This is a genomic window from Leeuwenhoekiella nanhaiensis (assembly GCF_002744755.1).
GTDB classification, from domain to species: domain Bacteria; phylum Bacteroidota; class Bacteroidia; order Flavobacteriales; family Flavobacteriaceae; genus Leeuwenhoekiella; species Leeuwenhoekiella nanhaiensis.
The window spans coordinates 1-57,671 of record NZ_KZ319296.1 but is presented as its reverse complement, the minus strand read 5'-3'; the positions used below and the strand labels follow the sequence as shown (position 1 = coordinate 57,671).

The window sequence follows — 57,671 nt, the reverse complement described above, 5'->3', positions numbered from 1 at the left end:
TCAGTGGAAAAGAACACATCCGAAGTGGTGGAATCTCCCCTTCCGGGGCACGTTTGGTTTCCGATTTTAGAGGAGATATTGTGACTATTCCGTCAGAAAAAGGCGATATCACCTACCTCACGCAGACCCCCGGAGTTCACGAGACCTATCCCGAGTGGTCGCCTGACGGCAAAAGTATCGCTTATTTTTCGGATGCCAGTGGTGAGTATGCATTGCACATCAAAGACCAAAACAGCAATGACCCCGCAAAAGCAATCAAACTCAACGGCACCGGATTTTATGCGTACATCCACTGGTCGCCTGACAGTAAGAAAATCGCCTTTGTAGATAACGGGCGCAACCTGTATATCGCGACGCTTGCTTCGGGCAAGGTTGAAAAAGTAGCTCAGGATGTCTTGTATCAGCCCGGAGTTTACAGAGATTTATTCGGCAGCTGGTCGGCAGACTCTAATTGGCTGGCGTATACCCTGATTACCAATACCAACTTTCAACAGGCTTATATCTTTTCGCTTGGCGAAAGTAAATCCTATCCCATTTCAGACGGACTTGCAAATGTGACCAGCCCCACTTTTGATCCCAGCGGTAAGTATCTTTACTTAACAGCTTCGACTGACGCCGGGCCGGTGGTAAACTGGTTTGATCAGTCTAATCAGGATATGGAATCTACCAATGCGCTTTACCTGATCACACTGCAAAAAGACGTAAAATCTCCGTTTGCTAAAGAAAATGATGTCGAAGTTTTGGCAAAAGCCGAAGCTGAAAAAGAAGAGCAAAAAGACGACAAAAAGGAGGAAACACCGGCTCTCAAAATTGACTGGGACGGCATTATGAACCGCATGGTTTCGATACCTTTGGGCACGGGCAATTATGGTACCCTTTCCGCACCTGAAGAAGGGGTGCTCTATTACCTGTCGTATCCTGCGCATAGCGGCGCGGTGAGCCTTCACAAATACGATCTGGCCGAGCAGAAAGACGAGGAGCTTATGGATGTCAATCACTACGAAATAAGCGCAAACGGTAAGAAAATGTATTACTACACCGGCGGCAACTGGTTTGTATCAGACACGGGTAAAAAGTCGGATAACGGCCCTGTAAATATGGATGCCATTCAGGTGAAAATAGATCCACCGAAGGAGTGGGCAAATATTTTTAATGAAGCCTGGCGCGTAAACCGTGATTATTTCTACGATCCGGGAATGCACGGTGTAGACTGGGACGCGATGAAGAAAAAATACGAAGTCTTCCTCCCCGATGTTCCTACCAAAGCAGATCTGTATCGGGTGATGGGCTGGATGTTTGCCGAACTTTCGGTAGGCCATCATCGTTTTGACTATCGCGGCGATAACCGTGTGGAAAAAGAAACCATTAACGGCGGACTACTGGGTGCTGATTACACTACGAATAACGGGCGTTATCAAATCACCAAAATCTACGGTGGCTTAAATTGGAATCCCGATATGAAGTCTCCCTTAACTGAACCCGGAGTACAGGCCAAAGTGGGTGAATACATCATCAAAGTAGATGGAAAAGAAGTCACCGCTTCAGACAATTTGTATTCCTTTTTTGAAAACAAAGCCGGGCAAATCATAAACCTTACACTTTCTGCAAATGCAAACGGAAGCAACGCGCACGAAGAGCAGGTCACTGCGATCGATTCGGAATGGGCTTTACGCAACCGCGACTGGGTTGAGGGTAACATTAAAAAGGTGGATGAGGCCACAAACGGGCAGGTCGCTTATGTGTATGTACCCAACACCGCTACCGGCGGTCACGAGTATTTTAAGCGCTATTTCTATCCGCAGGCAGACAAAAAAGCGATCATTGTTGACGAACGTTTTAACGGTGGAGGTCAGTTGGCCGACTACGTCATAGACCTGCTTAATAAGCCGATGCAGAGTTATTGGAATTTCCGCTATGGGAAAGATATGAAAGCACCCAGCGCCTCCATTCAGGGGCCGAAAGTGATGCTTATTGACGAGACTGCAGGTTCGGGAGGGGATTATTTGCCTTATTTATTCCGAAGAAATAATCTGGGAACGCTCGTGGGTAAACGCACCTGGGGTGGACTCGTAGGCGTTTTGGGTTATCCTGAATTTATTGATGGTGGAATCGTCACCGCTCCCAATGTGGCCTTTTATAACGAGGAAGGTTTTGGGATTGAAAACGTAGGAACTCCGCCAGATGTGGAAGTTGAGCAAACACCTAAAGACGTGATTGCCGGAAAAGATCCGCAGCTTGAAAAAGCCATTCAAATCATTATGCAGGAGCTGAAGGAAAATCCGCCAAAAACCCTGACTACGCCGGAATATCCGGATAAAACCAGAAATTAATTAAACAACAAAGCTGCCTGAAAGCATACTTAAGGCTCAACTTTCAGGCAGTTATTTACTTATGAAAACCTATTTTCTACCTCTAGCAATTTTTCTTTTTAGCTTTCAGCTAATAGCTCAAACCAATTACGAACAAGAGATTATCCAATTTCAGGAAGACCTGAATGCGGAATATAAAAATCCGGAAGAGTCACCGCTTACCGAAGAAGAGCAGGCTGCTTTTGAAGGGCATAAGTTTTATCCCATTGATTCGACATACCGGGTGGTGGCTGATTTTAAGCGGTTCAAAAAACCGAAAACCATTGAATTTGCAACTTCGTCAGGACACCTGAGAAAGTACGACAAGTATGCTATTGCCGAATTTGAGTTAAACGGAAAAACGTTTAAACTTCCTATCTATCAAAGTCATACACTTCGGGAAACTAAAGAGTATAAGGATTATCTTTTCCTTCCGTTTACCGATTTTACGAGTGGCGTGGAAACTTATGGCGCGGGGCGCTACATCGATTTGAGCATTCCGGAAGGCGATACTATTGTAATAGACTTCAATAAAGCCTACAATCCGTTTTGCGCGTATAGTCCCAACTACTCCTGCCCCATTCCGCCGGAGGCCAATGATTTAAAAATAGAAATCAAGGCGGGAATCAGAGGCCCTCAGGATCATTAAATGGACGCTCAATTTTAGGGCTGTTAATTGTGTTATCTTATAAATCCATAAAGCGGAATTATGGAAATGATTTCTCAGGCATTTTTAATTCAGCCCTATAAACTATGAAGCGGATTCCATTTAACAATCTCATTTTTTAGCATGGAGTCAATTGCCATTTGTACACAAATCGCAGTATCGGCTCCGGTTTTAAAATCTGATAAAGGTCTGTTTCCGTTTCTTATGGCATCGCTAAAATCCATTAAAGCCTGCTTGCTTGGGTCGGTGTGGTTAAACTCAAAAGGAATTCCTTTACCGGCTTCCCAAGGGATAGTAGCTCCTGCTACCCCATCAACATCGGTGTGCTGTTTGGTATAATTTCCTTCCGGATAAAACCAGCCGTTTACATAGTCTAAAATGATTGTGCCTTTATCGCCCATTACCTTAATCTGATAATCATCTTTGGCATTTGTGGTTAGGCATGTGAAAGTAGCTTCCACCCCACTCGGATAGGAAAAAAGATGATGTACATTATCAAAGGTTTCCCGCCCGTCTTTCCAGTAATCAATGCCCCCGGTTCCAAAAACCTGTGCAGGTGTTTCTCCCAATACCCAATTGACAAAATCAATTTGGTGTGAACACAATTCTGCCGTTAAACCTCCAGAATATTCCCGGTACATACGCCAATTTATAAGTCGTTCCAATTCAGGTTCAGGAACTGAGCGTCGCCAGTTTCCGCTTCGGTTCCATTGGCATTCAAAAGAAGTAATTTTACCAACTTTTCCGTCTTTAATTAAATCAACCACCTGAGTATACAAACGCGAACTGTGGTACTGATGCCCTGTTTGAAATACCAAATCGTCACGTGTTCCCTCGGCAAGTTTAAGTACATCTTCGTAACCCTTTGCCAAGGTTTTTTCGCCATAAATATGTTTTCCGGCGGCAAGGGCTTCTAATTCTATTGGTCCGTGTGTGCTGAAAGGTGTAGCGACCAGGACGGCATCAACTTCCTTATCTTCCAACAACTTTCGATAATCGGTATAGGCTTTGGGAGTTCCCTTAGCTCGTTTCAGTCCCTCTTTAAGTCTAAAGGAAAGGATATCGCAACAAGCAACCACATCAAGGCCTTCAATATCATTGATTACTGAAATTAAACCGCTACCACGCGCACCCGTTCCAATAACTCCCAGTCTAACCGGAGCCTGGTTATTTATGTATTTATTGATGTAAGCAAACCCGGGACTCACTGAAGTTACTGCCGCTGCAGCGAGACCGCTTTTGACTACAAAATCCCTGCGTTTCATAATCTCTAAATTTCGGGTTCCCAACCCGGTTCGTAATTTCTGCCCCATAACTGCATAGCCTCGCGGTCAAAGATGCGACCACTTTGAGTGTCAATATCGAAACCGTGGCCAATACGATAGGCCATATTCGCATAGTGAACCATTGCCATACTCACTGCAGCATCATCTATGGGAGCTTTCAGATTTTCCCTTCCGCGGATGCTTTCAAACAGGTTAACCATATGCGCTGTTGAGGAATCCCCGCCCCCGCCAAGAGCCAGGCCGCTTTCAGCAGTTTCTTCACTTTGTTTAATTACTTTGCCTCCAAGGTCCATTAGGAGGTAGTTAGAGCGATCTACCAATACACTGCCTTCAGTACCAAAAATCAAGGTACCGCGACCACGTCCATAAGTGTTGTAGCCATTACGACTTTTTCCGTCCCAATTGATGATTTTATCATCGTCAAAACGGAAGGTGGCGTACATCGTATCATACATTTCCCAGCCATCGTTTTTAAAATGATGCTTTTCAGCCTCAACCTCTGCAAAATTTGGAAAATCAACACCTAAGGCCCAGCGTGCGATGTCGAGTTCATGGGTGGCGTTGTTTCCGGTTTCTGCAGTACCATAATCCCAACCGTACCAGTGCCAGTTGTAATCCCATGTTTCACTGGTATAGGCTCTTCTGGGTGCCGGACCCTGCCAAAGTTCCCAATCAAGGCCCTCCGGAACAGATGCTTGTTGCTGCAGGGGTGTTTCACCACGGGAATTCGAATAAAAGGCTACCGCATTATACACCTCTCCTATCACACCGTTATGAATTTGGTCAATGATATCTATAGTATGCAATGAAGACCGCTGCTGATTACCCATTTGCACCTTTTTATCGTACTTTTTAGCGGCAGCCACCAGAAGTTCGTTTTCCTGCATATTGTGGCTGCTTGGTTTTTCGACATACACGTGCTTACCAGCTTTTAGAGCCATTATAGATCCCGGGGTATGCCAGTGATCTGGTGTGGCATTTATTAAGACATCTACGTCTTTGTCATCAATAACTTTACGGATGTCATTTTCTAAAGCAGGATTATAATCTATATGTTCTTTAAAGTTTTTGAGCGCATTGAGGCGGCTTTTTTCCATCACATCACAGAGGTACAGCAATTTTACATTAGACTCCTTACGGGCAATAGGCTCGTAATAGGCACCCAATCTGCGGCCGAGTCCGGCAATAGCTACATTAAGTCTGTCATTGGCTCCTATAATATTGCGGTAACTGCTGGCGGCCATTCCCATTGTGGTATTGCTAAGGGCAAGGGCTGTGCCTCCTAAAAGCGATTTATTGATAAACGATCTCCGTGTAGTCATAGTTTCGGTTTAAAGTTCTTTGATCTTAATATTTTTAAAAGCAACCCGATCCCCGTGATCCTGAAGCAGTATGTTTCCTTTCTCAAATGTCCCGAAACCCGGCCAGTCTTTGTACTTACTCTCTTTTACCAATTGCAAAAATGCATCGGTATTTCTCTCGTACTCCAGTACCTTTACGTCATTAAGCCAATGCTCCACATGATTATCTTCACTAACGATACGTGCCGTGTTCCATTCGCCAATGGGATTTACAGGCTTTTCCGGATCTGCCTGAATCAAGTCGTACAAAGAAGCCAGCGTACGGCTTCCTTCATGATTTCCTAATTTGGCATCCGGGTGACGGGCGTCGTCGAGAATCTGATACTCGAGACCTATAGAAGATCCTTCGCCTTTATTTAAATCGGTATCCACATAATACTTTATACCACTATTCGCACCTTCAGTAATTTTAAAATCTACTTTAAGTTCAAAATCCCGGTATTGCTTTGTAGTAACTAGGTCACCTCCTGCAGCAGACTCAGCTCCACCGGTAGCGAGCACAATTAAATTTCCATCTTCTATGACCCAACCTTTATCGGGAAACGAATCTAATTTTGCTCCACGCCAGCCTTCGGTGGTTTTTCCGTCCCAAAGCAAGTTCCAGCCATCCTTCACTTCTGCCTGGGTAAGATTATTTTTAGTATTAAATGCTGACAGACTCATTGGTTTTACATACTCCTGAACATTTTTAGTAATGATGTTGATATTTTTCCAGCGGATTTCTTTACCAGCTTCTTCTTCATTGCCGATTGCATGAACCTGTAAAGCTATAAAACCAGATGGGGTCTGGTCATCAATTAAATGGGCAGCTTCCACACCATTGATCCAGGTTCGCAAAGTATCTCCAATGGCTTCAATACGGTAATGATTCCATTCGCCCTGCTTAAAAGCCTTTTGTGCCTTTTTATTTTCGCTAAGCGGATATAACCAACCTTTGCGGGCTTCATCATAAATCCCGGCACTCCAAGCACGTTCTGATGGATCAATCTCAACCTGATACCCGTGAACACGTCCTTCCCGGAAATTGGGATTGCTCAAACTGCGTATTTGAATACCTGAATTCATTGTGGAATCTACCTTATAATCAAGCTCGAGTATGAAATCTCCGTAATTCTGAGTGGTGGCCAAGAAGGAGTTTGGAGTATTTGCTACTGTGGTTCCAACAATTTCATCTCCCTCTATTCGATATTCGGCATCACCATTAAGCTGCTCCCAGCCGTTAAGGGATTGCCCGTCAAATAAAGCTTTCCAGGGTTCTTCAGCTTCTTTATCCTGATCTTTACAGGAAGTTATAAACAGTAGTCCTATCAATACTAATAGTGTTATTTGGGTAAGTTTAGTTTTCATTAGAAGAATACATTTTATTGACTTTAGAAATATACGCAATCGATTTCGCCATGTTCTCAAAAACAAGTAGAAAAACTACAAAATCTACAGTATTATTAAAAATAAAAGCCCATTCTAATATCGAATGAGCTTTTAAGTCAAAGTTTAACCGAATTAATTGCAATCATTCCTTGATTTTCACTTTAACCGGTTTATCATCCAATTTTATTTTATACATCCCGCGCTCAACCGGGTAATCCATTTTAAAACCTTCGGTGATACTAACGTACGCAAAGGGTGTATACGCATCTTTGGGCATCAGGGTCAAGAAGACTTCCCCATTCTTTTTATCGTAAGAAGCTTCCGAAACTTTACCTGACTGCAATGTGATCCACAATTCTTCCGGCTGAATATAAATACGATTTTTAGCAGCAGTAGTAACTTCTACTGAAATTTCCTTCTTCGTTTCGTTTAAATTTCCTCCGAAGGCTAACCAACCCAAATCTGCATCTTCGGTAAGATAAGTTGCAGTGTTGATCGCATAACCGTAAAAATTAGGCCCGTAATCGCCGGAGTGATAGTCTATTCGCAGCGTTGAAGGATAGGAGTGAAACGCAGACGGCCCAAAACCATCCTGAGTAATGTTAGAAATCGCCCCCAGCGTACCTCCGTATCCTACACGCAACAAATACAAATCAGGGTTTTCGCGGTACGCGGTTAAGACCGGAATCGCATTTAAGCCCGAGCCATAATGATGAATCTGGCGCTCTACGCGTGATAACTTACCTCCGTATAAAAAATCCCAATATCGGCGGGCATTCCCATTATATCCCCAATGCGGAATCGTAGGCATATAAGCCAATATCGCATCAAGTGTTATTTGGGCTTTCGCATCGTATCCAAAATAATCAGACCACATAAACACTTCTTCCTGCCCGGTTGAATCCCAGGGCATCTCACTACCAAAGGGATAATTAAGAGACTTCCAATGATCTGCACGGGCTTTCATTCGGGTTTCGAGATTCTCGGCCATTACGGTGTAGCCTTCTTTCTGTAAATCTTTCAAAATAAACAGAAACACACTTCCCTCCATCTGGCCAAACTGGGCGTAATAGGGAGCGTCTTTAATCATGGCTACTGCAGTACCGTATGCACTTTTCAGGTACCAGTCCCAACTGTGATTGGTAACCAAATCTTTATGATACCTACCCAGCCTGTACATAACCCAGTGGGTAGCTGCCACGTGCGGATAGTTGTAAGAACGACCGCGATCATCTGCGTGCTCCTTGTTCCACGCTGCCCAGGTTTTCCAGTTTATGGTGTCGCTGTAGGTACCTTCAGGCATCGTATCGGGTTCATAGTAAAAAATACTTTTCTTTACGGCATATTTACGGTCGCCCTCTGCATCCTGAATCACGCCCCAAAGCGTTCCGTCTATAAAAGCTTCCATTTTTTGTACTTCTTCAGCATCGGGCTGAATGAACTGCTTCATCATCGCTCCCAGATAACTCCCGGCTCCACCTTCATCACTCAAACCGGCAACCCAGGCACGACTGTCCTGAGTAATTTGCCTTTTGGTCTCATAATCATAGGAGATTACTGAAGGGTTTCGTTTAAAAAGATCTCCTTCCTCATCAAACCATTGTTCGGTAGTCAAAAAATGCCCAAAGTCTTTTACCACTTCCGTTTCAGGCTTGATGACTTTATAATTTACGGTTTGCTTCAGCCCATCTTCATAAACAATAGTGAGGCGTGCGCGACCCCAGGTTTTACCCTGAACGTTGTATTTTACATAGCCGTTTTTAGCAGGTTCTTCTTCTGTAATTGTCAGTGCTTCTTCCGGCTCTACACGCATAGAGGTTACTTTTTTAGAATATTTCAAGAATAACTGGGCCTTAACATCCTGAGGCAAGACATAGCCCGGAATACCGATGGCCACCGGACGTTTTTCTTCGATTAACTTTTGCTGAGTACCTTTTACCCCGATAGTAGGGACCAATTTCAAGGCAAAATCTTTGCTCTCTCCCGGTTTTAGGGTGGTTGAAGTGGGTTCATTCCACTGCTCTACTCCTTTCCACTCCTGTTCGGCGTAAGCCTCACTGTGAGCCATCCACTCATGGAAGCCCTCAAAAACCACACTTCGCGGTGAAGGATCGTCATTCAAGGGTCTGTAGGCTTCAAATGGCATGTTTTCGGCAGGAAGCACAAGCAAACCGCTGCCCACACCGCTGAGCCTTTTAACCTCAAGATAGCCGGCATCTTCGCCTATATATGGATCAAAAAATACATTTTGAGCGTGGGTTTCATCGAGTGATTTTCCTTCTAAAATATTATTGAATGTCATAGGGATACCCAATGCTCCCAGTTCAACGCTAGCTGCCGAGGTATTTTTAAGACGAAAACGTAAAACCAGATCGCCCTCAACATCTTCGTAAAAACGGGTTACTTGTATAGGCAAATCATCTGGCAAGGTCGCACTCAGATCTGCAGCAGCAAGTACAGGTTCCGAAGCTTTGAGCGGAGTCACCGGTTTACGCGCTGATGCCGTGCTGTACGATACCCACTCGCCCGAAGCATTTTTGATTCGGAAATTAAGATCGCCCAACCAGTAGAGACCATCTTTTCCCCGTATTTCGAGGCGATCACCCGGTGTAAAGTCAAAGCCCGGTTCATCTGCCGGAGACAGGCCCGCCACGGTTTGGGAAGCTTTGACCAGTTTAAGAATAAAATGCTTCGTTTTATAGGTATCAATTCCCTCTTCGAGACTCAGGGTGGCCGGTTTTGATGCCAGGTTTTCCCAGTAACCCTGTGCTTTTGTAAATTGAGAAAATCCTAAAAACAGAAATACCAGAAGAAGTTGTGATTTATACGTATACATTTTAGAAGATTGTTATGGTGTTTTCGATTTCTAAATAATTGAGGAATTTAGAACTAATCCTGGTTTTGAGATTTGGAGAAATTAGCGATTAGTGATACTATTTTAGCTTAAACTGCACCGGGTCTATTAAAATTGTAGCAGTATCTGCTAATATCCGTCAAACATCCTGCTGGTTGAATTGTAACTTTAAAATCCAGCAAACATTAGGTTTTTTCCATTAAAAACGATGTACCATTTGCGCTTTGTATTTACCTATTTTAATGAAGTTATGAACTTAAACACCTTTCAATTTTCATTTTATCAGACTCTTATTGCATTTTTTGCTTACTGCACCAGTTTTCAAGCCCAGGAAGGTGACCAAATTCTTGATGGTATTGGAGAGACCGATCTTATCGCACGTTATGCTCTGGAAAATGATACTAAAGACTTGTCGAGAAATAATCTGCACGCGCAATTCAATAGCGAAAATCCGGAATTTGTGAGTGATTTAGTATTCAAAAAAGTGCTTCGCCTTAGCGGCAAGCCCAATGAATTTATGAGTCTACCTCCCCAAGTTCTTAATGGAGCGGAATCCCTTAGCGTAAGTACCTGGCTTTATTTGGAGGAAGAAAATCAAGGTGCTTTCCTTTTTGACTTTAGCAGAAAAGAAGGAAATCATTTTTTTGCCGTACCTGATAGCTTTAACGAAATTGCCGGTTTTGTTGCCGGTCTTGAAACCGATTTAAATCTGCAACCTGCAAGTGGGGCCCAGACGATTGAAAACGGAAAATGGGTACATATCGCAGTAGTGCTCGACTTCCCGGCTCAGGCCATACGCACCTATATTAATGGTGAAGAAGCTGCCGAAGAAATGATACATTTTGATCTTTCAAATACATTTACGGGTTCAGAAAATCAATTGGTCATTGGTCAATCTGTAGATGCCAAAGCTCCTGCTCTTACAGGGAAACTTCACGATTTTAGAATTTATAGAACACCCTTAACTGAAAATCAAATTAAACGCATCTACAGCAACGCGCTTAACAATACGCAGGTAGTAAATGAGCGTAAAGAAGAAAATGCCGGTTTACCCCAATTTGATAAAGATGTGCCTCAACTTTATAACAGCTTTCTTACCGCTGTTACAGATATTACCGTAAATACTGCAGTGGGTGAATTACCCAGACTACCCCGATATTTAAAAGGAAATTATCGTAACGGTATTGAAAACGGCCCAAAAGTTCGCGTCATCTGGCCAGCACCAACAGATAACGCTGCTGTGGCTCGTGCAGGCTCTTACACCATTACTGGGACTGTGCCCGGTACTGATTTTAAGCCAAAAGCAACCGTTGTAGTTTCAGAAAACCTTGGGCATCAAGCACCTTCACAAAAGCTGGAAGCCTTTAAACTGAACCAGGTTTTTTTAAATCCTAATTCTTCAGGGGAAGCCACTAAGTTTACCGAAAACCGGGATAAATTCCTATCTACGCTAGCCGGCACAAATCCTGATTCTTTTCTTTATATGTTCAGGGATGCTTTTGGACAACCTCAACCTGAAGGAGCTTTTGCTTTAGGTGTATGGGACTCTCAGGAAACCAAATTAAGAGGTCACGCAACCGGTCATTATCTGACTGCACTGGCGCAGGCTTACGCCAGCACTGCTTACGATCCCGCTCAGCAAAACATCTTTAGAGATAAGATGCAGTATATGGTTAATGAACTCTATAAATTGGCCCGGCTTTCAGGACGACCTAAAACTCCTGACGGGCCATCCGTTTCTGATCCAACATTGGTACCTGTTGGCCCCGGTAAAGCTACTTACAATTCAGATTTAAGTGCTGAAAGCATACGTACAGATTACTGGAATTGGGGTAAAGGATTCATAAGTGCGTACCCACCAGATCAATTTATTATGCTCGAAAGTGGAGCAAAATATGGCGGACAGGAAAATCAGATCTGGGCGCCCTATTACACCCTGCACAAAATCTTGGCCGGCCTAATGGATATTTATGAAGCGAGTGGTGATGCCAAAGCTTTAGAAATCGCAACAGGTATGGGTGACTGGGTACACGCACGATTAAGCAAACTCCCTACAGATACGCTAATAAGTATGTGGAATACCTATATCGCTGGTGAATTTGGAGGAATGAATGAGTCAATGGCACATTTATACAATTTAACCGGTGAGGAACGGTATCTCGAAACCGCAAAACTATTTGACAACATTAAGGTATTTTATGGAGATGCACAGCACAGTCATGGTCTCGCTAAAAACGTAGATACCTTTAGAGGGCTCCATGCCAATCAACACATTCCCCAAATTGTGGGGGCGCTCGAAATTTATCGGGATACGCAGACTCCGGAATATCTAAAAATAGCGGACAACTTCTGGTATAAGGTCAAAAACGATTATATGTACAGCATAGGTGGAGTTGCAGGAGCTCGAAATCCTGCAAACGCCGAATGCTTTGTGAGTCAGCCGGCTACACTTTATGAGAATGGTCTTTCTGCAGGAGGGCAAAATGAAACCTGCGGTACCTACAATATGCTCAAGCTCACCCGCGGACTCTTTATGATAGATCCCCGTACCGAGTTTATGGACTATTATGAGCAGGGACTATACAACCAGATTCTGGCATCTGTTGCTAAAGATAGCCCGGCAAACACCTATCATATTTCGCTGAGACCGGGATCTTCGAAACACTTTTCAAATGCGGACATGACCGGCTTTACCTGTTGCAACGGTACGGCATTAGAAAGCAGTACCAAGCTGCAAAATTCGATCTATTTTAAAACTAAAGATGAACAGGCACTTTATGTAAATCTATATGTTCCTTCTACGCTGAATTGGGAATCCATAGGAATTAGCATAGAGCAGGAAACCAGTTTTCCTCGAGAAGATGAGACCTCTTTAATTATAAAAGGCAAGGCCAAATTTGATCTCAGATTGCGGGTACCCGAATGGGCAACTCAAGGGTTCTTCGTAACGATTAACGGAAAAACGGAAAAATTACAAGCAACTCCCGGAAGCTATGTAAGCATCTCGCGCAAGTGGAAAAACGGGGATCGCATCAGGATAAAAATGCCATTCACCTTTCACCTCAAGCCTATTATGGACCAAGCCAATATCGCCAGTCTGTTTTACGGTCCGGTACTTCTGGCGGCCCAGGAAACTGAACCTATAACCGAGTTCCGAAAAATTAAGCTGGATGCCCGTGATCTGGGGAAAACCATTACTGGTAACCCAAAAAAACTGGAGTTTGAAATTGACGGGGTTCCATTTAAACCTTTTTACGACACGTATGGGCGGCACTCCGTTTATCTGGATGTTTCGTTAGAATAAGTCCTTTCAGAACACTCCTGAACCTTCAGCCCTGGCAGTATTAGCCTAAAAAAATCTTTTACAGCTTTGGCGAGTTGTGCTGCTCGTTTATTTTCAACAACAACTCCGGATCGGGGCAGTTTTCCAAATAAAACGGAAGATTATTTTGAGTGGAAACTCCGGGATAATCCCCTTCGTTGCCCTGCATTTCCTTTACGATTTGAAAATGCAAATGCGGGGCGTAATCTCCGTTTTCGTGTGTGTCGCCTAAAAAGGCAATGCGTTCCCCGGCTTCAAAAAACTGACCGGTTCTAAGATTCGCTAAAGATTCAAGAGACAAATGCCCATAAAGCGTGTAGAACTGTAAATCTTCAAACTGATGCTCCAGAATGATGCATGGCCCGTAGTCTCCATAATTTTTATTGTTTTTAAAACTGTGTACCTTTCCGGCTACCGGAGCCAAAATTGCCGTACCTGCAGGACACCAGATGTCCAGGCCCAGATGAATGTTGCGCCGCAACTGCGGATCTTCATTATTAAAGTAAATGCTTCGGTCGTAGATGCTGCGCTTTTCCAAATACCCACCGTAAGCCACGCGGCCACCTGTTTTAGAAAGAAAAGTGTCTATGTATTGCTGTATCGCTTCCGCGGATGCGGTATCTACCTCCTTTAAAACAATATTGTCTACCGAAAGATCCAGAAAACGATAATCGCCTGCCTCATATTCGGCATCAATCACAGGCGTGAATCCTTTGGTGAGCGCACTTAGTTTCCGGTTAAAATCAAGGTTTATCATCAGCGCAAAAATACAATTCTCGTCCTGTTCTGCGCACAAAAAAACCCGTTCTGGCAGGAACGGGTTAATTCGATTAAAACCAACTAATCTATTAAAAACTAAACTTCAAACGTTCTTCTAATTCAGTACGATATCGCTAAACTTAGACGAGATCGCAATCATACTATCGGTATTGCGGGATTTGTAAAAGCCGTTTACCATATTACTGTTGTAGCCTTCCATCACTTTAGCGTCTATGCGCGTAGGATAATTAAGCCTGCTACGCACGCCGTTAAAGTTGAAATGAAACGGCGAATCAGGCAGATTAAGCACAACATCGCTGTTCTCTACATTGATGTTTAAGGTCTTGAAATTCTTACCCAGTTTAGGGATTGACAGCTCACTGAAACTTCCTGAAATCACAGCTGCATCTTCCAGTTCATTGATTACAATACTGCTGGCGCGTGAGTTTACGGTGATATTTTTGGCTTTGTCAATTACACAATTTTTAAGATAGGTTGCCTGCAGCGTACCATAATCCCAGCTCGCCACATCTACCGGACTATACGCCACATTGATCAGGGTTTTATCTCCTGAAATGGTCTCAGCCATAAAATCACCGTGTGAAAGGTTTACCCTGGCATTTTTAGCTTCAGCAATTTTGATGTTTCCGTGACGTACATTAAGATCGAGTTTCGCTTCTTTAGGCATACGAATCACGATTTTACGCTTATAGGTACCGCGAGGTTTTGAGTTACCGGCTACAGGACCGGCATTTCTGCTGAAACTGTAGATCATTTGGGTACTCACATTACCGTTCGCATCGCGGGTTACGGTTTTCTGAAGATTACCGCCCTGCTGCTCGGCCATTTGCTCCAGTTTCTTCGCGAAATCTTCACTCCAACCCTGCATGGCTTTGTCAATATTACCACCCAGCGCCATCATATCACTCTCTAAAGCCTTACCAAAACGGGCTCCCAGGCTTTCCATGGAGCTGCCAAACTGCTTTCCGTAACGCTCTCCCCAGGCCTGCATGTCTCTGCTGAAGTCTGCGCCCCAGGAATCCATATCTTTTCGCCATTTTTCAACATCGGTCACGCTGGCACTGGTACCGAATTTCTTATTCATTGCGGCCACATAGGCCTTTTTATCTTTGGCATAAGCGCTTCCATCAAAACTCATGTTTTTGCCAAAAGGGGATTTAGGCATATCCAGCAAGCTGCTTCCGGCAAGCCCCTGGCCGGCTTCCATTTTCTTTTTGTTATCGCGCTCCCATTTTTTCATCACCGCATCAAAATCGTCTCCCAGATTTTGCTCGATTTTCTTTTTATACTGCTCCAGATATTTGGCTCCATCGCGCTTGTAGGCTTCGTAGTCAAAAGAAATATTTTTCATCGCCTTATACTGGTCTGCCGGTAACTGTACCGAAGCAAACTGCTCAAGCATTGGGCTAAACACATTTTGCATCACCGGTTGCATCATTTGCATCGATGAAGAGATTAGTTCGTTGATACCTCTCACCTGCAGATCTCCCATAGCCACATTGACTGCTGCCGGGGCACCGCTGCTGATTATACGTATCACCTTGCTATTGCCCTGCACACTTACCTGCCAGTTCTTAAGCAGTTGATCTATTTCCTGATCCGAAAGATTTTCAGACTCTACATAGGCTTCAACAGCCACTTCATTTTTATTCCAGTCTTCAAAAACCACATCGGCATACTGGGTATCTGCCAGTATGGTTACATTGGGGTCTGTTGTGAAACGCTCATCAAACTTTTGGTCTTTAGTCTGTGCCAAAAGATTCGGCAAACCGGCTAAAACCGTAAAAGCAAGCGCAAAACCATTTAAATAAGACTTCATGTTATAGGGTATTAATTTGAATCTCATTGTTTTGAGATTGCTGTAATTCATTCAATTTTTCTTTAAGTTTAAAAAGTAAATCAAGACGCAGTTGCAGGTTGTTAATCAATGACTGAATGTTCTGATCGTTGACTCCGGTTTCAATCAAATCGGCATTAAGACGATCGTACTCTTTATTGAGTTCTTCAAGCTGCCCCATAAAGGCGTCAACTACGGCTTTGTTATCTTCGGTAACATTGAGCTGCGCAAGTTCAATGTGAATACTTGCCAGATAGCGGTCTTCTATTTCCTTGTATTCGGGCGAAAAGTCACTAAACTGAACTTTCTGATCATCGACAGCCGCCACCTGATTGGCTTCGGTAGGTTGTGGTGCCTCTGCACCACTGCCTAACGGATTGTTGAGCAACAGACCCGCGACTGCGATAAGCACCACCAGCACGGCTGCAATTTTCATCCAGAGGTAACCTTCTGCCTTAGCTTTATTTTGAGTGCCAAAATGAGCATCAAGCCGCGCATTGAAGCGGGCTTCATGACCTTTCTTTAGCCCTTCGGCCGGAATGCTCATGTCGTTCTGGAGCATTTCTCTAATATCCTGTGCCATTGTACTGTGTTTTAAGTTTTTCCTGCAATTTCTTTTTACCGCGGTGTACCAGCGTACGCGAAGCCACCTCGGTGATTTCTAATATTTCTGATATTTCCTGATGGTCGTAGCCTTCTATTAAAAAGAGCATCACGGCATAGCGGTACCGTTCGGGCAACTCTTCAATAGCCTGTTTGATTTGATCTATCGTAATCCCATCATCTACAGACCAGTCATTTTGTTCATCTACCGTACCCAGCACCTGCTCATTCATAGCGACCAGTTCAAGCTTTTTAGCCTTCAGCATGTCAATGCTTTTATTGATCACAATACGTTTAAGCCAGGCCCCAAAAGTAACTTCCCCGTTATACTGGTGCATTTTAGTAAACGCTTTTACAAAACCCTCCTGCATCGCTTCTTCGGCTTCAAATGAGTTTTTTAAAAACCGAAACGCCACATAGTACATGCCTTCGCTATATTTTTTATATAACTGCATCTGTGCGCGCCGGTCGTTTTGCTTACATCGCTCAAGTATTTCGGTAATTTGCAAAATGGTAAATGGTTAGTTGCTAATTCCTTTTTTAAAGACGAAATGATTTCGCCTGTGTTGCAAAATTGGAATTATTATTTCTGAATAATTTTTTTCTGGCAGGTTATTTGGTAAATGAATCGCAAAGGCCATTTGAATGAAGTACAAGTACAATATTATTTTTAGTGTTCTTGCCAGTGTAGTGCTGAGCATTTCCTGCACACCGGAGTCGCGTACACCGGAAGAATCAATTGAAGAAAAAATACTTTATTACCCAAGCGAGCGAGCAATCAATGCTGTGGGGCACAGCAAACGTGAAGTTGATCTGGACTCGCTAAAAAACTATAACGAGCTAATTGCGGTACTCGATACCAATGCCTGTGCAGACCGGTCTAACGTTATAAGCTTCAATAATCAAGAACAGCAGATGAAAATCAGTGTGTTAAAGAGCTGCTCTAAAGACGCTGGTGTAGGCTGCTACTTCAATGCTATTATATACGATTTTCAAAATGACTCTCTGGCCCTGCTCAATAATATGCGAGTTGATCGAACTCGTTTTGAACAACAGTTAATCGCAGATCTTGATCACTACCTTAGGCAGAATTCATCCTACATAAAACCTCCAGCTATCCTTATCGGTATAAACTATACCAAACCACACCGCTCAACTTCAACAGAACATGTAAAAAACACCTTGTTATATATTACCAGGGTTCTATCTAATCTTTCAGAAGATTACCCGTTTGACCTGCGCTATTACCTGAATTTAGACACGACATTTTTGCCTGCTCCTCCTCCCCCGCCATTTAAAATGAGTAAGGCATAAAAAAACCGCCTGAAGATTCAGGCGGTTTTTGAGATCTGTTATACTTAAAATTAATCTTCGTCGATGAGCAGATTTAAGGTAACATCAATATTATCCATCGTTGCACGGGAGTACGGGCATACTTCGTGTGCTTCGTTTACGAGTTTTTCACCCTGCTTAATGTCTACGGTAGGCAAATAACAGTCGAGTACTACAGCCAGCTGAAACAAATCTTCTTTGTTCTTGCCGATTTTTACGGTTGCAGTTACGGTGTAATCGCCGAGATCTACTTTTTTACTTCGGGCAACGTGCTCCAGAGCACTGCCGAAACAGGCCGAGTAACCTGCAGCAAAAAACTGCTCGGGGTTAGCCCCGTCACCACCCGAACCTCCCAGTTCTTTTGGGATGCTCAAATCAAAATCAATTGTGCCATCTTCGGTTGAAACGCTGCCGTTACGACCTCCGGTCGCTGTTGCTTTGGCTTTATATAAAGCTTTCATATTCCTAATTTTTTCTATGATTAGAGAGTTAAGATACCAATACTGCCGGGAGCAATCAATCTTAGATTCTTAAACATTTCACAAAAGTGGGAAGGTGATTGTTATTACTATTGTTATTGTTATTCAATTTCGGTTCTCTGTTCTCTGTTCTATAAATCAAGTATTTCGTATTTCGTATTTCGTATTTCGTATTTCGTATTTCGTATTTCGTATTTCGTATTTCGTATTTCGTATTTCGTATTTCGTATTTCGTATTTCGTATTTCGTATTTCGTATTTCGTATTTCGTATTTCGTATTTCGTATTTCGTATTTCGTATTTCGTATTTCGTATTTCGTATTTCGTATTTCGTATTTCGTATTTCGTATTTCGTATTTCGTATTTCGTATTTCGTATTTCGTATTTCGTATTTCGTATTTCGTATTTCGTATTTCGTATTTCGTATTTCGTATTTCGTATTTCGTATTTCGTATTTCGTATTTCGTATTTCGTATTTCGTATTTCGTATTTCGTATTTCGTATTTCGTATTTCGTATTTCGTATTTCGTATTTCGTATTTCGTATTTCGTATTTCGTATTTCGTATTTCGTATTTCGTATTTCGTATTTCGTATTTCGTATTTCGTATTTCGTATTTCGTATTTCGTATTTCGTATTTCGTATTTCGTATTTCGTATTTCGTATTTCGTATTTCGTATTTCGTATTTCGTATTTCGTATTTCGTATTTCGTATTTCGTATTTCGTATTTCGTATTTCGTATTTCGTATTTCGTATTTCGTATTTCGTATTTCGTATTTCGTATTTCGTATTTCGTATTTCGTATTTCGTATTTCGTATTTCGTATTTCGTATTTCGTATTTCGTATTTCGTATTTCAACTTTTTTATTTTACTTTGCAATTCAAAGTACTTTTGTATGGAAACCAAAAACTACCTTCAGGATATAGCTCACATCAAAACCATGATGAGCCGCTCATCCCGTTTTATGTCTATCAGTGGTCTTTCCGGAATTCTTGCCGGAATCTATGCGCTGGTGGGCGCAGCCCTCGCCTATTTGCTCTTGAACACCTATCCGCAATATGACTACTACGATCGCACAATCCTGACAGATGATTTGGGGACTGATCTTTTTTCACAATTCCTGGGCATTGCCATCTTAGTTCTAGCCGCAGCGCTGGTTACCAGTGCCATCCTCACCTACCGAAAAGCTAAAAAGCTCAACGAAGATATCTGGAACCCGGTTTCGAAACGGCTTCTGGCCAATTTCGCGGTTCCGTTAATCACAGGCGGACTCTTTTGCCTGGTGTTGCTGCAGTACGGTATTCTAGGTCTTGTTGCTCCGGCTACCCTTATTTTTTACGGCCTGGCACTCATAAATGCCAGTAAATTTACCGTGGGTGACATCAAATATCTTGGGCTGGCCAATGTGCTAATCGGTCTCGTGGCAACCCAATTTGTGGGATATGGTTTGTACTTTTGGGCGCTGGGTTTTGGCGTGTTTCACATCATTTACGGGGCTATTATGTATCACAAATACGACCGCCCCTCTCCTAAAAATGGGAAATAGTAAACTCAAAAACCGGATCAAAACACCTTGAAAAACATCATTCAACATATCAACAAAGCTTTTGACCATCGCATACGCCTGGGTATTATGAGCGTTCTGATGGTAAATGATTTTGCTGATTTTAATATGCTGAAGGAATTGCTTGGCGCCACAGACGGCAACATCGCAAGCCATACCAAAGCCCTTGAAAAAGAAGCCTACATCAAGGTCGAAAAATCATTTATTAATCGAAAGCCCAATACGCGCTACATCGCCACCCCTGCGGGTCGCGAAGCCTTTACAAAACATATTGAAGCTTTAGAAAAACTGATCAACCCAAATGAATAAATCTATTTTTTTATCCATTTACTTTGAATTTCAAAGTACTTTATTAATCATAAGAGAACTTGTAGTTGGAGCCTCTTTCGATCTTACCAGTCGGGTTTACATGCTGTTTAAGCGTAATGAACCCTGGGGTATTTCGCGAAGCGAACTCCTCCTGTATCCTCCGGAAAGTCTGGGTTTTCATCTGGGATGTTTTTTGCTCAAACAGCATTTTGAACCTCAGCCGCATTGTGAAAACCACGACATTTTCCACATACTCACGGGTTATGAGACCGATACGGCTCAGGAGATCGCGCTTCAGTTTTTCCTGTACGGTAACGGCAAACGCAGTCCGTTTTTGCATCTGGCCATGTTTGCCGGCATCATCCTTTTTCCCGATCAGTATGCGCTTTTTCGCGAAGCCTATCACAAAGGTGCACAAGCCAAAAGCCTGTTTGATCTGGACTACAAACCGCTTTTAACCCATTCCTTTATTTCACTTAAAAAACAATACCTCAACACTTAAAAATCATCTTATGAACACGTCAAATCCACAGCCGCCCAACAAATTCATCCAATGGATCAAAAGCTCAATCACCGCCCGTATGTTTATGGTGGGTTTTCTCACGCTTATCTTACTCATTCCGCTATTTTTTGTTCAGAACCTGATCGAAGAACGCGCCCAGCGGCAGCAGGAGGTGGTTGAAGAAATCAATGAAAAATGGGGCGAGGAAGTATTGGTTTACGGCCCCGTCCTTAAAATTCCATATACCTTACCGGTCAAGAAAACGGTACAAAATCCCGGAACCAAAACCTTTGAAACACTTGTGACCGAAGAAGAGCATATCGCTTATTTCTTTCCCGATCAACTCAATCTGACAGCGCAGGTAAATCCGGAAATTAAATCCCGTAGTATTTACAAGACCACAGTTTACAATTCTGAGACGCATTTTGAAGGCAGTTTTGCCGTGCCCGATTTTAGCAACGCACCCGGAGAGCCAGTACAAATTCTATGGGAAAAGGCACGGGTGCTTTTTCAGACTTCAAATTTAAAAGGCGTCAACAAACAGGTAAAGATTAACCTCAACGGAACATCCTATTTATTTACATCGAAATTTGAACAGCGCAATACAAAAAGTCTGGATGCGGTTGAACTCTTTATGATGGAAAGCACGGCGATCAAACCCGAAAGTCTTCCGCAGGAATCAAAAGTGAGTTTTACAATGGACCTCCACATCAACGGAAGCCAGCAAATACAATTCATTCCCATTGGCAAAACCACCGAAGCGCAAATCACTTCAGACTGGGAAACCAATAATTTTACCGGAAACTTTTTGCCCTACAATCAGGATAAGCTAAATGGTAAAGGCTTTGATGCCAAATGGCGCGTGCTTGATATCAACCGCCCGTTTCCGCAGGAATTTTTTACCAGCCTACCTCGATTAAACGCCTATGCTTTTGGGGTGAACTTTATGATTCCGGTAGATGAATACCAAAAAAGTGAGCGTACGGCTAAGTACGGGTTTCTGGTCATAGGGCTGACCTTTCTGATTTTCTTCCTCATCCAGACGCTGAGCAAAATAGGGATTCACCCGTTCCAATACCTGATGATTGGGCTGGCGCTTATTATGTTTTATACGCTACTCATTTCAGTATCTGAACACAGCAATTACCTTAACGCCTATCTGGTTGCGAGTGTGGCCGTCGTACTCTTGATTTCCCTTTACGCCCGAAGTATTCTCAAGAATATCAAGTTTCCGGTTTTTATTGGGCTATCGCTTACGCTCCTGTACAGTTTCATTTACGTCATCATTCAGCTTGAAAATTATGCACTACTGGTAGGAAGCATCGGCCTGTTTATCATCCTGGCGCTTGTGATGTATGTCTCGCGCAAAATTGACTGGAATTCTTAATTTAATTCCAAAGAAACCAAACCGATTATGAGTAATTCATTCCTTCGTTTTTACAAAAAGGTGCGTGTCAATTTTTGGCACGCCCTCTTTTACCTCTTTTGCAGATGCACCCTGGCTCTGGGTTTTATAGTTGCCGGCTACGTTAAGATTATAGGCGAACGTTTTGCCAGCGGCCTGGACATCAGGCATCCTATGGGTGCATATCTCGAGGCTTTGCACCATACGCAATTTTACTATCCCTTTATTGGTGTAGCCCAAATTCTTGCCGGGATTCTGCTGGTCATCAGACGCACAGCGCTGCTGGGAGCTCTGCTCTATTTTCCGATAATAGTCAATATTTGGGTGCTCTCCTGGGCGGTACGTTTTGAAGGTTCGCTGGTCACATCGACCCTCATGGTTTTGGCTAATCTGTATATTCTGCTCTACAATTATGACCGTCTCAAATTTATTCTGCCATTCGGCGAAAAAAATCTGAGCTATATACCGCGCATCCCGCTGAAAGAAGCGGAATCACAACACTCAGGAAGAGATCATATTCGGTTCCGGTTTAACCTGAATCTGGCCAGCATAAAATCACCGTTGGTTTCCAAAAAGTTTCCGTGGGGATTTTTGATGGTAATAATCGCAACTTTTGTAATTACGGTATTTGCTTCTAACCGCCTTTTTGAACTGATGCCGCGTAACAATTATTATGATTGCGTAAGCCGACTGGAGAAACGAACTCCTGAAAAAGCCGGTTTCGATTTCTGCAATTGCATTCACAATCATGGCAAAACACTGGATACTTGTTTAGAAGAGTTTGAGGCTTTAAAAACCAAAAATTGAATTGCGGTTTGCGGTTTGCGGTTTGCGGTTTGCGGTTTGCGGTTTGCGGTTTGCGGTTTGCGGTTTAAAACTAAAACAACTCAATAACTCAATTAGGAATAACAAATCAGTAATAATGAACATTAAACAACTATGAAAGATTTCATTCTCAAAAAATACCCGACATTAAAATACCTCTTTGCCGCACTGATGCTTTGCTTTTTCCTTTTAGTATTTCGAATCAAAACCACACACGACTATTTCGGTTTATTCCTGGTGTGGAATCTCTTTCTGGCGTTTATTCCTCTGGGAATTGCATGGTATGCGGAGGCGCAAACACAGGTTATCAATAACAATCCACGAATTATTGCATTATTAGCCATTTGGCTGCTGTTTCTGCCCAATGCGCCCTATGTCATTACCGACTTGATTCACCTGTCGTATAGTCCGGAGGATTGGTTCTGGTATGATATGATGACCATTAGTGTTTTTGCCCTGCTGAGCCTTTATTTTGGTTTTGAATCTATACGCGTCTGGCGCAAATTGTTTGTAAAACAAATCGCGGCTAAATGGGTCAATTTAGCGACTGTTGCAGTGCTCATCCTATGCGGCTTTGGCATCTATTTGGGTAGATTTATACGTTTTAATTCGTGGGATGTGGTGATCAATCCGCTGGAGCTTCTATATACCATTGCGCAGTATCTGATCAATCCCATTCAAAACCACAGGGTATGGATTTTTACCCTAAGTTTTGGGCTATTGCTTAATGCGGGCTACTTTAGTTTTCAGTTTTGGTTAACCAAAAAACAAAACCATGATTCCACGTGCTAAGCGGTTGTATTACGTGATTGGTTTTGTGATCCTTTTTGGTGTTGAAGCGGCAATTGCTATGCATTTGAAAGGTGGATTCATTCGCAGTTACTTAGGTGATTTACTGGCGGTCATTCTGATCTACACCTTGATTATGAGCTGTTCGCGGCTTTCCGTTAAAACTGGGCTGGTTCTCACAGCCTCAATCGCTTTACTGGTCGAACTCCTTCAGCTTATAGATCTCACTCAGTTTTTTGAAGGCACTTACAAACAGGTAGCCACTTTGGTTTTTGGCAGTCATTTCTCCTGGCTCGACTTATTGATGTACGCGTTGGGGATGTTGGTGGTTTATGGGCTGGAACGGGTGAAAGGGTGAATTGTTATTGTTATTATTATTGAAAAAAGTTTTCGGTTTTCGGTTTTCGGTTTTCTAAAAAAAGTGGAAGCGTTTAAGAAAGAAGAAAAATTTTACAATACTTCATATCATAGATTTTGAATGCGGATTACTGCCTACTGAGACTGCTTGAAAATTCAGAATTTAGAATGCAGAATTAAGAGTTATTGCTGGTTTTCCATTTTCAATCTTAGATTTTGAACGCGGATGACTGCCTGCTGAGACTGCCAACTGAGACTTTTCTACACACCACCTCTTACCTCATCCAATTAACATTTAGCTATTAACCTTCAAACAAAAACCCTACTCCTTCCCATCTACATAATCCTGAAGGTAGCTAAAGCGTTTGGTGAGTTTTCCGTTTTGAGTCATTCGGGCGCGTTGCAGGATGCCGTCTTTATCGCCGTTAAAAAATGCCGGAAACACGTGCTCAATAAACATCTGGCCAAAACCTTCACTGGCATCCTTCGGCAATTCGCAGGGCAAATTATCAACCGCCATCACGGTTATGGCTCCGGGAGCATCCATCGCGACTTCGCTTTCGCTTTGCGCATCATAACCGTAAAACGGATCTTCAATAGTCGAAGCGCGCAAGGTAGAAGCCACGGGGCCGTCTATATCGCAAGAGACATCGGCAATGACTTCAATATTAAAATCCTCATGTTTGGCGTCTTCGCGGGTAAATAGATACGGAGCGCCCTGCCCGTAAAAATGCCCGGCAATAAAATACTGAGTCACTTTCCCGAAGCGCATAAAATCAGACTCGTAACCACTGGGGTCACTAAAAAATTCTTTAGCATTTGGTTTTTGCCCGTCTTTTCTTCGGTTATAATCGGTAACGCCGATTTTACAATACACCGCCGTTTTAAAACTTTTGTTCAGATAATCTGCCACCGAAACCTTCTTGATACCCATAGCATCTAAAATTTCCTGCGCACCGCCGGCCACTTTTCCGGTGCCGGTAAGTAGAATTTTAATCGCGGGCACTTCGACTTTAGCTAATTGCGCGTGAAGCGCTTCAATCCCCGTCAGACTGTTTGCAGGCGGCAGATCAAAGCTTTTGTATTTCTTACCCAAAGCTCTAAACCCATTGTATGCGCCAACAATCCCTGCATAGCGGCCGAAACCGATTAAGCGTAATCCGCTGGCTTTGGTAATCACCTCGTGATCGTAGAGTTCAACATTTTTTGCCAAAACAGCGCGCAGCAAGTCGCGGTTATAGGGTTGTTTTTTAATGGTATGACTGAAGAAAAAATACTTTTTATCAGGAATAAGTGCATCTGCCGGTACTTCTTTAACCCCCAGCATTACATCCGCCGCGCTCACATCGGTTACCACATCAAACTCTGCCTTTTCATAAGCCACATCGGGAAACACCCTAATATTGGAAGTTTCAACTATAAAACGGGCTTTGGGAAAACGTTCCTGAGCCTCAAGCATCGAAGTGGGAGATAAAACAGCCCTACGGTCCGGTGGGTTTTTTCGTTCTTTTAAAAGCGCAAAAGTAATGGGATGCATAAATTTCAAAATTTAGGCGGAAGATACAATTTTCGGGATTTTTAAACTCCTTGATTTTAGGGCATTCTTACCAAACTTTTAATAGTTTATTGACACAAAAGCCTTTAGTTTCGCCTTATATTACTAGTAAAACATAACTATGAAACTACATATAGTACTTGCACTTGCACTGGGTGTTTTAACTTCCTGCAGTGCACAGAAAAAAATCAAAGGAGATAAGGACGTGATTTCGGTCAACGGAAATCTGACCACAGGCATCAATACCGTCGAAGTAGGCGAAGGTATTGAGCTCGAACTGGCGCAGTCTAACATCAACAATTATGTACTTACCACTGACCGAAACCTGACCAGCGTTATTCAGTTTGAAGTGCGTGACAGTGTTTTGCGTATTCTTCCTTCTATGCGCATTACGCGCTCAAAAGAATTGCACGTCTATCTAAAACTTCAAAATCCGCAGCATATCATACTTAATGATGATACGAAATTTGAATCTCCGGGAATGATTAATGTCCCCGATTTTTCACTTACCGCACGCGAAGATTCTGATTTCGAATTTAAACTGAGAAGTGAGCAGGCTCGTTTTAATTTAAGCGGAAATGCCAAAGGCGATGTAACAGTTTCTACCGCGAAGCTTGATGTCAAAATGAGTGGCCGTACCGATTTAAAAGGAGATTTTGATGCTGCTGAAAGTCTGTTTACATTGAAAGATAATGCTGAGTTTGAGGCCGAAGGTAAAACGGAAACGCTTAACCTTACCAGCTCTGACCGCGGCGATTATAAAGGCCGAAAATTTGAAGCCGAAGACGCCAGTGTCACCCTCAGCGGGCGTACTGCAACTGCCATTAATACAACAGACAATCTTACCGTTTTTGCACAGGATAAAGCTTCGATAGAGTCGTATGGTAAGGGAGAAATCGCTATCAACGCGCTCAAGGACGACGCGGCCATCGAGAAGAAATAATTCTAAATCACTAAATACCTTTACGGCCTGCAGAAGTTTAGTATCTTTGCAGGCTCAATTTTAGTTTACAGTTTACAGTTTACAGTTTTGAACTTTGAACTTTGAACTTTGAACTTTAAATTCACTCGGGGTCGATTTGGTTTTGACAGCGGGTCTAATTGAATAGTAAGCACGTCGAGCGCTGGGACACAGCTCGTTAATCTCAGGTTTCACACTTTTTTAAACGGCGAGTCTAACTACGCCTTGGCTGCGTAATCCGAATCACAGTAGGATATGCTTAATGCCGTACGAGGTACGGCACCAAGATACCCCTGAAAAGCCCTGGTTTACGGCGTTTCGTCAAGGGGTACCGAAAAAGTAGACCTAGTTTTGGCAGGGTCCTGATGCCATTACGAAATTTGATTGGGAATAAGGTAGCAGTTGGTAGTTGCCGACCGGCTGTTGCACAAAAATCAATTGGCAAATAAACGTGTAGAAAGCTATTGAGTTGCCCGTTTGGACGGCGGTTCGAACCCGCCCGACTCCACGATCTTTAAAATCCCTGAGCCTAACGGCTTGGGGATTTTTTGTTAAAGGTTATCAGTTAAATGTAGGCGGGTGAGAAGTTTATCGAGAACGAGGAACGAGTTGAAGGAAACCCGCCCGACTTCACGATCACCCATAACTGCGTTATGGATTAAAATAAGAAAAGCCCATCAAATCTATTTGAATGGGCTTTTTGTTTTAAGACATCTGGACTACAAGGACAGGCAGTTATACTTGCAGGACTGGAGTCACTGCGGTGAAGTGAAGCTAGCCCGCCCAACTCCACGATCAAGTGCACCGCATTGCAAACCACCTTTTTACTTCTACATCCTGCAGCTCATTGCCTTTAAATACTCATGCTTTTTTAAAATAGCATACTTTGAAAATTGTTAATATATTTAACACTATAAAATCGCACCAAATCCTGAGTTAACCTTAAACCTTATGACCAAACTACTTACGTCTGGAATTATTTGTTTTTTTTGTCTTATTTCACAGTCTGCTCTTCAAGCCCAGGAAAAATACCGTATTCTTTACGATTACAATACCGAAGCAGCAACCTATCTCGCTTTAGATAATACCAATGCAGTAATTGATACGCTTACAAAACCGCGTCTCAAGCGTAACAGTTTGGTAGAGATTAAGCTTGTTAATGTTAATCCTTTTGCTGTAGATGTTATTGCTGATATTAAAGAGGAGGACATAGTCCCATCGGGTTCGGGGTTTAATTTCACTTCCCTGCTGGGTGGTATAAGCGGGATGGGGGGTGATAATCTGGGACTTAATGTGAGTCAGTCCTCCCTTAACAATTCTAATTTTTTTGATTCGGCCTCCCGCGGCACAAGCCTAAGCAATGCTTTTACAGAACTATCCGATAAAATGACCGCAGTACGTGCTTTAGAAAATACGCTGAAGGCCAACTTACTCAATCCTAATCTCGATAAAGAAGCAATTTTACAAAATGTAAAAGCCCTGGCACGCCAACAGGCAGATGCACGTCTTAGTGACCCTGATGCAAACTTCTATTTATACCTCTCTAATCTGGACAAAATTATAAATGCTGACAAACAGCAACTTGCAGGAGATCTGGAAACTATGGCCACGCAGGTTGAAGCGGCAACGGAATCAAGTGCCAATATATCGCGCGGAGAACTGGTAGAACGAAACCGAACCATAAGTAATCTGGAAGCACTAAAGGCTACCTTAAGCAATACGGCAGAGCTGGCTCATTTATCTATTGATGAAATACGATCCCTCTACACCCAGCTCGAGGCCGCGTCATTTGAACGCACCTACGATTACCAGATGGATGGAGACGAGGTAAATATCAATCTTAAATTTGTTCAAAGTAGCTTTTCTGAAAGTCAGGATACCGATGCAGAGGTTACCACCATCAAAACACGAAGCCTAAAACTTTTTGCCACAGGAGGCTTTAAGATAAACAGCAGTGTGGCCCTTACCCTGAACAATTTTGGAGATAAATCCAAAGATTTTTTCATCAGTGAGGAGGGAGTCATTGGTGCTACCGCTAATGATTACTTCATCCCAAACCTCAGCACCATGATCAATTTTTATCCCGTAATAGGCGATAACTTTAATGTAGGCGGAAGCTTTGGACTTTCAATTCCTCTGGCTGATGATATCACCGGGGTCAACTTTTTACTAGGGCCTTCCATTTTCTTAGGTAGTAAAAGCAGACTTTCCCTTTCGGGAGGTGTGGCATATGGTCCCGTTGACCGGCTTACAGACGGTCTCGAAGCAGGTCAGACCACCAGCCTGAGCAGTCTGGATAATTTTACCAAGAAAGTCTATGATTTCGGGTATTTCTTCGGGATCTCCTTCAGCTTATTTGATATTAATTAAAATCAAGCGTATGCAAAAAATACTACTCTTATCCTTACTCTTCTTTCTTTCATTTTCGCTTCAGGCTAAAAAAATAGCCCTGATTATTGCAGTAGGCGATTACCCGGCAAGTACCGGTTGGAGCCCTATAAGTTCGGCTAATGATGTGCCGCTGATCAAATCAGCCCTTATCAAACAGGGTTTTACTGAAGAAGATATCACCATTCTTCTGAATAGCCAGGCCACGCGCGACGGTATCATCAATGCTCTTGAGCGCTTAAATGAAACCATTGAGCCCGGAGATATTGTGGTCATTCACTATTCGGGTCACGGTCAGCAAATTGCTGATGACAATGGCGAAGAGATAGACGATAAAGACGAAGCCCTTGTTCCTTATGATGCTTTTGTAAGGCCGAGCTATAACTACAGCGGGCAAAATCATATACGTGACGATGAACTCGGGAAACTCATTACCAACTTTAGAAATAAACTGGGCAAAGACGGCCAGCTGGTAATGCTGCTTGACAGCTGCCACTCAGGCTCTGCAACCCGTGGCGGAAAAGCTCGTGGCGGCGCCGCTACTTTTGCACCAGAAGGCTGGGAGCCAAACGAAAAGAAAACCAAAGCCGGCAGCGATATGCTCGAAACCGCACAAATCAAACCGGATGCGGCTCCTTTTGTACTGTTCAGCGGGGCATCGGCAAACGAACTCAATTATGAATATGAAGGTGTGGGTTCACTAAGCTATGCCTTCAATAAGGCTATGACCGAACTGGGAAGTGATTTTACCTACCGCCAGTTATACAATAAAATGGCGGCTACCATGAACGTGATTTCGCCCAACCAAACCCCAACCCTGGAAGGTAATCCTGATTATAAGATTTTTAAAGGTGAATATGTGAAACAGGAGCCTTATCACGAAATACTCTCCCTGCTACGTCCCGATGTGATTAAAATACAGGCAGGTAAACTTCAGGGTATTTTTGAAGGCACTACAGTTGCTGTTCTCCCAGCAGGAACTACCGGTTTAGACCGCTCCAAAATTCTGGCAACGGGAACGGTAAAACTGGCAAAATTCAATGAAGCCAATATTGTTTTAGATAAAGCTTTACCCGGCTCTAATGAAAAGGAATACTGGGTTTTTGTTGACGAAAAAACCTATGGAGATATCAACCTACAGGTATATCTGGATGCTTCCGTAGCCGAAAAAAGCATATCCAAAGATCTCGAGCAATTTTTAACTGAAAACAGCCTGGGAAGCCTGGTTAGTGATTCGTTGCAATCATCCGTCATCATTACCGGTGATCAAAATGGCTATACGTTAAATGCGACCAACGGTCAACTGAAAGTTGATGCGGTTGAAGCGTCCCGCGGTACTGCGGCTCTTGACGATCTGAAGCAAAAACTCTTTAACTACGCACAGGGGCAATACCTCAAAGACCTGCAAATGCAAAATCCCGATTACGAGTTTAGTTTCCGTCTGTTACCGGTTAGCTACGACCCCGTGATGGAAACCTTTGGCGAACTGATGGAACCTTCAGCTTTTGCTGATGCAAACGGAACTTTTAGTGTACTTCCCGGTGAGGATCACGTCGTGCTTGAAGTCACCAATGAAAGTGATCGCGAACTGTATTTCAGCATTATTGAAATCAATAGTAAGGGAGAAATCAATCCCTTTATGCCCAATGATCAATGTACACTAAACGACAACGAGCGCAAACTGGCTCCGGGACAAACTATGGTGTTTAAAGATTGTATTTTCTCATTCGGCCCTCCTTTTGAAAAGCTGATGCTGAAAGGTTTTGCCTCGCCGTCCCCTATCAACTTTAAGTCAACTGTACAAACCCGCGGTGGTGTTACTGCAGGAACCGCCAATCCGCTGGAGTCGTTTTTGGCTAACACCTATGTAAAAACCCGTGGAGGCACCGGTGCTGCTACTTCTGGTAAAGTAGATGGCTATGCGACTGAGTTTTTGTATCAAATCGTTGAAACCAAAGAATAACATTCTATAACCCTAGTCTTTATGAATAAAATTACCCTTCTCAGTATTTTTGTTTTGCTTGTGTCTGCTGCTGTATACGCACAGGATACCGAACCTGCTATTGAATATCCTTTTGGTGAACCCGGAAGTACCTCCCGTGGTGTATTTGGTCCCGATGATCGCAAAGAGGCACAGGATGCAGTAGGTTATCAGGATTTTGTGCGAGCTACTGCCGTGATGGTCGATAAGCGCAGTATACAGAACAACATCGCTTATTCCTATTCACTCGAAGAGCGCTTAAGTTATATGTTTGAAACCGAAAAGTTTGATGATAATGTGCAGTTTTTAGATCAGCCTGCGCTGGCTAACTGTACCGGTTTTCTTATCGCGCCAGACATTCTGGTAACTGCCGGCCATTGCATACAAACGATGGAAGATGCTGAGCCTTATGTTTGGGTTTTTGATTACACCAGCGACAAGCAATTCAATACCACCACACACGCTATCCCTTTAGATCCTAATAACATTTATGAGGTAGCCGAAGTATTAAGCGCTAAACTTGATGATGCTACCGATGATGATTATGCAATTTTACGCCTGAAGCGAAAATCAGACCGCCGTCCGTATCGCTTTAGAACCAGCGGCAGTATAGCTGTAGGAACCGGTGTAAATACCATTGGTTCGCCTACAGGTTTACCGCTCAAATTTGCAGAAAACGCGGAGGTTGTTGATGCATCGCCATCCAATTGGTTTAAGAGTGATATAGACTCCTTCCCGGGTAACTCTGGTGGACCGGTTTTTGACGATTATGGCTGGATTGAGGGCATTCTGGTTAGGGGTGCTGTAACCTACCTCAATGGGGATTACAGCGGTGATTACTACTATGATGAAGAATGTGATTGTGTAAAAACAGTAACTTTTGACAGTGCGGTTTATACCGCGGGTTGCCAGGCACACAAGATAACTTCGGTACCAACCGATTTGTTAATACGCAGTATCTATGAGAATATCGCCTATGCTATAGAAACAAATAATACCCAGCGTTTTAACGACTGGGCAACCTACAAATGGATTTTTAATCGTTCTTATACCTTAGACCGTGGCCGTCTGGAAGTACTGGCTTTAAGTAATGGCAACTACGAGATGTATGATGCCATACTTGATTATACTTTTGAAACCTACACCGATGCGCAACACCGCGAACTGCTAGATTACGCGATTAAACAAAACGATGAGCGTCTGTATCAAATCCTGATGGAGCGCGATCTCTATCCCGATGCCGGGGCAGATAAGCCATACACTGCACTTCAGGAAGCCATAATAAATGCTAATCTTACCTGGGCAAAAAGGCTCATAGATGCCGGCGCAGATACTAGTATAAAAGATAAAGAACAGAACAATCTGCTGCATCTGGCTGTTACCACAGGCAATTTGCAGAGCGTTGATTTTTTGCTAAATATGAATCGCTCGTTTGCTAAAGAGTCTAATTCTAAAGGTAATTTTCCTGAAAACATTGCAAAAGATAAACGTAACAAATCACTCTTTAAATACTTAAAAAAACTGCGTAAAGGCTAAATTAAATCAGACCCCTAAGCCTGTATGCTCAGATATATTAAATACCTTATTTTGCTTACAGCCTGCACCTGCTTGGCTCAACAGGCAAGCCTGCGCACCAATTTTGGTCTCAATACCTGGGATTACCACCTGGGATCTGCAAGTACGCTAAATGCCAACCAAAACCGTCTGGTGCTACACAATTTTAAGGAACTTAGCGTATGGGATCTCGAGCATTTTGTGGTGTTGAAAAATATAAGTCTTGAGGGCCGAATCAAAAACGCCTCAGGTTCAGATGCTCAGGACTATCGCATTCAGGGGGTTAGTATCAGTCCATCAGGTAAAATTCTGGGCTATCAACAAATTATAAATACCGAAGACGAGAAGCAGCCTGATGCCTTTTACCTGCTGATTGATTTGGATACTGGGAATGAGATTCAACGTTTTACGCTCGAAGAGCCTGTGCAAGCTGCGTACTTTGATTCAGAAAACCGTATTATCATCAGGAGCTGTATAAACTATTGCGAGCAACTGCGCATTCAGAGCTACGACCTTAAAACACAAAAACTCGATTTTCACGAATTCAAAGCACGTGCTGAGCTCAGTTATACCGAAAGCCTGACAAGTCTAGATACAGGCAGCGTACGCAAAGAGGTTTTTTTAGACCGCGAAGATCTTTTTCTATACGACTATCGAACCCAAAAGCGCATAGATCTGCAGAAACCTGCCGCATTCAACCCGCAGGAGACGTATGCAACCGATGTCTTCTTTGGCCCTGGCAACACCCTGATTTTCAAACACACTTCCGCCGTGTCAGTATTAGATTCCGCTACCGGGACCTTGCTGCTTGACTCGTTTCCCTCTGCGGTACAGGATCATTTTGACCTCAACGGAACCCTCAATCCTGACGGCGACTTCATGCTCTATACGCGGGAAAATGCAGAAAAAAAACTTACGCTTTACCTGTATAACCTGGCTAATCAAAAAAGCAGCATTCTGGGATTACTGGACGCCAACTCTCAAACCGTTTACAATACGCTGACCCACCCCCTACTGCAAGAACATGATTTCAATTTAAATCGCAGCCTGTTGCAATTGCGATTTCAACAACGGGCGCTTAGCCTTCAGGCTAAGAATTATGTATTTGGAGCTAATGATTCTAAATGGGTAACGGTCTACGACGATGGCAGCCTCCTTGTTTTTGATGCTAAAACCGGTAAACAAAGCCGCTTTAATGCACTCGATTCGCTTAAACCGGCCTATTCACAAATTTCACATATTGCCTTTTTCAAAAATCATCTGCTGATGGTTTTTATCACATCATCAAATAAAATAGAACTCATTGCCTTTGATCTGGAGAAACTGGAGTTTACGCAACAACTCACCCTGCCCGAAACCAATGCCTGCGATGCCTTTACCATTATTCCGGAAGAACATAAGGTAGTCTTGCAGATCAATTCGTATGTAGAATCAGGAGGATGGACCTTTGGCTCTAAAGGTCGCAAAGATGTGGTAATTGACCTCAACAGCTTTAAAGTCCTGCCCATAAGCCGGTTTGAAGATCAGCTTTACGATGTGCTCTATTATACCAATTCCGGTACCGAAGTTGTAGGCTACAAGGCCGGCAGAGGAAGCTCGGTATATGCAGCAGAAAGCTTTAGGCTGCTAAAAAATTACCCCAATCAACTCTATTTTAAAGAGGCCGGCAAGGTCTATTTTCTGGAAGTCCTAAAAGACAGCATTCAGGAAGAACGTATAACAGATTGCTGGGACTGTGAGGAGTTTTTTAAAACCGACACGGTTACGGTTATACGCCCCGCAGGTTTGCGTTTACACACTGCAAAGAAAACGATTAGCCTTACTCCTTCAGCAGACCGGCTTGCAGATTTAGAAATCCGAAACACCTTTTTCTACGACCTGATTCATGAAAAACAACAGGTTCATTTTAAACGGAACGGCAACATCCTGTTTACGGTTGATCTCAAAAAAGGCAAACTCCTCGAGGCTAAAAATACCAGTCTCCTGCCTCACCTTCAAACCGATACCGGAAGTATCTATTTGCAAGACATTCAGGAAAACGAAAATACTTTTCGCTTTGAGGATGAAGAATACACCTACGGACCATCTATACGCTACACCTCATCGCCTGATGCCAAAGACTATAGGTTTCTGGAAGTAAAAAACGCTTCCCTCTTTTATGATTTTGAATACCTTTCTGACCGCTATATTGCTACCCGACGCGTAGGTCAGGGCCAGATTTTTTCGATAAATTCTGAAACCGATTTACCCCAGGTTCTCACCCAGGACCCGGAAATGCCCGATATCTACGTGGAAGCTGATTTAACCAAAAATCTAAGCTTTAGCTTTATTGACGTGGAAACTCAAACACAAAGCGATCTGGTGCTTGATGACCGCTGGATCGGCACTCCGCCTCAAAAGCTTTTCTTACGTCTGGGCGATCAGGTATTTTTTAACGACAGCCTTACCAATCACCTACACCGAATGGATTTTGAGGCTACGCCTGCAAAAATAACCTCCAGAATTACCCCGTTGGAAACCTATCTCCAATATAAACCGGATGCGCCACAAAAAACAAAATTTACCTACAGCGAAAACGACAATCTGGTAGCTGTCAAAACCGCAAAAGAAGACAGTTTACAGCCTTCTGTATTGATGCTTCCCGAGGGCGATTTTATCATTGCCTATCCTGACAATTACTTTATGGGTACACGGAATATCTTTAAATACACCTGGTATGCCGAGGGTGAAAAGATTTACCAACCCGAACAATTTGATCTGCGCTACAACCGGCCTGATATTGTTTTAGAACGCCTGGGCTATGCTGACAGCACCACGCTGGCGGCATATAAAAAACTCTACGAGAATCGTCTTAAAAAAATGGGGTTTAATTCCAAATCCCTGATTAAGTCTACGCTGCCGGAGGTACGCATTGTAAACCAGAACAACATCAGCGGGACCAACACAACTGGAACACTACAACTTACCCTGAGTGCCGGTGCAAATGGCGGTGAGCTTGAGAGCCTGCATATATGGATTAATAATGTGCCTATTTACGGCGTTGAAGGCATTAAAATTGCTGACGCGGAAAAGAAGAAACTTGCAAAGGAACTGCGTATTGATTTAGCCAACGGCTCAAACACCATTCAGGTGAGTGTACGGAATACCGAAGGTATTGAAAGCATTAAGGAAACACTTATTGTAGATTGCTTTAAAGATCAAAAGGAAAAGGATCTCTATCTGGTGAGTTTAGGGGTTAGCAGTTTTAAAAATTCAGGATACAACTTAAAATATGCGGCTAAAGATGCCCGTGATATCACCCAATTAGTAAAAACCAATGAGCTATTTAATCAGGTTCACGTGCTTCAGCTCCTAAATGAAGAAGTTACGCCTGCTGTGCTTCCTAAAATACGCAACTTTGTAAGTAAGGCCGGGCGGGATGATGTGGTGATGGTTTTTCTGGCCAGTCACGGTCTTTTAACGTCAGATTTTGAGTATTACCTCGCTGGCAATCAGACTAACTTTGACAATCCCGCTCAGGGTGGGATTTCATACGAAGCCCTGGATGCCAGTCTTGACGGAATCCCGGCGCTTTCTAAAATCCTCATTCTCGACGCCTGCCACAGCGGCGAACTCGAACCGGAATTTACCAGCCTGAGCACAGCTGATAACGCAGATAAAGACGGAGTGATTAAATCGCGTGGCGCTATTGTTGTTACGACCAAAGCATCAAAACTCGATGAGTACGAGCGGCTCAATCTGGATATTTTTACCGATCTCAGACGCGGCTCGGGAGCTTTTGTGCTTTCTTCAGCCGGAGGTGCTGAGTTTGCCTACGAGGGAGACCAGTGGAATAACGGCTTGTTTACCTACAGTTTTATAAATGGCATCAAAACCCGTAAGGCCGATCTTAATGCAGATACGACCATTATGCTAAACGAACTGCAGGAATACGTCTCTCACGAAGTAAAACGACTTTCAGACGGCAGGCAAACCCCGGCTTTCCGATCGCAAAACATCGCGCTCAATTACCGCTTGTGGTAACTTTGGGAGCACCTTATTCTATTAAAACAAAAGCGGCCCACTTGTAAGGCTCCTTTTCATAAACGACCCTCATCTGCTGCTGGGCTTTTCGAAATGCTTTATGAACTGTAGTTTTATCAGTGATCCAAAACCTATAAAACAACTGCATGAATTCGGCTGTTTCTTTATCGGGAACTTGCCATAGACTTAAGATTAAGGTATCTACCCCTGCCATTTTAAAAGCCCTTTTTAAGCCATAAACTCCTTCGCTCCCTTCAATAAAACCCAGCCCGGTTTCACAGGCGCTCAGGATTGCAATTTTAGTATTCGATAAATCAAGATGGGAAATTTCTAAAGCCGAAAGTATTCCATTTTCAACTTCAAAAGGATTCGAACCATATTCCCACGAAAAATTCGCACCGGCGAACAACAAACCAGAATGCATCAATTTATTATCCGAATAGAGATATGGATTGTTATGACGTTCCTGAATAACCACTCGCGGCAGTGCTCTGTTATAAAAAAAACCATGGGTGGCAAGATGTATCAAGTGAGGGCTATCTCCATTTAAATGCTTAAATGCAGCTTCTGTACCGTTCTCATCAGTAAGGCTTTTAAATTGAAGACCTTCATTTTTGAGAATCCTGATTATAGAATCAAGCTCTGTTCTGGTTCCCGGTAAAAAGTTCCATTTAGAAACCACAAGATCTTCGTTTTTAGTATAGTCAAATTCAGTATTGGTTTGTCTCCTTAAATAGGTATAATTACCTGACTGATCAGCTTCCAAAGGATAGTTATAATTGATTCCCCCATACAAAATGGCAGATTCTATCGTGATTAGGCCTTTGGCACTTTTTATATCTGAGGTGTTTACAAGTTGAGTCAAATCATACTTATGCGATAAAGAAGAATCAACTCTTGTGGTTAATGCTGCAAAGGGGACCTGATGTAAAATACCATCAGGTGCATAGTAAATGTGGTTAATACCCTCAAGAAATGGAGCGATGTTACCCCAAATTAGATCATAGGCCCGCTCATAATTAAGCGCTTTTGTTTTATTTATAGCAACTCTAGAACCACGGCTTGCAAATAATTCCTGAGGTGATGTGTTAAACAAGGTTTTAAAATCTTCCAACCGAAAAACATTTATCCTTCTGGGATTAGTCCATTCCCTTTTAATAAGAAAAGCAACGTATTGCTCATCTATAGTTTGACCTGTTTCGTCGTCTAACACAGGGGATCGGGCAAACTCGATTGCGATTTCTGATGTATTTAATTTCCGCTGAATGACTTTCCAATCCTTTAGAAATTTTGGTTCATTTGCTTTCCCATCGTAATAGAGGCGGTTAAGAGCTGCCCCAATAGCATCTCGTTCTTTTTCTAAATCCTGAATCAGAAAGGTGTAAGCCCCGTAGGGTAACTCGTGTAGTCTGGCAATGGAATCATTGTAGGTTTTAAATAATTCAAGCTGATTTAAAACTTCTGGCTCTTTGGAGTATTCAAGCGATCGTATAACCGCTTTCGAAGAATTTAAAACCAGGCCTTTAATCGTTAAAATGCAATTAAGAGCGCTAATAATTAACTCCGGATGTTCAATGGTCAATTCATCAGATAAACTTAAAATTTCATTGAAATACTCCGTTAAACTTTGAAGGTACTTTTGCTTTTGGCTTTCGCCAGTAAACTGAAATATTTGTTCAATTTGCTTCAATAAACCCACATTTGATTTCAGGTAGATAGCAACCGCATTTTCATAATCCTGCTCTTTTAAATAAAGCTTGCCCAATGCACGTAATTTCACAAGATATATTTGAGTATCCTTCCCAACTGATTCTTCGATTAGAGCAATTTGAGACTCAAGACTTTGAATTGCTTTTTTATAATCACCGGTACTGGTATAAAGATTTGTAAACTGGTCTAATACTGTAAAAAATAGCTATTGTAATAGCTGTGTGTGCGATTTGAATCCAGGATAGATCGTATAGTTATCAACATTTCCAAAGCCTCAGCATACATGTTCTTCAATTCTAAAATTCGAACATAGGGAAGTGCAAAGGGAACAATATCTAAAGGAGTGCCATTTTGTGCCTGTACCTGATCAAATGCTTTTTGAATGTAGTTTTCGGCATTATCGTAATCACCAAGCCTTGTATCGGTATTCACGATATTAATCATAATGTGCTGGTTAAGCTCAGGATCTTTGAAGTTTGATTTTACTATTAAAGCTTCAGCTTCCTTAAAATAGCTAACTGCCAGTTGTAAACTCTTTGCACTAATACTGCCCATCCATACTTCCTCTTCTAAATTTTTATAGCGGGCCAATAATAGATACTGATCTCTCAGATGCTCTTTTACATAATTTTGCGCTTTCTTTAAAGCTGGCAATGCCGCTTGAGAATTATTTAATGCTGTATATACTTTAATCCATTCAGAAAGGACCTGAGTGAAGAAAACCGTTTCCTGTTCCTGCGGAGTACTTAATTCTAAAAGGGTTTTTAATAGTGCAAGTGCTTCCTTGTAATTTTCTGTATATACATAATCAACCGCTTGTTCCAAGCGCTCTTTTGAACCTTCCCGAACTTGTGAAAAGCATAAGGCATTTCCAAAAATTACTAAAGCAATTAGCAGGTAGAAGGTTTTTTGCATTATGTCGTCTCTTTATTCATTACCACACCGTAAAATCATATTCCAGGTTTTCTTTTCGTGAGGTAGGATTCTGCTTGCCGTTAGTGAGTTCAGAAACCTTATCAAACACGTAGCTTTTCAGTTCAGATACCTGCACAGCTCCATCTTCATTGAGGTCACAGTTACCTGATTTGAGCCCCTCAAGCATGGCATAGGTAAAAACGCCGTTTTCCCAGGCTTCTCCCTCATAGGCATATTCCAGACCACTTGCCGAGCTGATCACCGTGGCACCGGTGCCCCGCCTTAAATCGGAAAACAGCAGCTGCATCAGTTCAAAAGAATTTTCAAGTCCCAGTTGCTTGCTTTTTGATTTTACCACAATAGAACCCCGTTTTCCGGCTTTAACTTTAGAGTTTGTCAGCTCCTGTTCTGCCAGAGCGGTTTCTTCCTGATCTACTTCCCCACTATGACAGGCATCAATGATGAGCAGTTTATTAAGTGCCGGAATACCATCCAGCAGGTTCTCAAGTCCATCGTAGGCCAGTCCCTTTTCCTGGGGGTTTTCAAAATCCATATCGTAAGTACCCAGATAATAATTCATCTCCGCATCAAGCACCCCGTGCCCGGCAAAAAACACGATCACCACATCGTTGATGCGCGATTGACTAAGGCTGTCTTTGAGTTTGGTTATACCGACCTTAGTCACCTGCTCATCCGTCAGGTTATGCTGATGAATTTTTCCGTAACCGGCAGTATTTTCAAGGGCATAGGCAATCAAATCCCGCGAATCTTTTGCTGCATACTTCAGACTATAACCCGAATCCTGATAGGTAGAAACGCCAATACTTACCACATACAAATCAGGCTTCGGTGTGGGAGCAGTAGAGTTAATTACAAAGGTTTTCTTTAAACTTTCAACTCCCGAAGTATTGACCACTGCCACCTGTACTTTATTGCTTCCGCTTGCCAGATTTAGATTAATGTTTTCAGACAGGCTTCGCGTATTTTGAGCACGCACACTGCGCCCTTTTGAGCCGTAGACGGGCACATCATTAATCCAGACCAGAATACGATCCAGATCATGATTTTTATCGGTTGCGCGTACGTCAAAACTCAGGTTAGCTTCCGATGTGGTGGCTGGTAGATCTTTGGTAAGTAATTCCAAAACCGGAAGCTCAAAGTCCCCTGAAAGTCCTTCTTCCTTAAAACCCATTTTAAACAGCCGCTTTTCATAGGCCATCTCATAGCCCTGCTGCAACAGGGAATCAGTAATTCCCAGATGTACCAGATTGTCAATAGCTTTATCGGGGCGATTGTAAAACAGGTCAAATTGCTCAAAAGGATATACCGCATCACCCTTCTTAAACGCCACAGCCTCTCGGGCCTCTTTAGAAGCATAATAATACCCATCGGGATTGGAGAGTATAAACTCCCCGTCTTTCAAAAACGTAGCCGAATACAACAGCTTAAAACCTTCCTGACTATCAAACACGTTGATCAGGTTATCGTCACCCAGAACCATCAGATAGCGATTAGCAACTTGCAGGTTTGTTATATGCGAAGTGCTCCCCGCAAAAGAATAGACGGTCTTCATATCTGGTACGGCCAATACTTCGACAGAGCCGTTTTCATAGCCTAAAATCAAACTTTTACTGTCTTCAGCAAACAAACCGTTTACGATATCCAATCCCTTTACATAGCGGTCGTATACCACTTCACCGGCTTCCAGGTCTTCAATTTTAAGATGAAAATCTTCCAGATAGGCATAATAGCGACCGTCTTGAGAATACGCGTCCAGTGCCGAATGATATTTGATTCGGTAGTCCAGAAAGCCTTTCTGTTCTTTAAGGTCTATACTGTGATCTCCAGATTGCACCGAAAGCTTTCGGGTGGCGGGCACATAGGTGATTTTATTAAACACGATCAGGGAGTCTGCTGTGCGCTTTATACCTGTACCTGTTAATAGAAGTTTTCCGGAAGCGTCAAGCGTCGTAGATTTTGGGGTAAGGGAAAAATATCCCGGTACTTCATTCAGATTCACTACAGGCAGGGCTGCTTTGGTTTTTAAATCGTACGAATGCAAAACACTGGTAGCCTTATTTTTAAAACTCAGCACGCTGCCATCATCAGATAGTAAACTGCCGGAAGCATCGTCTTTAGAAACCGGAGTTGTAAACAGCAAGGCATCAGCCTCATTTGCAGCCCGGTATACGCGGTAATCGTTAGCCTGGCGGTAATAGAAAAGCTGTCCATCTTTAGAAAATTTACCAAAGTACGGATAGTTGTTTCCTTCCAGCTTGCGCATCTTAAACTGCTTGAAATCGAAAATAAAAATGCCGCTCTTGGTATTAAATGCCATCTGATCGCCCGTGGCATTCAGCTCTGCGTTGTAGATATCATTTTCAAAACGATCTATCTGCCACAGGGGAGTTTTAGTTTCCGCATCCCAGGTGATAAGATTTCCCCAGCTATCTGCACTGGCATACAGCTGGTTTACCGGATCGTAATCCAAACTGGAAATCAGATTTATATGCTCCTGCTCAGCAAACATAAATTTCCACGATGTGGTACCGGGCTCCAGATACGAAAGGCTTACATCACCGGGCACCATACCCACCAACTCGTCATTCAACCCATAAACCGAAAGTTTGCCACGGGTTTCGTAAGTAATTCTGCCTGTTTCCACATCCAGAACCTTCAGCTTGTTGGGACTGTCCATTTCTACAAAAGACAACTGGTTTCCGGAAGCATTAAAACTCATTAGATCGTTCCAATACGTATTGCTTTTATCAGGAGCACTGCGTGGATACGCCGTCAATTGCTGCAGCTTTAATTGCTCATCTACCGAGAAAACCTTGATATAGCTGTTGCCGTAAGTCGCGATACGCTTACCGTCCCGGGACACGATCAGGTTGATGATTTGACGGTCTTTTTCAGCCTCCGGATTTACATCAAGCGTGCCCACCACAAGTCCTGAATTGCTATGAATCAAAAGCGGATAATGCCAGCCGTGTACATTAAGCCCTACTACCGTATTAAAATTGGGAAAAACCTTCACCTGATGAATGCTGCGGTTACGGGTTTTAAAATCCAGAAATTTCCTCGACTCTCCGGTATAGGCATCAAAAAATTCAACAGCCTTGCCCGAGGCTACTACTAAAGTCGCACTATCCTGCAAAAAGTCAAGATCGTTAATGGTGTTATTTTGGGTACTGAACTCACTGATTAAAAAACCGGTTTGCACCTCCCGGACTTTAATAACCGATCCGTCATCACTGGCGAGCAGTTTACCGTCCCGGCTAAAGACCACCTGTCTTATGGCACTGGTATTTGCGCTTTGCACCAGCAGTTTAGGTTTGGGATCAGTGATTTTTTTATATACCACAGGATTGTAAAAGTTGGCAGTAAGCACACCGGGGCCTGATGAAGTCACATACAGGCTATCGTGCAGCTTCAGGTTTTTAACCCAGGCAGAATCGAGATGAATGCTGTGCACCAGACGACCCTTTTCGGCATCCCAAAAATGCATGTCTCCGGCAACATCGGCGGTTGCCAAATAGGTCCCGCTTTTATCGTAATCTATGCCGTGAATAAAACTGGAGTGTCCTACGATTACATCTTTGTTTTCAATGGTATCCTCCCGGTTTAAAATCACTTTTACAATACGCCCCAGGCTGCTCAGGGCTGCTTTATTATGGGAGATACTAATTCCTGTTATTGCGTTAGAAAGCGCCGGAGTAAAATCGCGTTTAAGGGCAAAGGCCTGAGTTTGCAGTTCATAAACGGCATAATTTCCGGTGCGTGTGGCGATTACGAGTTGTTTTCCGTCAAAAGCCAGGGCTGTGATGTGCTGATCCTGTGGAATTTGAAGTACCGCACGTTCCTTACCGGTTTTGATATCATAGGCCATTACCTGATGTGCTCTCGGAAATCCTGCGACGATGACCTGTTCCGAAATATTGAGGCTTAAAAATTGTGGAGCAGTCTTCTGCTTATGCGCAAAAGCCAGGCGTTCTTTTTGGTTTTTTAAGTTCCAATACCTGAGGTATCCGTCGTGGGTTGCAAAGGCTAGGGCATCCCCGTCGCCGGTCACCGTATTTACAAGTCTGGAATTGAGACTGATTTGCTTTGGAGTTTTTGCAGTGTCGTTCCCTAAAACGAGTGAACTATCAATAATCACAGCGACTTCACCGCTTTCGGGATTGATAAAACTGCCCTTTGACAAAAAGTCTTTAGCATAAAACCGGTTGATCAGATTGCCTTCCAGATCCCGAAGCTCCAGTCGCTTTTTAAAATTGAGCACAAAACCGAGTCCTCTGATAAACCTAAAATCTTCTAAGCCCGGGTCAAATTCCAGAGCCTCTTCCCCACCCTGCTGGTTAATTAGAAACACCTTATCAAATGATTCGTACAACAGAAGCTGGTCTGTAAGCAATTGCATCCCAGCATTGAAGGTTTGAAAGGCCTTTTCAGGCTGAATGCTTTCGCTGGTTTTTTGGCCCTGATAATTGTAGAAACTGAGTCGCACATCAGAACCTGACGAAGATTGCGGGGCTCTTTGCTGTACTACAAACTGCTGCTCTCCAAGCACAAAATTGTTTACATGCTGCAGGTTATAATCAGTCTGCCTGTTGAGATCTGCAACGGCAAGGGCTTTGAGAAAACCTATACCCTGAACAACCAGTTGACGGCCGTCTGGAGTAAACTCCAGGCGGCTTACAATCCCGTCAAATGAGGTTTGTTGCGTTAGAGCCTGATCGATATCCCTAAAAACCAGGTTTTGACTTTCCTGGCTTACAAATGATTGATTTGGAAAGGAGAACGCCCGGGGTGCATACAGGTCGGTAGCATAACTCACTTTTTTTTCAAAAGCGATTAGATCCCAAACCTCCGTCTTGTTGGGATAATGAATGAGGAGTTGTTCGCCGCTTTCATCAAAACTCAGCGCCGTTGCCGTGTAGGTGTTTCCACTAATTCTAAAAACAACATCGGCGGTATACATATCATACAGCAACACCTCTGTATTGGGGTAGACGGCCATTGCGACCATACCCGATTTTGCATTGGCATCAAAGGCGGTAATCGACTCAATACCCGAAGGGGTGTAGGCAATGTCCTGTTTTTGACTAAAAACACCTGTAGTGGCCAGTAAAAAAAGGCACCAACAACTTATTATTTTGATACATCGCATAGAACCTGTTTTAGAGTTATCGGGCTATTTGCAAAGCCCATATTCTTCACACAACAGCTTTTCCAGCTCTTGTTTGGAAAGTCCTGCCAGCAGAGGGTTATTCAATTCGGATATGAACGCTTCGCGCAAGACTTCGTACTCCGCTTTAGTAATATGTTTAAAACTGAAAAAACGCAGATTGCTTAAATTGGGAAAAGCTTCCGTGGTAACCGCCCATTCATAGGATTTTCCTTCTTCAAAAAAGGGATTGTCGTAAAACGCCAGACTGCTACCGTTGCTTTCCAGTTTTAAGACGGCCTCACCTTCCGCTTCGCGAATAAATAAATAGCCTGAAGCTTCCGGAGCATCCTGTAACCATCGAAATTCCAGACGCGAACCGGCAATATGTGAACGGTCTGCCGGAAACAACATCAGGCTTTCACCCCTGAAGACGCCGCCTATTTGTGTGGGTTTGGTGCTATTTCCCAACAATTCAGACCAGATGTATTTGAAATAATTAGCCGATAGATTTTTAGGATAAACCTGCGTCTTACGTTTTAATAACATAGCGTGCGTGTACAAACCGGGATCGTTTGCGGTATAAAGCAACCCGTCTTTACTAATCGCGGTAAGACTGGCCTGAGGTTGTAGTTCTACCTTTACCTGAGGGGTAAGCAAAGCTCCCTTTTGTACCCGGGTTTTAGCATTCAGCTTACCCTTTAGCACAATGCCTTCCGTTTGATACACATACAGGCTGTCTTGCGCCTGTGCATAGGAAGCCAAAAAACAAATCAATCCAATAAGTAGCTTTTCCATGGGTATCCTTTCCGTATAACTCGTTGAAAATAAACGTAAAAATCAATGCATTCTAAGCCTAGAATAACCAGAACCACCGCGGGTAAAACCGCGATATAAATGCCCCAGTCCATCAGAATCAGGGCCCCATACAGCAACAGCACGGGAATAAGCAGTTGCAGGATTTTAATACTCAGGTCAAATACCACATCGCTTTTTTTATGGATGCGCATACCCGCCAAAATGGCCAGAAAACAAAATAAAACCGCGATGCTTAGCGACAGGGGCTTTGGCACTTTATAAAATCCCACTCCCGTTTTTAGATTTTGTAAAATCGTGGCGTGAATGTAAACCCCATAGGTATCGGGAATACTTCGGCCTGTAAAATTGGGATTTAAAGGCGTGAAATGCCGGTCTTCAATATCGTAAGGGTTTCCGGTAGGAGTTCCGGCGTAGCCCAGCAAAACCACCGCATTAGTTAAAACCTGAAGATCTTCCCGCTCGTTGATTTCTTCTAGTGTGAGCGTTAAAAAAGAAGCCGCACCTCCCGAATACCTTATGGGAATTTCGGTATCGTAATGTTGCTTTAATGCAGTTTCATTCAGGTAACCTGCTTTAACGGCCAGCTTCCCGGCAAACGCATATCGCGTGACCGAATCTTCTTTTAAAACTCCGGTAAACTCGCGTACCACACGCGAATTCCCATCCAGATTGAAGTTGATAAAACCGCCCTGCTCCTGATCGAGTTCAAAAAAAGGATGAGACTCCTTCAGGCTCCCATTCTCCAGATACACGGCATGTATCCGGTTTTCAGTTTCTGACAGCGCCAACCGCAACTGTTCATCGGGAAAATCGGCTTTGCGTTCTTTAAAAATGAGATCTATACCTACGGCTTTAGGTTTAAATTTATTGATTTTTTGGAGGGCCTGCGCAATAGCAAAACGATCGGCCTGCCCTACATTGACCACGATGATTTCAGGATCTGCCTGCTTGCTGTAAAAATTTTTAGAAAAATAGAGATCGGTAAATTCAAAATCCTCAAAGGCTCTTGAGAAGGGGTCAAGTATTGAAATATTGAGCACCAAAACATACAGCAAACCGCTAACGATGCAGGTAAACAGGGTACATAGCAACGCATCGGAAAAGAGGATTTTGGGGTGTCTTTTTTTCACAGTTAGTCCTTACCTAAGATTTTTTGAATGGTGCTCGAACCGTTTTTAATGATCGCATTCTTATTGTCTGAAAGTATACTGGGCAACTGATTGATGTATTTGCTTTTACCTCCTTCATACTCCTGAAGCTGTACATTGACCTTCACTACCCCGTATTTTCCAAAATCAGCATCTTCAGCCCGATACGGAATGTCGTAATACCAGGGCGACAGAATAGGCGTTTCGATTTGATTTTCGGTGCCGTACTTCAGATTTTTTAAATCGTATTCCTGCTCAATCAGGACTGCTTCCATCGGGGTATTGTCTGCACTGCGCCACTGCCCGGTTATAGATACCGATAACCGCGCGTTTAGGTTTTCATCTTCATAAATCTTGGTACGCGAAAACAGAATGCGCAATTCATTAAAACTCAGCCGGGAGACGCCGGGGTTTTCGGGATCGCTTTCAATAGCGATAACGGCCTCAAAATTGAGCAGATCTTCCTTACTGTCCTGCACCCTGATAACATCATTCATCGTCATTGCGCCGGCAGCACCCCGCGATTTGGGCATCGTTTGCAAATCGCTTTCGATATAGCCCTTAAGCCGCTGTTCATCAGCTTCAGCTTGCGGAGCCGCGTATTTTTTGATACGAATCTCCGAATAGGTTTTCTCAACCGCGCCGAGATCGGTATTGTAATAATCGTTAACAGACAAAGATTGTGAATAGCTGCTGGTCAGGGACTTTGCCGTCTTTTCGGCCAGGTAATCGGCCCCAAAGAACAAACCCTGCAGAGCAACTTCTACCAGCCCACCCCGGCTTGCGGGTTTACGCAGTTCTACAACAAATTCTTCCTGGGCTTTGATTGCAGCGCGTTTGTGAACACCACAGGAATTGAACAGGAGTGCAATAAGAAGTAGAAGGGTAATTTTCTGCATAGGATTTCCATTTAGTTACTAAAATGTTAAAATACATGATTTTGTACAAATACCGAATCCTTTCTATAAATCTAATTCGCTCCCAATGTGATTAATTGACATATGAAAGACTTCTGAAAGGATTAAGCGCTGCGCAAGGCTATTTTACTTCCAGGAATACCTAATTTCGCTATTATCCAATTAGGCCCTGTTAAACAAAGCATACCCTGATCGCGTATGAATAGCTTCTTCCTCAATTTTTATAAGTCCGTTTTAATTCTTCTTCTTATTTGTCCGGTAACACAGCTCCAGGCGCAGGAAGAAACCACAAGCATTGCATTTCTGGCTGATGTACATCTGCAGGATGTGTTTGGTAAACTTGCAGATACTGACTATCGAGGACCGCTTTTACCGGGGACGACAAATCACGTCCTGATGCGTACGATGGAAGCCCAATTGCACTCTACACGTCTGTTTAATGAAAATTACTTTGCCTTTATCACGGCCCTTGAAGATATTGCCGCGCGGGGTGTACACTGGGTGGCGCTTCCAGGTGATTATACAGATGATGGGCAGCCGTTAAATCTAAAAGGCTTACACCGCCTGCTCAGAACGTTTGAAACCCAATACGACCTGCGGTTTTTTATTACCACCGGAAACCACGATCCGGCTGTTCCTTTTGAGACCCCTGCAGGTAAAACCGATTTTCTAGGTGAAAACGGAAAACCCCAACCTATTTTCAGTACCGAAGACATGTACACACCTAAAGCAGATGAGCATCCGGTGGTTGTAAGCCCGGATATGGCCAAAATGGGCTATTCGGGTGTTCTTGATGCTCTGGGAAGTTTTGGCTTTATGCCGCGACCGGAATATGCCTACTGGGCTACACCTTTTAGCAGCTATACTCCGCAGGAATATACCTATGCCAAAGCCCTGCAGGCCGCAAATCTCGAAGAGCGTCAATACCCCGTAACTCCAGACACCCTCCTGCCTGATCTGAGCTATTTGATTGAACTGAACAAAGACATCTGGTTATTGGCTCTGGACGGAGATGTTTTTGTACCTGACGGAAAGGAAGGTTTTGAAGGCGCGGGAACCGGATACAACCGGGTACTGAGTCATAAAAAACACCTGATTGCCTGGGTTGAAAAACTCAGTAAGCAGGCCGATGCGCTGGGTAAAAAGCTGATTGCCTTTAGTCATTTCCCGATGATTGATTTTAATGATGATGCTTCAGGCGAAATCGAAGCCCTAATGGGAGCAGGTAAGTTTCAGTTGTATCGTGTGCCTGATGAGGCAGTAGCTGAGGCTTTTGCTGATGCCGGACTAAAAATTCACGTTGGAGGGCATATGCATATCAACGATACCGGAAGACGAACCACCGCAGCCGGAAATACACTGATTAACATTCAGACTCCATCTCCTGCGGCTTACTTTCCGGCTTATAAAATTTTACATATTGGCGCCACAGGCATTGAAGTAGAAACCGTAAAGCTGAACAAGGTAACCGGTTTTAAGACCCTCTTTCCACTCTATAAAACTGAATACCGGCATCTTAAACAAACCCGGGAATCCGAAGCCTGGAATGCCGCTATTTTAAAGGTATCTGATTATAACGAATATACGGCCTGGCATTTACGCGAACTCATTCGCCTGCGCTTTCTGCCCGGGGACTTTCCCCAGACCCTGCTTAATTTCCTGCCCGAAATGAGCTTAGAACACCTGCTCCTGCTCGCATACGAGACTCAGGAAGAGCCCGAAACCTATCTCAGACGCTTGCAAAATCAGCCCGGCTTTGCCAAAAAAGAATGGAAACGCCTCCAACCCCTACGCAACACTCCCCTGAAACGGAGCATCTTAAAGAACCGTACCGGCGCAGACCTTATCTACGATTTCTACCGTCTGCGAGGTGGTGACGACCTGGCTAAACCCTTCATTACGGCAAACCAGTTGGCGCTGTATGAGCACCTCTATAAAAGCTTTAGTCAAAATCGGAATAAGTATCCAAATTCTGAACTCCGCCAACAGCTTCAACTCCTGATGCACATCCTTCACCGCTTTAATAACGGCCAACCTTCAGATCATTTTAAAATAGATTGGAACTCCGGCAAACTGGAGCGTTTATAAGAAGGAGTTTTCGGTTTTCGGTTTTCGGTTTTCGGTTTTCGGTTTTCGGTTTTCGGTTTTCGGTTTTCTTAAGGTGTAAAAGTGTTTAATCATTGAACTGTGTAATCGTTTATTTATAAATACTTTACACGTATATTCCTTGTTCTTTGTTCAACATCCACACCCTGCACTCTGCACTCCTCACTCTACCTTATATAAACTGCCCGCTGCGACTGCTAACTGATCTTGTATTTCTAATTTTCAATGTTGAGTTCAACACCTTTGGTCCAAAACTTAAAGTCCTCCCCGTAATACGGATAAACCGTACTCGCCGGAGCAGTATAGGTACCCGCCACATCGGTTTTAAGGTCGAGATTAATGCGTTTTATTTCAGAAGCTTCTATTGAGCGCCAGTACAAAACCACATAATTATCAACCACTTCGTAATAAGCGATTTGTTCCTCTTCCATCAGTTCTTTCAGCTGATAGGCTTGTACCGAAGCTCCTGAAGGGATACCCACTATTGCCGTAATCATACCTTTACCGAATGTATCTGTATTTTGTACCGCTACCTCCATACGAGCCAAATCTCCTTTCCTGACCATCAGTTCTGCCATCGTGGTTTTAAGTAGTACAGGAGTTTCGTTAGCATTCTCTGGCAAACTACTTTTCCACGAGCAATTGAATGTAAAGGGATAGGTAAGACCGGCATCTGAAAACAGCACGCTAAACGTGTTGCTTCCGGGCTTAAGGTACTTTTCAATACTATCTAATCTAAGTATTCCGTCTTTTAGGGCTACCTGTTTTAAATCGAGTTCACGTTCGTTAAGCTTAAGGGTGATATAGGAATCAGACTCCAAAGCCTTAGCGCTTTGTACCTGATTGTAATGCAGTAGCGCCTTTAAACACATTACCGTGGTTTGGGTATTACCAAAGGTTCCACGCTTTCTGTTCCTAACAAGATATTTTACCCCTTGAGTAACCAGATCGATTTTCTGATTTTCTCGCAACAAAGCGAGTATTACAAAAGCCGTGGTCTCTAAGTATTTGGCATCGCCGTAAGAGCGCGTGATGGTCGCATCGGTTTTCCACTCAAATCCTGTGCTTTCGTATTGTTCAACCAGTAATTCTAATAGCTGGTTGTAGCTTTCAGTATCTTTAAAATTATGCGCTGCCAGTGCCATTAAAGCCATTTGATACGCATCTTTAGAACTTAAAGCCATTTTTAGTGCTTGCTGATATTCCGCGGTGATTTCTGTAGTCACTCCTATTTCACTCAGGGCATAAACAATATAGGCGTTGGCGACTAATGGAGGCGAACTTGCAAAACTGTCATAGCCTTTTTTGCTTTTGTGAAAACCACCTTTACCATCCCGCTGATTTAATAACCATTTAAGCGTACGATCTAACATTTCCTGGTTTACACCGGGATATACCGCTTTCATCTCGGTAAACTCCAGAACACCAAAAGCGGTTAAGGTCTGGTGTGGGGGTGTTTTACCAAACCATTCAAAACCACCTTCCTTGGTTTCAAAACTTATAAGTCTTTTATAACCTTCCTCAATATAATCTAGCGCCTGTTTTTCAATTGAGGGACTGGATTTTCCTGTGGCTTTTAAATATTGAAGTACCATCACATTGGGATAGGTGGCTGAAGAGGTTTGTTCAAAACAACCGTAAGGCTTACTGATCATACCGGCAACCCCATTCATCGCTTCTCCCACCACATCCACATAAAGCGTAAAATCCCCTTCAAGGCTGCCGGGTACCGCATTTACAATATCAAAGCTGTAGTTTCCGGTTTTAGCATCACTAATACTGGTTTCTACCGGGAAAAACGGACTTACCACACTAAGGGTTTCTCTAAAGGAATCTGAACCGGTTTCCCCCTTGACCGACGCGCTCAATTGTACCGATGAACCTGCTTTAAGAGGAACGAAACGGAGTTCGATTACCTTGAAAGAATTTGCCGGAAGCACAAGATTATCAGGCACCTCAGAAGCATTAAGAAGTGCTAATTCTTCAGTAAACTGAAGGTCCAGGCTCAAGCTTTTAGCTTTAGAACTTTCATTACTAATACGCAATGGAATCTGCAAGGTATCGCCTATACTGGCGTATGCCGGCAACTTAACATCCATCCGCAGGACTTTGGAGACGCTGTACGCCTGTTCAGCATGTCCTAATCTACCCGTGGCTGCGACACCTTCGGCAATAATCTTAAACGAAGTCAGTGCGTCTGAATTGTAAAAGCGAAGACTGGCCTTACCTGCTGCATCAGTTTGAACTACCGGATTCCAATACAGGGTTTTTCTAAAATCAGTACGCGCTTCGGGTTGATTCTTCACATCATATACCGGCATATAAAACCGCATAGGCTGATCAAGCTCAACGGTAGTGTTGCTATCATAGACTTCAGTAACTGAATAATTTTTATATTTCTGGGAAAACAGGGTTTTGTTATTACCGTAATTTCTGTTTTTGGTGGTTATCAAAATCACCCCGTTTGCACCACGGGTACCGTAGAGCGCGGTAGCTGCTGCCCCTTTAACCACGCTTACGCTTTCAATTTGTGCCGCATCAAGTTGGGATAGGTTAAAATCATTTGACCCGGCACCCGTACTTACCGGTGAACCATCTAAAATAATCAGGGGGTTGTTATCTCCTCGTATACTGGCTGTACCGCGAATGCTGATCTGAGTATTTGCAGCACCGTTAGCCCCTGTAATCTGTACACCGGCAGCACGGCCTTGCAATACCTGAGCAGCACTGCCGGTTGCCCCGTTAAGCTCTTCACTGGTAATAACGCGAACAGCTCCCACTGCACTGGCTCGTTCAGACACCCCATAACCCACGACCACAACTTCATCAAGTGCGGCTTGATCAGCAGACAGACTTAAGTCCAGGGCGCGCTCGCGTAAAGGTTGGGCTAAAGGAGATACAGGCTCATTTAGTTTTACTTCGGGAGTCTTTTTCTCGGGTTGATTTCTGTTGAAAATAAAATCAGTATTCCCGTATTTTTGTTCAAGCGTTTCATCCAGATTGATACGCAATACCTGCCTGTCATCAGTATACGCAGCGACTACGTAGTAGTTAACGGCACCCGGCTTAAATTGAAAGTTCCCCTGAGCATCTGTTTTAAACGTGAGTATTTTTTTCCCATTACGATCCAGTACCAGTACGTTTGCCGCTACAGGTTCTCCCTCCCTGTTTTCAATGCGACCGTATACGATATCTTTACGCTCGGGATTGTATTTTAGTCCCTTGGCTTTTGATACGGGATTTTGTAAATAATCGCGCCAGCCGTGGGTAAGCATTATTAAATCAAGAGCTTCAGATTGTTTGGGTTCTTTCGTATCAAAATAAAATGCAGGCTCGTGAATGTCACCGTGAAGTTCACTGCTCATTAACAGATAGCTGTCTATTCGATCTTGCTTATCATCGGCTAAAGTAAGTAAGGCATTGTCTACCATCGCAATAGACAGGTTACTGCTCAGTGGATTGCCTTCAGCATCTGTTGTGCTGATCTCGAGATTAACCGGCTCTCTGGGTAAATAGCGTTCCTGATCAGGTTTTAAATGAATCTGCAGACCTTTTTCAGAATTGATAAATACAAGTCGTTCGCTTAGGATGATGCCTACGCGATCCTTTAATTGCAGTTTAACCATCCCTCGGGCATATCGGGTTACAGGAATACGCAGGCTGGTTGTTCCCGCTTCAACCGATAGTTCCCGGGTTTCCAGATGCTGTTGCGCTGCTGTTGTTAAAACGAGTTTTCCTTTGAGTTTAGCAGTTGTAAATACTTCAAAGGTCAGGTCACCCTGTTCCTGCTTTACCATACTCAATTTAGCTCCCATAAGAACCGTTTTGGGCAACTCATAAAGAAAATCAGACTCAAAAGGCTTTTTAATCTGCGCGAAATAGCGCTTTCCTGTTGCAGGATTTAAAAGCACACTTCCCATACCATCATGGTAACTGCTAAAGGGTACAATGGATTTTCCGGTTTCATCTACAATACTGCCGCTCACATCTGCAGGTCTTCCAAAGGGATCAAGGGCTTTAAAAGCCACCCGGTTAAGATTTCCTAATATCAGTTTCCCGCCCTCCGGCATAAATTGGAGGTCCAGCTTATCTAAAAGTACCGGGATACTACGAGAGATTGATTCTGCAACACCCTGATATGAAGCCTGTACCACCACCACGGCATCCAGGGTATTTAAATCATCGGGAAGCCGGAAACCTATTTTTTGTTTCCCGTCTGCCTGAGTTTTTAGGTTTTGCTCAGCTACAACCTGACCGTTCAGGTATAAAGAGGCTATTAGATCAGCACCGGCTAAGGGCTTATTGTTAAGATCTTCGAGCGCATAATCAGCACTTACCATACTGCCTTTACCATAGGCTTCCCGGTCAAACTCAAACTCAACCAGCAATTGTGGCACCACGACTTTTTGCACGGTTATTTCTTTTGTAAAAAAAGATTCTTCGCCCTGATTACGCATATACTGGCTGTAACTGCGTAGCGTATAAATACCCCCTACCCACTCTTTTTTTAACTGAAACTCGCCATAGGCGTATCCCAGATTGAGATAGTAGCGTTTGGTTTGCACCACATCTCCCGCCGGTGAGATCAGTTCGGTAACCAATACATCACTTATAGCCGAAGGCATATTGGTTTCATCAACCGCATAGGTTTTAAACCAAATGATCTCTCCCGGAAAATAAAAGGGCCGGTCTGTATGCGTGTACATTTTTTCAACCGCATGAAACTCCTGAGCGGCTATGCTACCCGATATACCGCAAATAAGCAGTAAAACAACCCATCTGTAAAAAGAACTATACTGACGCATTAGATTTTAAAATTTAAATGAATACCCACTTCCGCAGCCAGCGGCATATTGAAGTAATGGAGCGCATTCCCGGCAGTAGTGCCGAATAAATTACTGTACGGATTTGCTCCTTGAAAACCGGCGCTATTCCATAAATTGTTACCATACAGACTCAGACTAAGTTCTTTGAATAAATCGGTCTGCTCCTGTTTGAGTTCGTAAGTAAGACTTAGGTTTTGCAGATTAAGAAAACTCCCGTCGGCAATAGCCGCTTCGGCAACCCCTGCATAGCCATAGCGCACCCAACGATTGCTTGTAACTGGTGCATCAACCGGTGCAAAAGCGACAGGTCGGGTATTGGGCGTACCATCTGGTGCAATCCCGTCAAAAATATAATTGGTAAGGGTTCGGTCCCGGGCAGACTCCTGTGAGGTGCCCAGATAGTTTAAAACCTGTTGCGTACCATTCCACACCTTACCGCCCTGCTGCCAGTCTAACTTAAACTGCAGCAAAAACTTTTTATAACGCAGTGTGTTGCTCCAGCCCAGATTAAAATCGGGTATGGGATCTCCCAGAATTTGAGGTTCAACAGCTGTAAACGGGAACCCGTCGGCCGCTATAAGCAGATTGCCCTGCGCATCCCGTAAATAAGCAGAGCCGTACAAAACGCTAATGGGTTGACCTGTAATTAAATTTTGTGAAATCTCTTCAAATCCGGCAAGGGGTATTCTTCCGGCATTAGCATTTTTTAAACCAAGTACCACTGGATTATGCGTACTAAAACTAAAAGCGGTGCTATACCTAAAATTTCTTTTATCAGAGTAGTGGTACGTATCCAGTTCAATGGTTGCTTCGAATCCCGCATCGCGCAGACTGGCGATATTCTTAAGTTGCCAGCTACCGGCTTCAAAAACAGGAAATATCGCGTTTTCGGTAGTTGTGCGGTAATAATTCAGATTGACCGCTACCTGTGACCATAAATTCGCTTCCAGGCTGAGATCAAAATCGGTAATAGCTTCCAGATTTAAGGCCGAATTGTTAAATAAATCAGCATTAGTGGTGTACTGCTGACTTTCTGCAAGCTGAAGGTTAAGACTGTTGTACCCGTAATTGGAATAATAGAGTGAAAGATCGCCCACATTTTTGCTGTAGGCCGCTGTAAAGTTCAGTTGCCTTACAAAGTCACTGTAGAACAGACCACCCAGATTTGCTTTTAAAATAAAATCAGGAAGCCACCAGGCGCTTCCCTGCAGGGAGCTGGTAAAGAACTTTTGCTGCAAGGTAAGGCTAAAATTAAAGTCGTAGAAATCGGCATCGGCTCTTAGGGTGTTGAGCATTTGCAGGGTTGACTTTGAGGGGTTTTCCATACGTTGGGTAGAGATGCTGCCTGTTTCTTGAAAATCAAAGTCCAAGGCGCTATAAGCATAGTGCAGGCTAGCCGAAGGATTAAAATTCAAAAAATCAGTAATATACAGATCGCTCCACGCTACCTTTGCTTCGGTATTGAGGTTTTGACTTTCAAAATCTTTTTGAGTACGCAAACCTGCGGCAAAACCTGCAGTACCCGGGGGGAGATTTACTTCCTGCTCCTCGCCCGACTTATCATAATACGCCTTCAATCTCAAATGGAATTTTTCACCCTGATACGCAGCATTTCCCTGCAGGCTAAAGGCATCCTGAGTGATTTGGTTTTGATTGGTTTGAAGTAACCAATAGGGATTGTTGAAATTGCCCGGGCTAAAACTGCGCTGCATCCCGTTATCAAAACGATTACCCTGCGTGTTTGAAAAGCTGGGCGGGGTGATTAAACTGCTATAGTAAATCTGGTTATGCAATGCGTTGAGATTCGCATTTCCGGTTTTGGAGGTATTGTAACCGGCCTTAAACGTATAGGGAAAGGTACCGGAGTTTTTTTGATATCCCAGACTAATTCGGTTATAGACATTCCGGTCCTGATCGAAAAGATCCCGTTGCGTACCATTTGCGAGATCGAGTTCCAGTTTGTGGATATCGTAATAAACCGACACTTTAGTAGACGTAGCCGTATTAAATCCGGTATTGAAAACTGAATTGGAATAGGGCTTTACAGGCATTCCCGAGCCCTGTCCTGCTGCCACGGGTTTGCCATTACGATCGTAGGGATACGTAGTACCATCATACTCCAGATTGCTGAGTAAAGGTCCGTAGCTGAATAGCTCACCCGTCTCCGGCCCCCTGTAGGTCAGGCTACCATCAACCGGACGCCCCTGAGCATACCGGTTTTGCGTTTGATGCAGATTACGATCAGACACATATTGCAATCCCGAGCGTTGACTCACCCCAATTTCAAAAAAAGCCTCATCTGCAAAGGTAAATAGGCGCACCACACTATCCTGTTTGCTAATGGCTTTAATGCGATTTACATCAAAATACTTTCGGTTAACGGTATAGGTTAATGTGGAGGAATTCAAATCAGGAATACCATGAAAAGACGGGTTGTTTTGCCTTATAGCCTGCTCATAGGCTGAATTGCGGATGGGTGCTACAGCCGTTCTCAGCTGTTGCATTGTAACATCTGCTGCATCAAACATAGCTGCGGTAACTGGTATTTCGCGTGTAGCGTAACCCACATAGGTAATTACAAGAGTATCTCCTATCTCGCAGGTAATGGTATAAATACCATCAAAATCAGTTTGCACTCCCCTGGGCGTACCTTTTACCTGCACGACCGCACCGGGCAGGGGATTACCCTCATCGTCTAAAAGTTTTCCCTTGAGCACAGCCTCCTGTGCATAGGCATTAGCTGTCAACAGAAACAACAGGCCAAGCAGAAATTTGAAATAAGTCATGTAATAGGTCTTGCAGACTGTAGGGAAGGTCTTATAGGGATAAATTAGTAAAAAAAGACAAACATCCCACGTACTCCAATCGAGTTTTTAAGATATTATTTAAAGTGCATTTTGTTTTTTACACTTTTCACCTGTTACTTTTTGACTTTCACCCCATCTAAAACCTGCAACCAGAAAGACTCTGACTTTGATAACTCTGAATGCGGACTTTAGAAATAAGAATGATTTTGTACTTCTAATTTTGTATTTGCTACATTCTACTTTTAACCACTTACCTCTTACCAGTAAACTGCACACTGCGACTGCTAACTGATTTTATATTACTAATTTCGTATTTATTTTTTCAGGGCGTTCCCTTCGGGACAGGCCTGCCTTTGCCGGTAGGCAGGCTTTTCGTTTCAATCTTTTAAACACCTGTTGTGTTTAAAAGGATTTCCACTGCAATCCCTAACGCAGATCTCATTCAAAGTTGAAGGTTTAAAATTCAAGGTCAGATCTCCAGTCTTTAGTCTCACATCTAATGTCTCAGATCTCATATCTAAACTCTGAGTTTAGTGCATAAAAAAAGTCCGCATCATAAACTGATGCGGACTTTAAAACAAGGCGGCGACCTACTCTCCCACGAGATGCAGTACCATCGGCGCTAACGGGCTTAACTACTCTGTTCGGAATGGTAAGAGGTGAGCCCCGTCGCTATAACCACCTTAAAAATTTAGTTAGGAGTCTTAAGTGTTGAGTTATGAGTTTTTAAAACCTATAACTTTTAACCTTTAACTAATAACTGCGCGTTTCGCGCTAATATTGTTGACATATTGGTAAATCATAAA

35 protein-coding genes, 1 rRNA gene, 1 other RNA gene and 1 pseudogene (1 of these 38 running past the window's edge) are annotated in these 57,671 nt (G+C 43.3%); 18 read left to right on the top strand and 20 right to left on the bottom strand.

Going from position 1 to position 57,671, the window contains the following annotated elements; all coding sequences use genetic code 11:
* Together CJ305_RS15000 and CJ305_RS14995 are read left to right on the top strand one after the other, a co-directional pair.
* Window positions 1-2,330, top strand: the 3' portion of a protein-coding gene (locus tag CJ305_RS15000; RefSeq protein ID WP_099647105.1) for a S41 family peptidase. 922 nt of this gene lie to the left of the window's left edge; 2,330 of the gene's 3,252 nt are visible here — the last part of the coding sequence; the start codon falls outside the window, past its left edge; it ends in the stop codon at window positions 2,328-2,330.
* Window positions 2,331-2,391: 61 nt separating this feature from the next.
* A complete protein-coding gene (locus tag CJ305_RS14995) occupies window positions 2,392-2,997 on the top strand; it encodes a DUF1684 domain-containing protein (RefSeq protein WP_099647104.1) in 606 nt (201 codons plus the stop codon).
* Between the two features lie 95 nt (window positions 2,998-3,092).
* Here the strand turns inward: CJ305_RS14995 and CJ305_RS14990 are convergent, their stop codons facing one another.
* The 4 genes from CJ305_RS14990 to CJ305_RS14975 all read right to left on the bottom strand — a co-directional run bounded on the left by CJ305_RS14990 (window position 3,093) and on the right by CJ305_RS14975 (window position 9,866).
* Window positions 3,093-4,280: a Gfo/Idh/MocA family protein gene (locus tag CJ305_RS14990; protein WP_099647103.1), complete on the bottom strand. Its 1,188-nt coding sequence runs from the start codon at window positions 4,278-4,280 to the stop codon at window positions 3,093-3,095.
* A 5-nt stretch (window positions 4,281-4,285) separates the two neighbouring features.
* A complete protein-coding gene (locus CJ305_RS14985) occupies window positions 4,286-5,623 on the bottom strand; it encodes a Gfo/Idh/MocA family protein (RefSeq protein WP_099647102.1) in 1,338 nt (445 codons plus the stop codon).
* 9 nt (window positions 5,624-5,632) lie between these two features.
* Window positions 5,633-7,009 (bottom strand): 3-keto-disaccharide hydrolase, encoded by a 1,377-nt coding sequence (locus tag CJ305_RS14980; RefSeq protein WP_099647101.1) that lies wholly within the window; start codon window positions 7,007-7,009, stop codon window positions 5,633-5,635.
* Between the two features lie 163 nt (window positions 7,010-7,172).
* Entirely contained in the window at window positions 7,173-9,866 is a 2,694-nt protein-coding gene (locus CJ305_RS14975; protein ID WP_099647100.1) for a DUF5695 domain-containing protein, read from the bottom strand.
* Between the two features lie 226 nt (window positions 9,867-10,092).
* Between CJ305_RS14975 and CJ305_RS14970 the strand changes: the two genes are divergently transcribed.
* Complete coding sequence (locus CJ305_RS14970; RefSeq protein WP_223248887.1) at window positions 10,093-13,188, top strand: beta-L-arabinofuranosidase domain-containing protein; 3,096 nt, start codon at window positions 10,093-10,095, stop codon at window positions 13,186-13,188.
* A gap of 58 nt (window positions 13,189-13,246) precedes the next feature.
* On the opposite strand, the gene CJ305_RS14965 is transcribed toward CJ305_RS14970, so the two are convergent.
* The 4 genes from CJ305_RS14965 to CJ305_RS14950 all read right to left on the bottom strand — a co-directional run bounded on the left by CJ305_RS14965 (window position 13,247) and on the right by CJ305_RS14950 (window position 16,881).
* A complete protein-coding gene (locus CJ305_RS14965; RefSeq protein ID WP_223248886.1) occupies window positions 13,247-14,002 on the bottom strand; it encodes a peptidoglycan DD-metalloendopeptidase family protein in 756 nt (251 codons plus the stop codon).
* A gap of 78 nt (window positions 14,003-14,080) precedes the next feature.
* The gene (locus CJ305_RS14960; RefSeq protein WP_099647099.1) at window positions 14,081-15,805 is read right to left on the bottom strand and encodes a DUF4097 family beta strand repeat-containing protein; all 1,725 of its coding nucleotides are present in this window, start codon (window positions 15,803-15,805) and stop codon (window positions 14,081-14,083) included.
* 1 nt (window position 15,806) lies between these two features.
* The gene (locus CJ305_RS14955; RefSeq protein ID WP_099647098.1) at window positions 15,807-16,406 is read right to left on the bottom strand and encodes a hypothetical protein; all 600 of its coding nucleotides are present in this window, start codon (window positions 16,404-16,406) and stop codon (window positions 15,807-15,809) included.
* Entirely contained in the window at window positions 16,390-16,881 is a 492-nt protein-coding gene (locus CJ305_RS14950) for an RNA polymerase sigma factor (RefSeq protein ID WP_099647158.1), read from the bottom strand. The genes CJ305_RS14955 and CJ305_RS14950 overlap by 17 nt, the downstream gene beginning before the upstream one ends.
* A 190-nt stretch (window positions 16,882-17,071) precedes the next feature.
* Between CJ305_RS14950 and CJ305_RS14945 the strand changes: the two genes are divergently transcribed.
* The gene (locus tag CJ305_RS14945) at window positions 17,072-17,740 is read left to right on the top strand and encodes a hypothetical protein (RefSeq protein ID WP_099647097.1); all 669 of its coding nucleotides are present in this window, start codon (window positions 17,072-17,074) and stop codon (window positions 17,738-17,740) included.
* A gap of 50 nt (window positions 17,741-17,790) precedes the next feature.
* Here CJ305_RS14945 and CJ305_RS14940 read toward each other — a convergent pair whose 3' ends face one another.
* Window positions 17,791-18,219, bottom strand: a complete 429-nt coding sequence (locus CJ305_RS14940) for an organic hydroperoxide resistance protein (RefSeq protein ID WP_099647096.1) — start codon at window positions 18,217-18,219, stop codon at window positions 17,791-17,793.
* Between the two features lie 913 nt (window positions 18,220-19,132).
* Here CJ305_RS14940 and CJ305_RS14920 point away from each other — a divergent pair.
* The 7 genes from CJ305_RS14920 to CJ305_RS14890 all read left to right on the top strand — a co-directional run bounded on the left by CJ305_RS14920 (window position 19,133) and on the right by CJ305_RS14890 (window position 23,989).
* Window positions 19,133-19,783, top strand: coding sequence for a hypothetical protein (locus tag CJ305_RS14920; RefSeq protein WP_099647095.1), 651 nt, complete (start codon window positions 19,133-19,135; stop codon window positions 19,781-19,783).
* Between the two features lie 27 nt (window positions 19,784-19,810).
* The gene (locus tag CJ305_RS14915; RefSeq protein WP_099647094.1) at window positions 19,811-20,110 is read left to right on the top strand and encodes a winged helix-turn-helix domain-containing protein; all 300 of its coding nucleotides are present in this window, start codon (window positions 19,811-19,813) and stop codon (window positions 20,108-20,110) included.
* Window positions 20,103-20,612: a Coq4 family protein gene (locus tag CJ305_RS14910; RefSeq protein ID WP_099647093.1), complete on the top strand. Its 510-nt coding sequence runs from the start codon at window positions 20,103-20,105 to the stop codon at window positions 20,610-20,612. Before CJ305_RS14915 ends, CJ305_RS14910 begins: the two co-directional genes overlap by 8 nt.
* A 10-nt stretch (window positions 20,613-20,622) precedes the next feature.
* Complete coding sequence (creD, locus tag CJ305_RS14905; RefSeq protein ID WP_099647092.1) at window positions 20,623-21,999, top strand: cell envelope integrity protein CreD; 1,377 nt, start codon at window positions 20,623-20,625, stop codon at window positions 21,997-21,999.
* Between the two features lie 27 nt (window positions 22,000-22,026).
* The gene (locus CJ305_RS14900; RefSeq protein WP_099647091.1) at window positions 22,027-22,824 is read left to right on the top strand and encodes a hypothetical protein; all 798 of its coding nucleotides are present in this window, start codon (window positions 22,027-22,029) and stop codon (window positions 22,822-22,824) included.
* Window positions 22,825-22,956: 132 nt separating this feature from the next.
* The gene (locus tag CJ305_RS14895; RefSeq protein ID WP_099647090.1) at window positions 22,957-23,634 is read left to right on the top strand and encodes a DUF1361 domain-containing protein; all 678 of its coding nucleotides are present in this window, start codon (window positions 22,957-22,959) and stop codon (window positions 23,632-23,634) included.
* Entirely contained in the window at window positions 23,618-23,989 is a 372-nt protein-coding gene (locus CJ305_RS14890; RefSeq protein ID WP_099647089.1) for a ribosomal maturation YjgA family protein, read from the top strand. Before CJ305_RS14895 ends, CJ305_RS14890 begins: the two co-directional genes overlap by 17 nt.
* Window positions 23,990-24,310: 321 nt before the next feature.
* On the opposite strand, the gene CJ305_RS14885 is transcribed toward CJ305_RS14890, so the two are convergent.
* Complete coding sequence (locus tag CJ305_RS14885; RefSeq protein WP_099647156.1) at window positions 24,311-25,516, bottom strand: NAD(P)-dependent oxidoreductase; 1,206 nt, start codon at window positions 25,514-25,516, stop codon at window positions 24,311-24,313.
* Between the two features lie 148 nt (window positions 25,517-25,664).
* On the opposite strand from CJ305_RS14885, the gene CJ305_RS14880 reads away from it, so the two are divergent.
* From CJ305_RS14880 to CJ305_RS14855, 6 genes are all read left to right on the top strand, one after another.
* Window positions 25,665-26,486 carry a GIN domain-containing protein gene (locus CJ305_RS14880; protein WP_099647088.1) on the top strand — a complete coding sequence of 274 codons (822 nt, stop codon included), beginning with the start codon at window positions 25,665-25,667 and terminating at the stop codon, window positions 26,484-26,486.
* Between the two features lie 127 nt (window positions 26,487-26,613).
* Window positions 26,614-27,015, top strand: a transfer-messenger RNA (tmRNA) gene (gene ssrA, locus CJ305_RS14875).
* 440 nt (window positions 27,016-27,455) lie between these two features.
* Complete coding sequence (locus CJ305_RS14870; RefSeq protein WP_099647087.1) at window positions 27,456-28,874, top strand: hypothetical protein; 1,419 nt, start codon at window positions 27,456-27,458, stop codon at window positions 28,872-28,874.
* Between the two features lie 10 nt (window positions 28,875-28,884).
* A complete protein-coding gene (locus CJ305_RS14865) occupies window positions 28,885-30,855 on the top strand; it encodes a caspase family protein (RefSeq protein ID WP_099647086.1) in 1,971 nt (656 codons plus the stop codon).
* Window positions 30,856-30,876: 21 nt separating this feature from the next.
* Window positions 30,877-32,409 (top strand): trypsin-like peptidase domain-containing protein, encoded by a 1,533-nt coding sequence (locus CJ305_RS14860; RefSeq protein ID WP_099647085.1) that lies wholly within the window; start codon window positions 30,877-30,879, stop codon window positions 32,407-32,409.
* A gap of 24 nt (window positions 32,410-32,433) precedes the next feature.
* Window positions 32,434-36,450 (top strand): caspase family protein, encoded by a 4,017-nt coding sequence (locus CJ305_RS14855; protein ID WP_099647084.1) that lies wholly within the window; start codon window positions 32,434-32,436, stop codon window positions 36,448-36,450.
* A gap of 13 nt (window positions 36,451-36,463) precedes the next feature.
* On the opposite strand, the gene CJ305_RS14850 is transcribed toward CJ305_RS14855, so the two are convergent.
* The 7 genes and pseudogenes from CJ305_RS14850 to CJ305_RS14825 all read right to left on the bottom strand — a co-directional run bounded on the left by CJ305_RS14850 (window position 36,464) and on the right by CJ305_RS14825 (window position 47,108).
* Window positions 36,464-38,140 carry a CHAT domain-containing protein gene (locus CJ305_RS14850; RefSeq protein WP_189319464.1) on the bottom strand — a complete coding sequence of 559 codons (1,677 nt, stop codon included), beginning with the start codon at window positions 38,138-38,140 and terminating at the stop codon, window positions 36,464-36,466.
* A gap of 135 nt (window positions 38,141-38,275) precedes the next feature.
* Window positions 38,276-38,332 (bottom strand): annotated as a pseudogene (locus CJ305_RS19835) (hypothetical protein); the annotation flags it as partial.
* A 14-nt stretch (window positions 38,333-38,346) separates the two neighbouring features.
* Entirely contained in the window at window positions 38,347-39,075 is a 729-nt protein-coding gene (locus tag CJ305_RS14845) for a hypothetical protein (RefSeq protein WP_099647082.1), read from the bottom strand.
* 19 nt (window positions 39,076-39,094) lie between these two features.
* Window positions 39,095-44,245 (bottom strand): caspase family protein, encoded by a 5,151-nt coding sequence (locus tag CJ305_RS14840; protein WP_099647081.1) that lies wholly within the window; start codon window positions 44,243-44,245, stop codon window positions 39,095-39,097.
* 24 nt (window positions 44,246-44,269) lie between these two features.
* The gene (locus CJ305_RS14835; RefSeq protein WP_099647080.1) at window positions 44,270-45,040 is read right to left on the bottom strand and encodes a hypothetical protein; all 771 of its coding nucleotides are present in this window, start codon (window positions 45,038-45,040) and stop codon (window positions 44,270-44,272) included.
* Window positions 45,016-46,191, bottom strand: coding sequence for a CHASE2 domain-containing protein (locus tag CJ305_RS14830; protein ID WP_099647079.1), 1,176 nt, complete (start codon window positions 46,189-46,191; stop codon window positions 45,016-45,018). The genes CJ305_RS14835 and CJ305_RS14830 overlap by 25 nt, the downstream gene beginning before the upstream one ends.
* 2 nt (window positions 46,192-46,193) lie before the next feature.
* On the bottom strand, window positions 46,194-47,108 hold the full coding sequence (locus tag CJ305_RS14825) for a hypothetical protein (RefSeq protein WP_099647078.1): 915 nt from the start codon (window positions 47,106-47,108) through the stop codon (window positions 46,194-46,196).
* A 216-nt stretch (window positions 47,109-47,324) separates the two neighbouring features.
* Here CJ305_RS14825 and CJ305_RS14820 point away from each other — a divergent pair, with 216 nt between their 5' ends.
* A complete protein-coding gene (locus CJ305_RS14820) occupies window positions 47,325-49,214 on the top strand; it encodes a metallophosphoesterase family protein (RefSeq protein WP_099647077.1) in 1,890 nt (629 codons plus the stop codon).
* A gap of 233 nt (window positions 49,215-49,447) precedes the next feature.
* Here the strand turns inward: CJ305_RS14820 and CJ305_RS14815 are convergent, their stop codons facing one another.
* From CJ305_RS14815 to rrf, 3 genes are all read right to left on the bottom strand, one after another.
* Window positions 49,448-54,037, bottom strand: coding sequence for a TonB-dependent receptor plug domain-containing protein (locus CJ305_RS14815; RefSeq protein ID WP_099647076.1), 4,590 nt, complete (start codon window positions 54,035-54,037; stop codon window positions 49,448-49,450).
* Complete coding sequence (locus CJ305_RS14810; RefSeq protein ID WP_099647075.1) at window positions 54,037-56,844, bottom strand: carboxypeptidase-like regulatory domain-containing protein; 2,808 nt, start codon at window positions 56,842-56,844, stop codon at window positions 54,037-54,039. The genes CJ305_RS14815 and CJ305_RS14810 overlap by 1 nt, the downstream gene beginning before the upstream one ends.
* 598 nt (window positions 56,845-57,442) lie before the next feature.
* Window positions 57,443-57,551 (bottom strand): 5S ribosomal RNA (rrf, locus tag CJ305_RS14805).
* Window positions 57,552-57,671: the final 120 nt, after the last annotated feature.

Bases quoted from the DNA above. Each gene is read 5' to 3' on its own strand.
- CJ305_RS14985 (WP_099647102.1), bottom strand. From the start codon at position 5,623: ATGACTACACGGAGATCGTTTATCAATAAATCGCTTTTAGGAGGCACA.
- CJ305_RS14835 (WP_099647080.1), bottom strand. From the start codon at position 45,040: ATGGAAAAGCTACTTATTGGATTGATTTGTTTTTTGGCTTCCTATGCA.
- CJ305_RS14880 (WP_099647088.1), top strand. From the start codon at position 25,665: ATGAAACTACATATAGTACTTGCACTTGCACTGGGTGTTTTAACTTCC.
- CJ305_RS14920 (WP_099647095.1), top strand. From the start codon at position 19,133: ATGGAAACCAAAAACTACCTTCAGGATATAGCTCACATCAAAACCATG.
- CJ305_RS14855 (WP_099647084.1), top strand. From the start codon at position 32,434: ATGCTCAGATATATTAAATACCTTATTTTGCTTACAGCCTGCACCTGC.
- CJ305_RS14980 (WP_099647101.1), bottom strand. From the start codon at position 7,009: ATGAAAACTAAACTTACCCAAATAACACTATTAGTATTGATAGGACTA.
- CJ305_RS14995 (WP_099647104.1), top strand. From the start codon at position 2,392: ATGAAAACCTATTTTCTACCTCTAGCAATTTTTCTTTTTAGCTTTCAG.
- creD (WP_099647092.1), top strand. From the start codon at position 20,623: ATGAACACGTCAAATCCACAGCCGCCCAACAAATTCATCCAATGGATC.
- CJ305_RS14825 (WP_099647078.1), bottom strand. From the start codon at position 47,108: ATGCAGAAAATTACCCTTCTACTTCTTATTGCACTCCTGTTCAATTCC.
- CJ305_RS14945 (WP_099647097.1), top strand. From the start codon at position 17,072: ATGAAGTACAAGTACAATATTATTTTTAGTGTTCTTGCCAGTGTAGTG.
- CJ305_RS14840 (WP_099647081.1), bottom strand. From the start codon at position 44,245: ATGCGATGTATCAAAATAATAAGTTGTTGGTGCCTTTTTTTACTGGCC.
- CJ305_RS14940 (WP_099647096.1), bottom strand. From the start codon at position 18,219: ATGAAAGCTTTATATAAAGCCAAAGCAACAGCGACCGGAGGTCGTAAC.
- CJ305_RS14955 (WP_099647098.1), bottom strand. From the start codon at position 16,406: ATGGCACAGGATATTAGAGAAATGCTCCAGAACGACATGAGCATTCCG.
- CJ305_RS14950 (WP_099647158.1), bottom strand. From the start codon at position 16,881: ATGCAGTTATATAAAAAATATAGCGAAGGCATGTACTATGTGGCGTTT.
- CJ305_RS14900 (WP_099647091.1), top strand. From the start codon at position 22,027: ATGAGTAATTCATTCCTTCGTTTTTACAAAAAGGTGCGTGTCAATTTT.
- CJ305_RS14865 (WP_099647086.1), top strand. From the start codon at position 28,885: ATGCAAAAAATACTACTCTTATCCTTACTCTTCTTTCTTTCATTTTCG.
- CJ305_RS14810 (WP_099647075.1), bottom strand. From the start codon at position 56,844: ATGACTTATTTCAAATTTCTGCTTGGCCTGTTGTTTCTGTTGACAGCT.
- CJ305_RS14975 (WP_099647100.1), bottom strand. From the start codon at position 9,866: ATGTATACGTATAAATCACAACTTCTTCTGGTATTTCTGTTTTTAGGA.
- CJ305_RS14890 (WP_099647089.1), top strand. From the start codon at position 23,618: ATGATTCCACGTGCTAAGCGGTTGTATTACGTGATTGGTTTTGTGATC.
- CJ305_RS14845 (WP_099647082.1), bottom strand. From the start codon at position 39,075: ATGCAAAAAACCTTCTACCTGCTAATTGCTTTAGTAATTTTTGGAAAT.
- CJ305_RS14895 (WP_099647090.1), top strand. From the start codon at position 22,957: ATGAAAGATTTCATTCTCAAAAAATACCCGACATTAAAATACCTCTTT.
- CJ305_RS14970 (WP_223248887.1), top strand. From the start codon at position 10,093: ATGTACCATTTGCGCTTTGTATTTACCTATTTTAATGAAGTTATGAAC.
- CJ305_RS14815 (WP_099647076.1), bottom strand. From the start codon at position 54,037: ATGCGTCAGTATAGTTCTTTTTACAGATGGGTTGTTTTACTGCTTATT.
- CJ305_RS14910 (WP_099647093.1), top strand. From the start codon at position 20,103: ATGAATAAATCTATTTTTTTATCCATTTACTTTGAATTTCAAAGTACT.
- CJ305_RS14870 (WP_099647087.1), top strand. From the start codon at position 27,456: ATGACCAAACTACTTACGTCTGGAATTATTTGTTTTTTTTGTCTTATT.
- CJ305_RS14960 (WP_099647099.1), bottom strand. From the start codon at position 15,805: ATGAAGTCTTATTTAAATGGTTTTGCGCTTGCTTTTACGGTTTTAGCC.
- CJ305_RS14860 (WP_099647085.1), top strand. From the start codon at position 30,877: ATGAATAAAATTACCCTTCTCAGTATTTTTGTTTTGCTTGTGTCTGCT.
- CJ305_RS14990 (WP_099647103.1), bottom strand. From the start codon at position 4,280: ATGAAACGCAGGGATTTTGTAGTCAAAAGCGGTCTCGCTGCAGCGGCA.
- CJ305_RS14820 (WP_099647077.1), top strand. From the start codon at position 47,325: ATGAATAGCTTCTTCCTCAATTTTTATAAGTCCGTTTTAATTCTTCTT.